This window comes from uncultured Pelagimonas sp., from assembly GCF_947498515.1.
Lineage (GTDB): Bacteria > Pseudomonadota > Alphaproteobacteria > Rhodobacterales > Rhodobacteraceae > Pelagimonas.
On the sequence record NZ_CANMKO010000016.1, the window covers coordinates 1 to 57230 of the forward strand.

A 57230-nucleotide genomic window follows, 5' to 3' on the forward strand; every position below is an offset into this window, starting at 1 on the left:
GAGATCGGGTTGGCACCGCCAATCGCGATGCCGCCAACCATCACGGTTTTGGTCTGGGTGGCTTTGGTCTCGGTGACATCCATGGTGACGGGCATGATTACAGATCCTTTAGGACAGAGTTGATGCGGGCGACGTCTTCGGGGTTGTTGAGTTCCCAAAACACCCGGCCCCGGCCCTCGACCTGCACACAGGCGATGGTGGTGTCATTCACAAGAAAGCGCAGCTGTTCGAGGCCTTCCAGCGTTTCAAGCTCTGAGACCGGCCAGCTCGTATAAGCGCGCAGGGCCTCGGGGCGATAGGCATAGACGCCGACATGGTGATAGACCGGGATGTTTTCGTCCGGCACCTTGTCGGGGTCGATAAAGGGCAGCACCTCTTTGGAGAAATAGAGCGCGTGGCCCTTGGCGTTGAACACCGCCGTGGTGCCACCAACGCGGCCCTCTTTGCGATCCTCAACGAAATGGCCATAGGTCAGCGGATCACATTGCAACACCGGCGTGGCGACCTGTGCCTCTGGGTCGCGTTTCATCGCGGCGATCAGGTCTTCGACAAACCATTCCGGGGTCAGGGGCGCATCGCCTTGTAGGTTCACCACAAGATCGGCCTCAATGGCACCGTTGGCCAAGGCCTCGGCACAGCGCGCCGTGCCATTCTCGGCCTCGGGGCTGGTCATGATCACCGAGGCGCCAAAACCGATGGCATGATCGCGGATACGATCATCATCGGTGACGACATGAACCTCATCGACACCAGACACCCGGTTGGCCGCCTCCCAGCTCATCTCGATCAGCGATTTCTTGTCGCCCGATGGCAGGGTCAGCTCGGCCAAGGGTTTGCCGGGATAACGGGTCGAGGCATAGCGCGCCGGGATCAGAATAACGGTTTTCATAAGGGGTCGTCCTTTGGAAGGCTCCGGTCAGGCCACAGCGGTTTGGGACGCTGCAGGTTAAGACACGCCGGCACGCAACAGGTCATGCATATGTAGAATGCCAACGGGGCGCTGATCACCATCAACCACCGCAAGCACGTTGATCTTGCGCGCGTTCATAGTCGATAGCGCTTCGGCGGCAAAGCCATCGGGTGACACGGTCAGCGGTGTGCCGCTGGCGATGTCGGCGGCCGATTTGCTTAGCAAGCCATCCATATGGCGGCGCAAATCCCCGTCGGTGATAATTCCCGATAGCTGTGCGTCTTGCATAACCAAGGCCGTACCCAAGCCCCGCGAAGTCATGACCAAAAGCACATCCTGCATCGGCGTCTTTTGATCCACGAGCGGCAAATCATCGGCACCGTGCATAAGGTCGCCCACCGTCGCCAGCTGCATCCCCAGCTTGCCACCGGGGTGGAAGTCTTTGAAATGATCGGCGGTAAAGCCGCGCTGCTCCATCAAGGCCACGGCAATCGCATCGCCAAGCGCCAGGGTCATGGTGGTCGAGGTGGTCGGTGCCATGCCGATCGAACAGGCCTCTTCGGCCTTGGGGATCAGCAATTGATAGGTCGAGGCGCGCATCAGCACGCTATCGGGGTTTGACGAAATCCCGGCAATCGGAATGGCAAAGCGCTTGCAATAGCCCACCAGATCTTGGAGTTCGCGGGTCTGGCCGGAATTGGAAATCACGATACAGATGTCACCGGGCACAATCATGCCAAGGTCGCCATGGCTCGCCTCAGTCGCATGCACAAAGAGCGACGGGGTGCCGGTGCTGGCCAAGGTTGCGCTGATCTTGGAGCCGATATGCGCCGATTTGCCGATGCCCGAAATAATCAGGCGCCCCGAGCTGGCCAAAACAGCCTCGATAAAGGGGGTGAAATCAACCGGAAGCTCGGATGCGAGCTGTGCAAGCCCACGTATTTCCACATCCAAAACCCGTCGCGCCGCAGCATCAATACCCGTCAGCTTATCCTCCATATCGACCACCTCAGTGCTACATGTCCAAGGGCCCAAAACACGCCCTAAGCCCGCTGATTAACGAACCACAACTCGACCAGCAAGCGTGCTCTGGATGTTTCCCGTGGTGTTCCAGTTTTGGCAGAGACACAACATCCGGTCAAAACGGATCTCAGCCTTTGGCCTGAGCCTCGATCTCAGGTGGCATGGTGGAATAGGCATATCCGGCCCTAGCCTCGATCTCTGAATCGAGAGCCTCCAACACAAAGGCATGATCCTGTGGGGTGAACTGCGCCGCCTCTTTGCGTTTGGCGTGATTCAAGTCCGGCATATCCCAAGCGAAATGTTTTTGAGGGACCGAAACCTGTTCAGGGAGGTCCTGCCCACAATGTTGCGCAACGCGTTGTAGCAACGGCCGCGGGTCTGCGATGATATCATCAAGCTTGAAATGGCAGGCTTGGATTTGACGATCTTGCAAAGACAGATGCGCGTGCAGCTTTAGCGCCCGCAGCTCGGTAATGTTCTTAAGACAGCGCCCCTCAATCGGATGGCGATCAAGTTGCAATGTCTGACCGATCCGAGGATCCCGACTTCCCATGCTGAAACTGTAATGCAGGTCAATCTCACAGTCCCACTGTGCCCTGATAAATTCGGGAAAAGACAGATGGGGCAGCGGCGGCTTGGCATGATAGGGACGGACATACATGCTCTTGATCCAAGAAAACGCATCCCGGCTGACGGCTACATATAAAACTGTGTCCCGACAGGCGGTAAAGGTTGGAAAGCCGTGTTTCCAACCATATGATTTTGACCGCTTGATATCGAAATTACTCTGGATCAGGGCGTCAACAAAGTTGGTGCCAGAGCAGCGCTCTCCGATGACTTGATACCGGATGCCACGCTCCTGCGTTGCGTTAAGGTAACGGTTATAAATCAACGACTTGATATTCATGCCCTAAGCCCCAGCAAAAGTTTTCATGCACAGATGTTGCACGTGCGGTCCGCGTTTAATCGGTCACCAGTTCCGGCAGTAATTTCTGGAAATATGCAATGGTGCGCGCCAACCCGTCCTCTAGCGTGATTGTCGGTTCCCACTCTAGAATTTGGCGCGCCTGCGTGATGTCGGGTTGGCGTTGTTTGGGGTCATCGGCCGGCAGCGGGTGTTGCACCAATTGTGATGTGGCCCCGGTCATGGCAATGGTCTTTTCGGCCAGTTCGCGAATGGTGAATTCACCGGGATTGCCGAGATTGATGGGGCCAGTGACATCCGTGTCGGTGTCCATCAGGCGGATGAAACCATCGACCAGATCATCAACATAGCAAAAAGAGCGCGTCTGCTGACCGTCACCATAGATGGTGATCGGCTGCCCCTGGAGGGCTTGAACCACAAAGTTTGACACAACCCGGCCATCGGCATGGTGCATGCGGGGACCGTAAGTGTTGAAAATCCGCGCTACTTTGATCTGCAAATCATGTTGGCGGTAGTAATCGAAAAACAGGGTTTCGGCACAGCGCTTCCCTTCGTCGTAACACGAGCGCGGGCCAATAGGGTTCACATTGCCCCAATAGCTTTCGGGCTGGGGGTGGACATGTGGGTCGCCATAAACTTCTGATGTGGATGCCTGAAAAATCTTGCAGCGCAGACGTTTGGCTAAGCCCAGCATGTTGATTGCCCCATGCACCGATGTCTTGGTCGTGGCCACCGGGTCGTGTTGGTAATGCACCGGAGAAGCTGGGCAGGCGAGATTATAGATCTCATCGACTTCGACATAGAGCGGAAAAGTCACGTCATGGCGCATGAACTCAAAGCGCGGATGGCTGTGCAAATGTTCGATATTGCGCTTCGTGCCGGTAAAGAGATTGTCGGCACAGATCACCTCGTGCCCCTGTTCGAGTAGGCGGTCGGTGAGATGCGAGCCGATGAATCCGGCTCCACCGGTGATGAGAATGCGTTTACGGGAATCGTAGAGACGGGCCATGGAATACTCTTGGTGTTGGGTGAATGTGAAATAAGGAAACGGTGTTCAGGTTTAGGGCTTGGACGCAAGGGGGCGCTTTGACATCTGGCGGGACAAGTGGATCGCCGGGCACTCGACAAGTCGCCAGAACACCGCGGCCGCTGCGAGGCTCAGAAGCAGCCCCACACAGGACATGGAGAACTCGGCCCAGGTCGTTTCAGGCAGAAACCGTCGAGACAGGTTAACAACACGCCCACCAATGGGCAAATGCAGCAGATAGATCGAATAGGACAAACTGCCCAGCCAGAAGAACGGCCTCCACCCCGACCCCTCCAGGCGGACATGCGCCGTTGCCAAGATCACCAGAGCAGTGACACTTCCGGCAGCCGCTTCAAGGGGTTTGCCCAAGATTGCTAGGCTGCCTCCGGCAAGGATCATCGACATTGCCAGCACCCAGAGTGGGTCTTTCAGGGCGATGCGCCGAAAAACGGCAATGCCGATCGGGAACAGCAGGCTAAGCGGGGGCAACATCCCGACAAGGCAGAGACCAGAAACCGCCCCAACAGCCAGCAACCAACGCCAGACTGCCGCATGGGAAAAGACCGGAAAGAAGGCCGCAGCAAGAAGGTAGAATACAAACTCATAGGCCAGTGTCCAATAGACTGGCTGCAACCAGGCAAAAGGCGTCAATGGGATGACATAGCCGACATGAGACAGGATTTGCCAAAAGCTCCAGTCCGGGGGGGCACCCGCAAACCCTGGAGCCAAGGCCGAAAGCTCCCACAGAATGACCACCAAGAGAATGCTAAGCAGGTATGGCGGCTCGAGGCGAACAAGCCTTCGCATCATATATTCGGGGAAATCCGACAAAGAGAAGCGCTCATAGCTTTGCAGGATCGACAACGGAATAACGAAACCCGAAATCACGAAGAAAATCTCGACACCAAGCCATCCATAGGCACCGCTAGCGCACCCAATTATCGCCATGCCCATTGGTCAGATGGTACCAGGCCACAGATATGGCCGCGAGGCCGCGCAGAATTTCAACGCTTTCAATTCTGGTCGAAGCTGAAGTATCTGTCATGGGGTGCACTCCAAGGAGGCGACAGCCCGGAAAGGGACAGCAGCATGCAAGAAAAACCCATCGCCAAGCTTGACCTCGCAGCCTTCCAGAAACCGGATATTCCGGGATATCCGGGGCTTTTTGTTCGGGTGTCGTGGTATTTGCTGAATGCAATTATCTTGCGGAGTGGGGTTCTGGGACTGCTGCCTTCGCGGACCAAGGTCGCGCTGCTGCGGCTCTACGGAGCCAAACTGGGGCAGGGGGTGGTAATCAAACCCCGCGTCGATATTAAATCGCCCTGGTTCCTTGAGGTAGGCGATCATGTTTGGATTGGCGAAAAGGTTTGGATCGACAACCACACCACCGTGCGCATCGGATCGAACAGTTGCCTTAGTCAGGGGGCTTATCTGTTCACGGGCAATCACGACTGGACGGACCCTCAATTCGCCTTTTTCTGCAAGCCGATTGAGATCGGTGAGGGGGTCTGGATCACCGCATTTGCCAAAGTTCCGCCGGGCAGTTGCATTTCCAATCATGTCGCGGTGATGACGGGCTGACATTTAGTCTTGAACCTCGTCATAAAGCGCATGGGTGCGGGTCGCCGAGATTGACCAATCAAAGGCGCGTTCAGCAAGGGCGCGGGCGGCGCGGCCCGCTTTGGCTTGTTGGGCTGGATCGGCAAACCACATGCGGCATCCCTTGGCCAGATCGGCCTCCAAATCCTCTTCGTTTAGAACGGCCCCGGCCCCGGCCTCGGTGACTTCGCGCCAAATATTGACCTTGCGGGTGACCAATGCAGGAACCCCTGCATGCAGAGCTTCGGCCAAAGCGATGGCAAAGTTTTCCTGTCTGGAGGGCAAGACAAAAACCTGCGCCGCCGCCATGGCTTGCCATTTGTCACGCCCTGACAAAAATCCTAGGAACCGCACATGTTCACTTAGGCCTCGCTGGGCCACCAATGCCCGGAGCTCAGCTTCTTCTGGGCCCGATCCCACGACCATCAGGCAGGCCTTGGGGCAGTCGTGGCGCAGGTGGTCCATCGCCTTGATCGCCGCCTCAGGGCGTTTTTTACCGTGTAAGCGACCCAAGAAAATCGCGAGGGATCGGTCGGCAAGATCGGGATAGCGCTGTGCAAATTCGCTGCGCAGGATCTCTGGTGCGCTCGGAGGTGCATCGGCCCCCAATGCAATAACCGCAGAAGGCAGGGGCCCCGTCACAGGTTCAGCCAAGCGACGTTCATCCTCGGCGGTAAAAAGCATCCGCGCCGCGCCGCGCAATGTGGCCCGTTCGATCAACGCAAGATAAAGCCGTTTCTTTAAGGCTTTTTGCCCGACCGAGTAGGGATCAAGCATCCCATGCGGTGATAAAATATAGGGCACGCGATGCCGCCGGGCCATCCGGGCGGCCTGGGCCACCAGAGGTGACCACATGGTATGCAGATGCACGACATCAGCCTTAGACACCGCCTCTTCGACTTGGGCTTTACCTTGGCCGGTAAGCGCCGCACGTTGCGTGGGCAAGATGACAGCCTCGGGCCATTTCTGAGAGAGGGCGGCCCCGTTGTCGGAGGTAAAGGCGGCGCTGGTCAGGATATCGGCACGATAATTATTGGCCGCGGCACCGGCGATCAGTTGCTCAACCACCACCGGAGGACCCCCTGCGGTGGCATCCATGTAGGGAGAGACATGGAGAACGCGTCTCGTCATGTTGTCACCTTGCGTTCAATGGCCTGCTGATAAATCCGAGCTGTTCCGGTTGCCATGGCATCGGTGCTAAACTGTGCAAGGGCGCGGGCCTGTGCCTTTTGCCCCATGCTGGCCCGCAGGTCGGGGTTTTCCAAAAGCGTCGTCAGCGCCGCTTTCCAATCCTCTGATCCGGAACATAAAAATCCACTTTCACCCGGTGTCACCGCTTCGGCAATGCCATCAGCCCGAGTTGCCACCACAGGCAGCCCGGCATGCATCGCCTCAAGCAGGGCCAGCGGCAATCCTTCGAAGACAGAGGGCATTGCAAAAACATCCAGCCCCGCCAACCGCAGGGCGGCATCAGTGCGCCAGCCATCAATGGTGAGGGGCATCCAATCCCGGTGCGCGCGCGCATGGTTCTCAAGCTCTGTCCGCAAGGATCCATCGCCAATCCAGACCAGCCGCACAGGGTGTTCCGGCCCCACTGTTGCAAGATGATCGACCAAAGCCAACGGGGCCTTTTGTGCTTCGATCCTGCCCACGGCCCCCACCGCAATCTCATGGTCTTTGAGGTCCCAATCGGCCCGCGCCTGCGCCCGCGCCGCCGCCAATGCCGCGCGATCTGGGGTCGGAACCCCATTCAATACCGTATGGACCCGTGCCTGTGGAAACCGCGTGGCAAGCTGTGCTTTGGAGGTTGCGCTCACCGCTATGTAATCCCCACCCGCACGGGCCAGCACCCGCGCGCTTGCCCAATCGCGGCCCGCGCCAAACCGGGCCCCAAGGGCCGCGGCGGAATGACCGACATGGATGGTCGACACCCAAGCCCGCCCGCTTGCCGCCGCCGCCAGCACCAAATCAAGCCCATCTTCGGCAACCTGCTGGTTCACATGGAGCACATCAACATCAAGCCCGGCGAAAAGCGTGGCCAGTTGGCCCTGTTGGCGTCTATCCAGCCACGCGCCCAAGCCCCGCAGCCTGCGGTCATAGGTGGTGTGAAAGGCAAACCGGTGCACCGATGCGTTCTCTGTTAGGCTGTCCGCCAACTCGTCCATGCGCGGGGCGTCGGGCACCAATGCGACAACCTCATGCCCGGCTGCGGCCAAGCCCTGTGCCAAAAAGCGCAGATAGATTTCGCCGCCTCCACGTGACCCTGACCCCGAAGAAATCAGTGCGATTTTCATGCGCCAAACGCCTTGGGGGACACCGTGCGGACGGTCTCTATCCAACGGCGGGCCCCTTCTGTGACATCCCAATGATCCGCCATCGACGCGGATGTCTCTGCCATGGATTGGCGCAGCGCATCATCGCCAGCGATGCGATCCAATACGGTGGCAAGGGCGGCGGCGTCCCCGGCTGGGGTGATATAGCCATTTCGTCCCTCTCGGACCAAATCCGGACCAGACCCCACCGCATCCGTGGTCAAAATTGGCAAACCGGCCCCGATCGCTTCGTTGACCACAACCCCCCAACCGTCATGCCGGCTCGGTAGGCAAAACACATCCGCCGCGGCAAACACGTCTGGCAAATCGGCGGGGTCTTTGTGCCCCTGAAAGATAACCCGCTCCCGCAAATCGGCGGGCACGCTTTGTTCATAGCGTTCCTGTTCCGGGCCGCTTCCCAAGGTCAGAATGCGCAACTTGGGGTGTTTGCGGGCCACCTTGTCAAAGGCTTCGATCAGCACATCCAACCCTTTGCGCGGGATCATCTGGCCACTAAAGAGCACGTCTATCGTGTCTTTCGGCTTGGCCTTGTTGCGCGCAGCTTGGAACCGCGACAAATCGCAGAAATAGGGAATGTTAAAGACCGGCACGTCTGGGAACAGGTTCTCATAGGCGTTGACCGCGACACTGCCCATTCCGGCAATGGCGCTGGCTTTGGCAATCGGTGCCTGAAGCTGTTTGCGGATTAGGCTGCCAATGGGGCCTCGTTGTGAAAATCCGGGCACTTCGCCCCAAAACATCCAAGGCGATTTGCGCCATGATAGACGCCGCATGGCCAGTTGAGCCGTCAGCGCCGAATAATCGCTGATCACGGTCAAATCTGGTTGGACCTGATCGATGGCGGCCATGATGGAGGGGTTCCAATGCGCCGACGGCCCGAGTTTCATCACGGTGCGGCCATCGAGAATGGTTTCAAACGGCATCAGATCCGGCCGTTTCCATTCTCGGTCATGGGCTCCGGCTGTGAAATAGAAAACACTCAAATCCACCTCGCCGGTTTCAGCCAGCGCAGAAAACAATTGGCGTTGATAGGGGGATGGAATGACGGTGAGAAAAAGGAGTTTCATAAGGATGCTCAGATTTTATTCAGGGCAGGCGCATGCGCTTTTTTGCGGATGGCATGCCATTTGTGTAAAGCCGATGCCTTACATTGCCAAAGAAGTGTCTCATACATATTTTGCTGTAATCCGTTGGGTCTTTTTGAAACGGGTTCATACCAGCATTGGAGTGAAAAAAGGCCTCCTCGGGGAGCGGTTGGCCCCTCGCGCGGGCAAAGGACGCCCCCATGATCCACTGTTCGGTAAAATATTCCCAACCGATGTGATAGGCCGCCCCGTCCCAGTGTCCTGTAACGGGCTTGCCGTCGTTCAAAAGGCGCGATTTTTCCAGCAGATTGTCGATAAAGGGCAGGCTAAAGCTTCCTTTTTCAGTGAGGAAGAACCCAGAGTTGAACCCTGTGGGAATATCTGCTCCCTCTGCGCGGTATTTCTTGCGCATCGGGGCCGCGAGATAATCTGAGCTGCGATCGACAACAAACCGGGGGGGGCGGGGCTGTTCGCATGAAACCCAGGATGTGATGTCAGCAGACCTAGAGAAGAACAGAATGTCTGAATCGCAATAAATGACATTGCGATTGGCCGTTTTGCTCAGAATAAGACCAAGCTTAGCCCCATATTTGAAGTCGCGGACAAATGTGTTGATGCTCTTGTAGCCAAAATCCGTTTCTCGGTATTTCCGGCCATCCTCTGTGGTGCATCCGGGGAAAACATGTTGGGCTGTTTTGGCCATCTCTGCGGACACTGGCCCATCAACAACGATCTCCAAGGCAAAGTCGGCACCCTGCCAGAATAGAAAACTATACGCGGTCCAGAGAGCTTCGTGGATTTTGTCCGGTGTTGTCAGAACCAACAGGGTCATTTTTGACGTTTGTGAGACGTGTATTGGTCGAAATTTCCGTGATTGAGCAATGATTGGCCAGGGGGCATTGCGGGCGAATGAGGCGACCAACCCTTGAAGTTTTTTACCAATCGTCATGTCAGATTTACCGCACTACCTTGGTGTACAAGATGATGGCCAGCAACGGCAACAAGGTTGGGGCAAGCGACATGAAGCTCCGCATCCCAAGCCCGGCAGGAAACAAAGCGACTGCAAAAATAATCATATCCAAATTGCTACGCGCGCCCACGGCCCGACGATTCCAATACGCACTCAGTGCACCAAAGCTTAGGGCGGCCATCAATACCGCCATATATCCCCCTGCCATCCAGAGCTCTCCGACAAAGGTTGCTGACAAGGTCAATCCCCTTGCTCCGACCGCCTCTTCGATACTCAATGACAAGCCCTCAGGCTTGCTTGGCCACAATGCGCGGGGAATAGGGCGGACCGCTGCAACATACGGAACCTCAAAGCCCAAATGAGGGTGGGTTTCAGGAAAGACCTCGGTCAAATGCGCAATATTGATGAGGTTCATATCCACAAACAGCGTGTCAGTCCGGCTTTCCTCGATGTTAAAATTTTCGAGGCCAACGGTCCGAATTTCGGGCAGGTAATAGATCGCAAAATAGGCGACCACCAAGATCGGGGCAAAAATCATGGCGAGTTTGCTAAATGTCAGCCGCGGCAGCATCAGTGCAAAACTGGCGCTGAAAGTGATCAGATGGATCAGAAAGATATTGCGCGTCCCGCCTGCAAAGCCCTCAAAAAAGACGAGAGACAGTAGGGCAAGTGCAATCGCGACCTGCCACAATTTATACTTTCGCCACTGCGCCAGAATAGCGGCCGCTAGTGGTGGTATCAGGTATTTCAAGAGGCCAAATTCGTTCAATAGAGTGGACAAGGACCCAAACCGCCCGCGTGTCCAAGGCTGTGAAAATCGCGGCCGGGTCATTTGATAAATCATCTCTGAAATATCAAAGGAGACCGCCAGCAGCATATAGAGATAGCCCAGCAACCCGCAGGCGATGAGAAGTATTGTGGTTCCTTTCGGAGAAACCTGAAAATCAATGCGGCGGGGCAAAGGGCGGTTGGCCGGAAAAATGTGCCGGCCAACCACAATCCCGGTGAAGCCCAGCAATGTCGCTTGGACCGCGGTTTGGGCGGCAGGGAGCGAGACCCTATCCGTAATGGAATCTTGGGGCAGAATGAACTCAAAGAAAGTCAGCAAGAACAGGACCATCAGCATAAAGACATCAACCCGAACCAGATTGCGCAGCCCGGCTTGTCCTTCGATCCAGAGCGCAAACCCAATGCCGACCCCCACAAAGGGCGCGGGGTACTTAAAGGCCTGATCGGCGTCATTCGCATAGATCAACGCCACTCCGGCCAGAATGAAAGAGAGCAGCAGAGTTAAGGTTGACATCAACCTCAGGTCATTGAGAACCCGTGGCGACACCAGATCAGAGGCACCAGCAGCGATGACAGGCGTGCGCGTATAGACTGGGGATGTCATTGTCATGAACCTGCTCTCACCTTGAGTGTTGTACCTGCTGAAGCAAAGCGAACAGGTTCTGTGACAGCGCGTCAATGCTGAACCGGTCTGCCAAATGGGCCCCGGCGCGTAGCTGCGCAACCTGGGCTCTATCCTGGGTGAGCATGCGCAACTGATCGGCCAGGTTCTTGGCGGTTAGATCTTGCAATATCAGCCCGTTTTTATTGTGCTCAACCACGGTGCCACAATGGCGGGATGCAATCACCGGAACCCCGGCGCTTAGCGCTTCGAGTTGGGTCAACCCGAACCCGTCTGAGCGGGTGGGAAACAGGAACAGATCGGCTTGATCATAGAAATTGGCCACTGTGCTGCGCGCAACGGAGCCATGAAAGGTGATGCGTGGATCAGACCGAATGGCCTCTGGAACCGAGACCTGAAGCGGCCCGACCACATCTAACATGACCGGCAAATCCGGGGCCATTTGCAGGGCCTCAAATACGAGATCAATCCCTTTGCGCAAAGTGACCTGCCCCAGAAACAGCAGGCGCAAAGGCGCATCCTTATCAGCGGGGCGGGGTTTGGCGGTCATGACGGGTTCATAGGCCAGCGGCAAAGTGATGATCTTTTCGGTCGCGACGCCTTCGGCCACCAACCCCTGCCGCGACCAATCTGAATTGACTGCAATCAGATCGGCGAGATCGGTTTCCCGCCGCCAGTTGTCCCAATATTGGGCGGGGATCGGGTGATGCACACCTTGTTGGCCCGGCATGTCATATAGTTTTTCGACCAATCGCGCCTCAACGGGGCCGGGGTCAATTTGCCCAAGCACCGTGCGCCAGCCGCGACTTTTGGCATAGGCCAAAATATCCGCCGCCGCATAGCTATAGGCAAAAAGCGTAACCGGCCCTTTTGGATCAAGGCGTTTCAAGCGCTGAAGGGCCATGCGCTGAAACCAGGCGTTGCGATGCAGGATTTGATCCCAACCCTGACGCCCGGCGCGCCGATCCGACAGTTCCCGCAGGACCGCCCGCAAACTCGGGGCCCAGACCCGTTGATCAGACAAGTCACGATGGGTTCGCTCGCCAAACCGCCCCAATCGGTCACGCAGAGGCATATCTGGCTTGCACCAAATATCCGTCACCAGCATCTCCAACATCCCACGTCGCGCCAAAGCCCGTGCGAGACTAAAGTTTTCGCGCGCGCCAATTTGACAGACGATACAGGACATATCGGTTTCTGAGCTCATGTGTTTCGTCGCAATCTGCGTCTTGCCAAGATGGTCTCGCTTTGCACGACGTGCCGGGCGCGGCGATGTCGCCAGAGCGTGGCCGGGATTTGGGCACCGCCTTGCAAGACCCCCACCACATGCCCGCGGCGCAACGAATAGACCATGCGGTTCAGCACCTGTGCCGCCCCGTACCCGGCCAGTTGCCAAGGATAGCGTAAAAAGGCCAAAAGCGCCGTGTTACGGACATGGGCCGCCACGATATTTGGCGCGGTTTGATGGCCGCGATCAGTGGCATGTCGCACGCGCAATGTGCCACATTCGACGATGCGCCAGCCGCGATCCATCACCTGCAACGCCACATCGGCCTCTTCCATCCCATAGGCCGGATGCAAGGGGACATAGCCCGGGATGGCCTCAAAAACCGCGCGGCGATAGGCACAGCCACACCCAACAAAATCCGCCACATCCCGCTGACCTTCATGGCGTGCGATCATCGGCTCGTCATCATGGATGATCGACATGGCCAGAACCCCGGCGTCGGGGTTATCGCCAAAGGCCGCTCGGATTTTGGCGAAGAAATCCGCATCAATAGGATAGGAATCGTCATCAAGGCTCACCACGATCGGGTGGGAACACGCCTTTAGCAGCCGGTTGCGCCCGCCGCCGGGGCCCTGTGTGACCTCCGCCGTCAGGATCTGAACCGAAGGGAATTGTGCGGCCAGAGCGGGGGCCGTTTCCGTATCCCCTGCATCAACATGGACAAGAATTTCGGCAATATCCGCCCCATAGGTCTGTAACCGTTTCAGCGTGTCTAGCAATTGGTCCACGCGCCGCCATGTCGGGATTATGACACTGACGGGGAGGGCATGGTTTGATACATCCACTGTGTTACGTCCTGTCTCTCACCACCCGCGCCGGGCTGCCTACTGCAATGACGTTTTCGGGGATGTCCCGCGTGACTGTGCTGCCTGATCCGATAATGCTCCCTGCACCGATCGTCACCCCTTTGAGAATTTTGACCTGCGCCCCCAGCCAAACATCCTCGCCAATACGCACCGGCGCTTCGATTAGCGGCTGTTGGCCAACGGGCTGACCCAACGCAGTTCCGTGATCATGATCGGTGATGTAGCACTCGGGGCCAATCATGCAGTGAGCGCCGATCTCGACCGAAAGCGAGGCGTCGATCATCGTCCGCCGGTTGATATAGCAATTTGCACCAATGGTGATCCTTGGGCTGTCAGTCCGTTCACCAATCGCAAGCAATGTGACGTGCCGATCCAGAGCCACGCCTTGATCGAGCCGAATATCCCAAGGGTTCTGTGGAATTTCAGGGGACACAACCCGGCAAGCAGGCCCAATCGACGCGCCCAACAGCCGCAACCAGCCAATCCGCAAACGCGATTTTAGCCCAGTAGGGGCCCGCAAAATCCGATTGATAAGGGCGTCATTCATGCGATGTCTCCTTGCGCCGCGTCACCAGCGCCTGCAGGGCCAAAACCGGAGCCCCAGCGACATAAGCCAACCGCTTTTGCACAATGTTCCAAAGAAATGTGTCGCGATACAAGCCCCAGCCAGAGGCCCATCGCCCCGAACGGGCACAGCTGATCACTGCGGCACGCACATGGCCCGTTAGGATCAAACGGCGAGATCGCGACCACGCGGCCCCCCCCGGGTAAACGCCGGCTTTTTCATGAGCGACAAGGCGTTTTAACCCGTCGAGATTGAGCGCATCGTTGCCCATTTCGTTGCCATCATGAATCCGGTGCGCCACCGTAATCGGGGCGGTAATCTGCGCAAACCCTGCTGCGGTGCCCAACCTCAGAGCCAGATCGTGATCTTCGGCGTTGAGCCGATCTTCGGTAAACCCGCCAGCCTTCAAAAACGCATCCCGTCGGATCATCATCATACCGGCCCCGGCAAAAAATCCATGTTCGGCACTGCTCAAGTAGGTGTCGAATACTTTGGCCTTGGTCGGAGTTTGGGAAAGGTCTGCGGGCGCTGACGTGCCGAAATCTTTAAAGGAGCCAAACAATAGGGCGGGGTGATCATGGTCCTTGGCGAGGTCGACCATCACCCTAAGGGACCAAGGAAACCACAGGTCGTCGCTGTCCAGAAAGGCCAGATAATCACCGGTTGCCGCCGCCGCGCCACGATTTCTAGCGGCCCCGGGGCCCGCATTGTCTTGTTCAATAAACGTGACGTCCTTGCGCATGGCGAGCGCCTCGCGCGTGCCATCGTTTGAACCGTCATCAACAACAATCACCTCATCCGGCAGGCGCTGTTGTGAAAAGACGGTTTCAAGACAGGCCAGCAGAAAATCACAGCGGTTATATGTCGGAATAACAACGGAAATACGCATCGGTTTATTAGGATCTAACGTCAAGAGAAATGCCCATCACCAGTCTTCATCACCATAAAAATATGGTGAAATGTCAGATGTTTGATTGCGAATACGATCGATCTCATCGCTTGATAGGCGATTTTTCCAAACAGAAATCGTAGCCTGACTATCGCGCGCGATTTGATCCGCCCGCCCGGTAGGTGCCTCTTGGGTATTGGCGGTGCTGGAATGGGCTGCAATCTGATTGCGGGCCTCTTGCGTGAACGACAAATCCAACCGCTGATATAGCTGTTCAAACTCGGTAAGGGGGTTGCGGCTAAGATCTTCTGTCCGAACGAAAATGAAGTTTGGGTATTTTTCTTGGTAAAGGCGGATCACATAGTGAAAAATCCGCCACGCCAAGATGGCTTCGTCAATAACATCGCGATCTGTCTTAGCCTCCAAGGCCCGCAATTCATCAACGAATGGCGCAATCAACGTGTCACATAGCGCCGGTTGCGTCAGAAACAGCCGGGGGCCGACATCCCAATTCATTCGCTTGATACTACTGACATAGGCTGCGGGGTGGCGGATCGAGACCACGACATCGGGGTCCAGAAGGTCAACCAGCCAGTCAACAGACATCAAAGCCAGAGGGTCTTTGAGCAAGGGGCGACGCAGGGAACTATGGATTTTGCGATAGCGTTGCCATCGTAACGTTGCCCCCACCATTCGTTTGGGGTCTGGGCGCACCTTTACGTCCTCCAACCACGGATAAAACAAACCCAACCGGTGGGCCATATAGCGCTCTGTTTCAGCGCTGGTTTGGTCTGTCACGTAATGGAAATGATGGTCAAAGGGGGGCGGTACCAGATGATGAATAAAGGGGAGTGTCTGCGGATTGAATGGCTCGTGGATGTAAGACAGCTCCGGGGAATAGGACAACATTTTGCCAAGCCAAGTTGTCCCGGAACGATTGGTTCCGGTGATGAGGATCGGGCGCGTCTCTCCTCTGAATTTGGCTTTGATGTTATAGGCCGTCATCTCATGGTCCCGTTCTTGGCCCAATTCATGGCCCAGTGTTTTGGGGTCACAAAAACGGCGGAGGCCCAAGCGCGATCGGGCAGGGGGGCCGCCACCAGCCCCCTGTCAAACAGGGAGCTTCTACACAACATGCAAACCCCGTCTCAAATTGGCGATACGCTCTGCGACCTCAAACCCCAAAAGGCGATAGACCATCCGGTAAGACCGGGGGGCGGCCACCCCGCGTGGCACAAAACCACGACCTGTGATGGCCTCATGGTGACGGCGCGCTTCGCTGCGATCTTCGCTCCAAGAGGCGCGGGCCATCTCAAACCGTGCTTGATTGATGGCCCAGTGGCGTTCAGGCGTCAGGTGCCCGCTCTTTGACAAATGCGCCTCAAGCCGGGCTTCAATCTTGGCCCGCTCTGCGCGCACTTTGGCAGGGTTACGCGTTGACAGCGTGCCGGTGTCAAACCGCCGGTAAATGGCCCCTTGAGACGCGGGATGATAGGCAAAGCGTTTCCCCGCCATCAACAACCGCAGATACAATTCATGTTCCTGACAGCAGGGTTGATCTTCGCGCCACCCCCCTACATCAAGCAAGGCCTGACGCCGCCAGAGTGGCCCACCGGTTTGCGGCAATTTCCACAAGGCCAACAACGCATATGGATCATGTGGCTCAGGCAGGGGGGACCAACTCCGCGTGGGGGCCCCGTTACCATCGCCAGTACTATCGCCGTGCCATTCGATCGTTTCCGGCCCGTAGATCACATCAATATCGCCCATATCCTGTAGGGCAGCGAGCTGGGCCGATACTTTGCCCGGCTCCAGATAATCATCAGCGTCCAGATATTGAACCCACGCGCCCCGCGCCAAAGACAGCGCCCGGTTGCGCGCCACCGGGGCCCCGCGGTTGGGACCTGTTTCCCAATGAATACGCCCGTCAAACCGACGCAACATATCAACCGTGCCATCGCTTGATCCGTCATCAATCACGATGACTTCGACATTCGGGCCCTGTACCAAGGCACTTTCAACCGCCTCAACGACCCAGGTTTCGGCGTTGTAGGCCGGTAAAAGGATAGAGACCGTGGGTGTCATGACAGGCCCCAAATCCCTGTATCAAAACCGTATTGTGCGTGCAGACGTTCCAGATCCGGTTGCAGACGCTTTGTAATGTCAGCCCGCTGGTCAGAGGTGAGCTTGAACGATTGTACATCGGCCCGTTTTGATCGCGTGTTTTGTGGCGGCAACACCTCGAACGCAAAATCGGGATCAATTTCGAGATGGGCACAGATGTCTCGCACCACAGCCAGCGGATCTGTTTTGAAGGCTTCAAAGGCGACGATTTTCACCGCAATGTCGGGAAATGCCGCGCGATAGGCATCCAATTGATACGCATACTGTGAGACCGCCAAGGGATGGGTTAGATCGGGCAACTCGGCACCCGGTTCAAACACCACCTCTTTGGCCGCGAGATTGTGGGCCAGATGACTTTCTAAACGGTCCACAGGGTTGCGCAGCATATAAACAAAGTGCTTGCGCCCCGGAAGCTTGGACAGACGTTTGGCGACATCGGGAAAGCCGGGTTGTTTGCTGTAGCCCGTTGACCCATCCAATGCAATTTGACGCCCCATTAACCGGGGCAACCATTGCCGGTAGTAGGGGGCCAAATCATCGGGTTCATGAGGGCTAGAAAAGAATTCCGGCTCTTTTTGATATTGGTTTTCCGCAATCGCAGGGTGCTGGGCCAGATAGTGATAAAGCGTTGTTGTCCCGCTCTTCATCGCCCCAATCAAAAAGCAAAACTCTTTGAGGCTGGGCGTATACAAACCCAAGCGTTGATTGGCGCGGCTTGCCCGGCTCCAGATAGTCGACTGAGTCATCCGTTTCTTCTCTCAAATGCGGCTTGGAATACCTCTGCATGTCGGCGGGCGACATTGTCCCAAGTGGTGTCCTCTTGGAGCTCAGGCCGGCTACGGCCGGCGGCGAGGCCGGTCAGGATCGCGGCCCCCAATGGGGCAGGGGTGGTATCTTTGGCAAAGATTGCGCCGCGCGCGCCCTCGCTCCCCGCCACCTGCGGGACCACAACCGGCAGGCCGTAATCTTGGGCAAGGGTGACCGTCCCGGAGGTCAAGCTATTTTCAAATGGCAAAACCAGCACATCCGCCGCCGCCAACAAAAGCGTCAATTCATCATCGCGGATATAGCGCAGCTCCAAGCGGGTTTGTGGTGTCGCCTCGGCCTGGCTGCGGATTTCTTCGCCATAAGCGTCATCCGTGACACTCCCCGCCACCACCAAAAGCCCATCTTTGCGCTGATCTCCCAGCGCCTCCCAGGCCGAGAGCAGATTTGGAACCCCTTTATAGGGTCGGATCATACCAAAAAAGAGCACCACAGGCCGGTCGGGCGCGATGTCGAGCGCCGCGCGGGCCCCAGCCCGATCAGGCAAGGCTCCATAAGCACTCCGAAACGACCCATGTGGGATGATATCAATCTTGTCTTCGTCCGCCCCCAGTGTCTCAATAACCGCCTCACGTGCCGCGGGACTATGCACAATCAGGCGATCCGCGAGCTTGGCCAACCGCGATGAAAACCACCGTTCAAGCCGTGGCGTTGGCGTATCGTGGGTGACAAGATTATGCACCGTCCACACCACGGGAATGCCGCGCATCTGTACCAGCTTCAAATCACTCAACGTCCGAAGACAATATGCCGTGCGTAAAAACGTGCGATCACTGCGCAAATAGTGGCTCGGCCAATGCAAGTGCAGCAGGTCCGGCTTTTGGGTTCTAATCGCTCGGGACAGAGGTAAAACCCGGCGATAGCCTTGTAAAAACGTCATCGACAGGCCCAAAGGCGCGGCCGCATCCGCCAGAAGCTGCTGATAGGGGTTGATGGATCGACCATCCGGGGCAACCAAAACCTGCATTTAATTGGCCAGTAAGGTTTTTTTGAGCTTGCGCATACCTTCGGTATACATCTGGTTGCGCACTGCTCCGACATAGTGGCGAAACGGTTTATCCCCCACGTCGCCGGTCAATGTCACACGATATTCTTCTGGCAAAAGAGCCGCCCCAAAACGGGTCGACAGCAGGGCCTGAACTGTTTGTTCAAACCGCCACCGATGCCCATCCGCCACGCCTGGGACCCCCAGAAACTCTTCTACGAGATCAAGGGACAGGCTATCGCGGTGCATCAGACCAAAGCCGGAATTGATCTCTGGAAGAATGGGCACGCCCTGTTTGGCCAGCGCTTCGGGAGAGGTAGAATAGGCGGTTTCCACATCGGGATTAAAGACATTCACCCGCGGTGCATCCTCTTCGAAATAGTCCAAAAAAGCCTGCGGAGGAGCAAAGAACAGCAAATCGCTGTCAAACATGATCAGCCGATCAGATTGCAGATAATGCGGGAAATCGAAAATCTTTTTTGAGATCACCCGGTTTTCCCGAATGTCGAGACAGCGCGGATAATCCGCCAGAGCCGCGAGCACTGCGGGTCGGGCCTCCTCATCTCCAATGATGCGCGCATCCGGAAATTGCTGGGCCAAGGCCTGTTGCAAATCCGGCGTCAAAGACGGGTCACCATGGATCACAAGGGCAAAGCGATAGGGCACCTGGGCATAAAAGCTTTTGAGCGCCCACACCGTGTTGATCCAGTCATGGGCCGACGTGAGCACATGAATTTCGGCACGGTCATCGGTTGTTCCGCTTAGCGGTGCGCTTTTGAGAATCTGATGGCGTAGGATGTCGCGCGCATAGACAAGATCGGGCCGGTAATGCGGCAAGTGGCGAATTTTCATCAAGATGCGACCGAGCATCATGTCATCCTTTGTTTTAAAGTGCTTTGATCAGGCCGCATTTGGCGTCTTATCTGCCAAAGCCTGATCATAAATTGCGAGATATTCATCGACAAAACGCTCGGGGTTATGCTTTTGCGCCGTGGCCAACGCACCCTGGCGCAACTGTGCCATGAGCGCGGGTTGATCAATCAAACGGCGTGTCGCCGCGGCCAAAGCTTCGGGCGCATCGGGCGGGATCAACAAGCCTGACTGCTCATGCTGTACAATCTCGGGCACTCCACCCACCGCCGCCGCAATCACCGGTGTACCGGCCCCAAAGGCTTCGAGACTAACCATCGAGCTGGTATCGGCGCGGGACGGGTGCCACACGACATCTGCGGCATTGTAATAGTCACGTAATAGGGCGACATCTGCGACATGTTTGGGGGGCAACCCTTTAAATTCATTCAAAATATTGGCCATCTCGCCATTGGGGGCGACAATGCCGGTTGGCAACAAAAAGAGCCGCTCGGCATCTGGCCAATCGTTTTGAATCTGGCGCGCCGCGGCCACCGAAATATCAAGCCCCTTACGCGTGTCTTCGGTCTTGCCTGACACGGATAACATAACCGCCAAGGCATTTTCCGGGATGCCCAACCGCTTGCGGGCCGCCCCGCGATCAACCGGATGATAATCAGGGGTCCAAGACGGGTTTTGTACCGTGTGCCGAGGCTGACTTGCCATCACGCTTTGCGCAATTTGGGTGGTGGTCCAGTCACTGACCCCAACGGCGTGAAAGGCCATCCGCTTGTAGAGGAACCGTTTGATCCTCAAGATTTCGGCGCTGGCATCGCGGTGCTGATAAATCAACGGCCAAGTCCCGAATTGCGGACATGCTCCGCATCCGTGCGTCCAGCGATCACAGTCATAGGAAAAGACACAGTTCCCGGTCAGCGGCGCCATGGAATGCACCGTCCAAACCGTCGGTATGCGCAAGCGGCGAAACACATCCCACAGGCTCATGGGGGGCACGTTATGCAGATGCACCAGATCATATCGCGCCAGACGGTCCGGATCGAGCGCCACCCGACCATTCAAAGAGCTCAACTGCAACGCCCCATAGGCCAGCCGATACTGCAACCGGCGCATCACAGTGCCGGGCTGCTTTGTCTGTTGGGGCAACTCTTCGACAAAATCCGCGTCTGAAGATTTCTGCTGAACCAACATATCCGCTTCGATCCCGCGCCCGCGCAAACCTTGGGCCAGATAAAAAGCGACCTTTGCAGCGCCACCGCGCCAATCAGAGTCTGATATGATCAGGACCCGCATCAGCCCGTAAAAATCCGACGCAGGGCTTGCTTGACCCGCGAACCCGCCTTGAAAATTCGAGGGTGCGTGTCCTTTGGGTTCCAAGGCAATGTCTTGTTCCAAATTTCCTTTTGCAACGGAAACGTATTGGACTCGATATCGGGAGGTAACACAGAGGAGAACAGCTCGTCCCAGTTCTCCCCGTATGTGCGGCGCAGATAGCTTGATGCGAATTTGCGAGCCCGGCGTTGGTATTCATGACGCGATATCTTCACCACCTTGCCATAGGTGCTTCCACCGGGGGCATGATAGACCGTCGCCACATCGGAATAGGCGAGAAACCATCCTTTGCGGTAGACGTTATAGGCGAATTCCGTGCCCGCCCCCTGAGAGTACCGGAATTTGGGGCTGCAATAGCCAACGTCGCGATACGCCTCGCCTCGCATCAGCATGGCCAGACCGTGGATTGTTGATGCCTTGTGCCAAACCCGTCCCGGCTTGGGATGGCAGCCCTCATAGTCATCGGCCTCAGGTTCACCCGGGCCAATTCCGGCCATACATGGGTCGCTTTGCAGCGCCTCCCACAGAAGGCGCAATGTATCCTGACCATCGGGAAAGATAATGTCGTTACACACAAACCAATAGTGGTCCCATGTCGGACGCGCCTGATGGGCAAATTTCAACCCTTGATTAAAGGCGAAATAGCGCCCCCGATACGAACGGTCGCGAAAATAATGGGTTTTGTATTTCGACTGTCCCTCTGGCTTGCTGCCTGCCTCAACAACAAAAATCTCAACATCCAGCCCGGCACCCATCGTTTTGAGTTGTTCCACAACTGCATCTGTCAGGTCAGGCCGATCGCGGTTCATGACAATGACGGCAACACTATCCATCGGGGGCCTCAAATTGATCGTTAATATGCATATAGGGCCAATAAAGTGGGTCTTCGAAACGCAGGATCGCAGGATCATCTTGTGGCGCATTAAACCGGTTTTCGCCCACAAGGCGTTGCAAGCAGGTGGCCACAGTGTCCCATGCGCGGGCGCCCACCGCATTACCAGAAATCGCGATCAAGCGATCACCCAACCCCTGATCGGCAAACAAACGTGCCGTGAGCGTTGAGTCATCAATCAAGAAATCATACGCCGCCCCGTCAAACCCAGGAGAAAGAGCCCAAGGCGTTTTGGCCATCAGTGAGAAAGGCCGCGCCGCATGCGCACCTTCCGACATCGCCCAGATTTCGCTATCTGGCTGGTTGGTATGGGCGGCCTCAATCGCTCGGGCGGCCAGATCCTCGGCGCAAAAAACCGCATCCTCAAAAAGATCAGCCAAGATCGGCAACCGTTCAAACAAATAGGCCACCCGCACCCGCGCACTTGCCGTTGCCAAGACCAGATGCGCGCCGCGTTCTTTCAGAGCCCATAACAGCGACAGCAAAGGCCGGTTGGGGGCCACAATGACACGCGGGTTATGCATGTAGGGATGGGATTGTTTTCGGATTGTATCATAGCGTGCCCGCCCACGCAGGCGCCGAAGAAGCCCCCGCACATCACCCCGCATGTCGTCGTATTTATACCCCGGCGAAATATCACGTCCCTGATACCCACCAAGAGCCCAAAGGTCGGGGCAGGTATGACTGTTGTGTAAAATCGTATCATCAAGATCGACCGCCAGTCGCACCCCAGACACCGAGCCGGCCAGAGAGGACCCGGTAAAGATCGGATCCAAACCCTGCTCAAGCTTGCTACGCACCAAGAGATCAGCCGGGGGGGCAACCATCTCTGGGTTGCGCAATTGCGCCAAGCGCGCCTCAGACCGAGACGTGACCTGTGGCAAACACACAGTCATATGGTCAAATTTCGACATCTCAATTTTCGGATCGCACCCGTGGGCCATTAAAGAACACCGATAGTGTTTTGCTTGGCATCATTTGCATCGGCACATGACAGAGCCGAAAGGCGAGCGAATAAAGAGGCTTGGGAAGGCCTTCAAAGTGCCGGGCAAGTCGGGAAATTTCCAGACAGACAAACATCAAGCTATTATAGCAAAACCAACCACCATAACGGCGGCTGACCCCAACAATTTCGCGGTCACGCTTGGCCGTAAACTGGTTTCTGCCCGTATAGGTTTTGGCCTCTTCGTGGTGGCGCAGACAGGCAACATTGCCCGGACGGTAGTGCAATTCCGCCACCTGGTTCATACGAATGAACAGCTCCCAATCCATCGTCCAATTGTTGCTTTCATCGATATGCGCCCCGGATTTTTCCCAAAGCGAGCGCCGCCAGAAAGAGGTGGTTGAAAAGACGTAATTGTAATTGTGGAAGGTGTTCCGATCGAGCACTGGCCCCGATTTGATATCGCACACCCAGTTGCTATCACCATCAATGATGGCCCCGTCTCCGTATAAGAATGCGCAGTCTCTATGCTGCTCAAAGAAATCCGCAGCGCGCTTAAAGGCCCCGGGCAGATAGATGTCATCCGAGCATATCCACGCCATGACATCACCGGTGGTCAGGGCAAACCCTTTGTTGAGTGCGTTGCTTTGCCCCTCATCTGGTTCGCTGACGAAATAGGCGATCTTGTCGCCATATGACTGCACGACCTCTACGGTATTATCCGTGCTGCCACCGTCGATAACAATGATCTCGGTGTTGGGGTAATCCTGCGCCAGAATTGAATCGATGGTCTCGCCTATGAAGCGACCGTAATTATAGCTGGGGATGACAATACTGATCTTAATAGTCATCTGCATTCCCCTTTTTGCCAAGCTTCCCGGTCAAGACCAGATCACATTCTCGCGGATCGCCCGAGCAGGAACACCCCCGACAAGGCAGCCCGCTGGCACATCCCGTGTCACAACAGCCCCGGCGGCAATCACGGCCCCATCTCCGATCGTCACGCCCTTCAAAATCATTGCACGCTGACCGATCCAGACATTATCGCCAATCACAATAGGGGCCGTCATGGGGCCTTTGCCTTGCATAATGTGATTGTCAGAATCCCGGATCACCACTTGCGGGGCAATAAAAACGCGAGATCCAATTGTGATCTCACCAAAACACTCAATTGTTCCACCATAGTTCAAATACCCGTCACCAATAGTCAGGGTTGCATCAGTGTAGACAGTCACCACATGGCCGGTGAAGACGCGAAACTCGCCCGTTACATTCAATGTCGCCCGTGCATCCATTTTGAAGATGGAGGGCAAGGGCGAGAAATTTGGCCATTCAGCCCCGAGATGCAATCGCCCTGTCGGTATTGCGATCTCCGCGCTCTTATCGCATCGCGACTTAACGCTGGGTTCAACGACCAACCCGCCTGTCCCGCTTACCAAAACCTTGCGGCGCAACATCATCCCCGCCCAACGGCGGCGCAATTTGGCTGTCAGCCGGAAATCAGTCATGAGGTCTTCCGAAAACAAACGCCACTTGCCTCAAAATAGAGGCGAGATGACTATAAAGTATTGATATTAAACACAAATATTAATAAGCTTTGCGCGTCCATTATTGGGACCAGCGGTGATTTACCAACACGGGGCCCATTTGGCGAAACTCACCGGTAACCTCGGTCCCGTAAAAATCGCCTTGCTCCACTTCGATAACCGCTGCACCGGGCACGTTGTGAAAGCGGGCTCCGGTGCGGTTCCCATCAAGATTGACCGTGAAGTTGATCAAATACCGCCCCGCCGCCAAAGGCAAACGGTCCAAAGCGATCCGGATTTCACCCTCGGGCGACGTCGACAAAACCTGATCAAAATCTCCAGAGCTCAAATGCAGCAGGCGATTGCCAAAAGCATCCAACACGCCGATCCCCAAGGTGATCTCCGGCGTGCTTTCAACATCTGCGCGATAGCCAACCACCATCTCACAAGGGGTGCCGCTCACGGCGCTCCGTATGGTGCCCAACGCGCTATCGAGGCGAAAGTCGGTAAAGGCGAACCCGTGTTTGCCGTCATCCGTAATCGCACTGGAACTGATATTTGTTTCGCCGGAATAGCGGGTCAGAACCTCGTCGATGGTACCCGTCATCACCAACTGGCCCTTTTGGAGCAGGATACCCGATTTACAAAGGCTGCGCAGCGACCCTTGGTTGTGGCTGACAATGATCACCGTGCGGCCTTCATTGGCGACCTGCTCCATCTTGCCCAGCGATTTACGCTGAAATTCCGCATCTCCAACCGCCAACACTTCGTCAACGATCAGGATCTCGGGCTCAAGATGGGCTGCGACGGAAAACGCCAGACGCACCGACATGCCGCTCGAATAACGTTTGACCGGCGTATCGAGAAATTTTTCGACGCCCGAAAAGGCGACGATCTCATCCATTTTGCTACGGATTTCGGCCCGGCTCATCCCGAGGATTGCGCCATTGAGAAAGATGTTCTCGCGCCCGGTTAGCTCCGGGTGAAATCCGGTGCCCACCTCAAGAAGACTGGCGACCCGGCCATGAATCTTGGCCTGGCCTGTTGTTGGATCGGTGATACGTGACAGCACCTTGAGCAGGGTCGATTTCCCGGCACCATTGCGGCCAACAATGCCAACGACATCCCCTTTGGGTATCTCGAAATCCACATCTTTGAGCGCCCAAAACTCTTCGACCTCGGCGCCGGTCAGGATCTGCTTGCCCTGAAAGGTGCGTGTCATGTTGCGGCGGATGGTGGCCGCACTTTGCACGATTTGATCGCGCAGGGTGTTTGCACGTTCGACGTTGTGGCCAATCAGATATTTCTTGCCGAGTCCGCCAACCTTGATCGCAATATCACTCATCAGATGTAATCCGCAAAACTGCGCTCGGCCTTACGGAAGGACCGGAAGCCAAGCCAAAGAAAGAATACCGTCACTGAAAGGCCCAAGGCGAAGCCCGGCCAATAGATGGCGGCCTCGCTCCCCAATAGGCACCAGCGAAAGCCGTCAATAACCGAAACCGCCGGGTTGAGGTTATAGAGCAGGCGCCATTGCTCTGGCACCACCGAGCTGGAAAACCCAACGGGCGAAATATAAAGGCCAAATTGGATCAAGAAAGGCACCACAAAGCGGAAATCGCGATAGCGAACGTTCAACGAGGCCAAGAGCATCGCCGGCCCAAAGGCCACCGCCACCGCATAGATCACAAAGAGTGGTAAGAAGATGATCTGCCAGCTGGGCATAAAAAGATACACGATCATCAAGATCACAAACACGCCAAAGGAAATGCAGAAATCCACCAGAGAGACTATCGAACTCGCCGCCGGAGTGATGAGGCGAGGGTAGTAAATCTTGCTGATCATGTTGGCATTGGCCACCAGGCTTTGTGAGGCATCCCCCAGAACCGAGGCCACCAAAAACCAGGGCAACATACCCGCATAAACCATGATCGGGTAAGGCACATCACCAACACTAGGAAGGTTGGCAACCCGGCCAAAGATAAAGGTGAAAACGATCATCGCCAAAACCGGGCGCATAATGGCCCAGAGCGCGCCAAGAGCGCTTTGTTTGTAGCGTACAGACACATCCCGCCAAGCCAGCACGAAAAACAATTCGCGATAGTTCCACAGGTCGCCCCAATAATTCTTTTCTGATCGGCCCGGTTCTAAAACCAGTACACGGTCAGATTCATCAGAAGATATTGCCATAATCACCTTGTCAAAAGTCGCCAGACCCGACCCCGGTTTATTCTCCGGAAACGGGCTCGTCTTGCGTCGAATGCATGCCTGCCTCTTTTTCAAGCACACGGATTTCGGCTTTTAGCGCCTCATATTCCGCCGTGCGGCGTTGTAGGAAACGGCGGGTTAACATTGTCCGCTCCCTAAGACCGCGTGGCGTCAGCACATAAGCATAGCGCAGCTTATTATCAGCGGCGCGAAAGTTTTGGATCTTCACTTGCCCTTTTTGGGTCAGCGCCTTGAGGCAGTAATTTACCAGTCCAAGACTTAGACCCAACTCGCGGGACAACGCACGCTGAGACAGCGTCGGATCGTCCTGCAAGGCCCGCATCAAGCGAAACCGGACATCTTCGTCGATTTCACGGCTCACAGGGTCATACCATGGCTACCGCACCGGAGCAGGCAAGAACCTGACCGCGAATCGCCGCATTGCAGAAGTCGTCGTTCATTTGTGAACGCTTAACCCGGTTCTCCTTTTTGGGAAAGGAAAATTCCGGAAATGGCGCTTTCTGCACTGCAGAATAACCACCTGTAAGCAGCTGAGTTTCAAGCGAGATTAGGACATCTGTTGTGTTGGGTTCGCCCTGAGCCTGCGGTGATCCTCTCACCAGCTCTTTGGCAAGTTTGGGCAGACCCTCTTTTTTGATCTCAGTTCACCCTGTCCCCCAAGGCGGGGGAGGGCGGGGATATTTAGTAACCATATTTTCAAAAAATATGAATGGAACCTTAAATAACTTGGCTTCACCCTGAGTTTCATTTATCCTTCGCAGTGTGGCAAATCCCGGTTGGATGTTGCTAATTTGAGATACTCAATATTTTAAGGTCGACGCTATGTCATTGCCGACAGATCTCGTTCCTGACACTGTCAAACCCCATGAGAATGACTCATACGTCCCAGATGTTTTTTCAGGTTTCTACGAAAATTTTGGCAAGCGCTGTTTTGACATTGTCTTAACACTGCTCATCGCAATCCCCGCGCTTGTTATTGTGATCGCCATTGCGCTGATCATGTTGTTTTCCCACGAAGGTAAAAACATTTTCTTTGGACATCGGCGTATTGGCAAAGATGGCGAGGCCTTCAAGTGCTGGAAAATCCGCACGATGGTTGTCGATGCCGAGCAGAAACTGCAAGACTACCTCGCCGCCAACCCAGACGCCGCAGAGCAGTGGACACGTGACCACAAACTTGATCGCGACCCTAGGATCACTCGGATCGGACGGTTTCTGCGTAAATCAAGCTTGGATGAGCTGCCTCAGCTTTGGAATGTGTTCAAAGGTGAGATGAGCTTTGTCGGACCGCGTCCGGTTGTGCGCATGGAAATGCACAAATATGGACGATATCGCAAAACATATATGTCCGTCCGACCCGGCGTTACCGGGCTTTGGCAGGTCTCTGGACGCAATGGAACCACCTATGCCGAACGGGTTCAGCTTGATGTTGATTACGTTCGAAACATGTCTCTGTTGGGCGATATTAGGCTCGTCTTCCAAACGTTTCGCGTTTTGGTACAGCCCACCGGAAAGTGAACCGGCGACCAGGTTTTCCAAACCTTTCGCCCCCCTAGAAACGGCACCAAATTTCACCACGAGGGTCAGGCCTTGCATAACGTGAGCCGAAGCCGCCTTCTTGCGGGGCCAATTAATCGCGCAGTGCCCTCAGACCCATCGCCCCGGTGGGAGAGCCACTTTGATGATTGGCATCACGACTATGACCAGACTGGCAAGGACCATGCGGCATGACACCAAAACTGCTTTATATTCATGCGCCCAAATGCGGCGGCACCAGTTTTGGATCTGCTCTGCGTCTGTCCCATCCTCTGTCGCAAGCCACCATTGATTTAAACACCTCACGGCGCATGCGCGAGGCCATGTACCCACAAGCCCAAGGTGTTGACGCGGTTCTACGCGAACATGAAATTCGCAAGTACCTCTTGGGGGATCTGCTGGTGCGGGGGGTCAAATGCATTTCGGCCCATGTGTCCTATCATCGGGATTTGCACCAAGGGCTTGACCCTGACCGCCATGCCGTGACTTTGCTGCGTGACCCGGTTGAACGGTTTATCTCTCATTACCATTACGTTCAGCGCAAACATCCCGACCCAAATCGCCCCGATACGCTGGCGGAATTTGTCGAGAGTGAAATGGCCCTGCGCTATGGCTCGATCTATCTTCTGTATTACGCCAGCACCCATCAACACACCTGTGATGATCTGGAGGCCGCCTTGGACGAGGCGCGCAGCAATCTCGCCTGCTTTTCCGTGATTGGGGATCTTCGCAATGCTGACGCGTTTCGCAGCGCATTGCGGCATCTGGCCGGACGGCCGCTTTTATATTGGGAGCGCAACAAACGCCCGACCAAGGGCGCTGCTGAACATCGCAAAAAGGCCGGTACCGAAGAGATTTCCGACGCATTGCGCGCGCGTATCACCGAGATTTGCGCCCCCGATATCGCCCTTTACAATCACGCCAAAACACTGCCCTCTTTCGTCTAAACTCAAGAGATATTTCATGAACGCCTCCCCCTCCAAACTGCTTGGCGTGCAATATATGCGCGCGCTGGCCTCGGGAATGGTGCTGTTTGGGCATGTGCTTGCCGAAACGGAACATTATCTCAAAATCGACATGCCCTTTGGCTGGGTGCCTTGGACACGCGGCGTGGACATCTTCTTTGTGATTTCGGGTTTTATCATTCTGGTCTCGTCCCAGAAATATTTTGAGGCCCCCGGTGGCGTGCGGGTTTTCTGCCGCAAACGCTTCACCCGTGTTGTGCCCCTCTACTGGCTGTTCACCACTTTGATGCTGGCGGTCTTGTTGATCCTGCCGTCCGGGGCAAAGCAAACCCAACTGGATTGGGGGCAGGTCATCACCTCATATCTGTTTATCCCTTATGAACGTTACGATGGCCGCGCCGCGCCCATTCTGTCTTTGGGATGGACCCTGAATTTCGAGATCTTCTTTTATGCCGTCTTTGCGCTGGCCCTGTTCTTGCCGCGTCGCATTGGCCCGTTGAGTGTTGTTGTGCTGATGACGGTTTGGGCCGCATTGGGGGCGTTGATCCCGGGCATGGCCGACATCACCGTTCTTCGGGTGTGGAGCAATCCGCTCATTCTCGAATTCTGTATGGGCGTGCTGCTGGGGCAGCTCTATGTCCATCATTCGCTCCAACAGCAGGATCAGCCCGAACACAACAAAGCGCGTAATCGCGTTGGCTGGGCGTTGCTGGCGACGGGGTTCGGTCTGCTTTGCCTACTTAATCAAATCGATGGCCTGCCACGTTGGATCGCCAGCGGGTTTCCTGCCACGATGATGGTTGCCAGCATCGTGTTCTTTTACACACCCCACAATGAGCCGGGGCGATGGGCCCGGATTGGCGGGCTACTTGGTGATAGTTCCTATGCGCTCTATCTGTCGCATCGGTTCTTTTTGCGGGCTTTGACGATGGTTATCGTCCCACTGCTCCCCGCGACGATCACAGGGGGGCTGCTTTTTACCGGGGTGGCCTGTAGCGTCGCAATTGCCGGATCCCTTGTGGTTTATGTCTGGATCGAACGACCACTCTTGCGTCTCACCTCAGGCAAGCCAAGGTAACACCATGACGGGCAAGCTCAAACATCAGGCGCTTTGGTCGGCTCTTTTACAATTCTCGCGCTTTGGCGGAAACGCCGTGCTGTTTCTGGTTATGGCGCGCTTTTTGAGCCTCGAAGAGATCGGCGCCTTTGGTATGGCCTATGCGCCCATTCGCTGGACACAGGTCTTGTTGAAAACCGGCGTATCCGACAGTGTTGTGGTCACCCTTCGCAAGGCGGGCCAAGGCCAACAGACGCGCGCCGTGTTTGATGCTCTGTTTTGGCTGGCTATTGGGTTTAGCGGGCTGATTATTGCCCTCATCGCCGCCATTGCGTTTGCCTTGCAAATTGTGTTGTCCAGCGAACAACCCGTCAGCGAAATGATGTGGGTTTTATCGGCGGTGCCGCTGGCTTTTGGCTTGGCGGCTGTGCCCGAAGGGTTGCTCCGCAAAAACCTGCAAATCCGCTCCTTGGCGCTGCGCACATTGGCGGTTCAACTGGCCTCGGCGGGATTGGCGATCTGGCTGGCGATGCAGGGGGCAGGGGGGTGGGCCTTGGTTGGGTTTGCGGTGCTCAATGCGGTTTTATCAAGCGCCATCTCGATTGCGATGGCGCGCTATTGGCCCCAACACGGCCCAGATGTGGCGGCCATACGGGCGGAATTCAGACAGACCTCGACGATCTCCGCCCGCGCCTTGGTGGCCAATGGGGTTTATGCCTTGTTGCAATTTTCCATTGGTCTCGGGCTTGGTTTGGCGGCGGCGGGGGCGTTTCAGATCGCACAGCGGGTCTATCAAATCCTAGATGCCCTCTGTTTAGCACCCATCCGTTTTTTGGTTTTACCACTCTTCTCCCGCGAGGCCGAAAAACGCGGCGGGGCTCTTTCCGCCGACACGCTCCGGCGGGCTTTGGGATTAACCGGGCTCATCTCGGCCCCCGTGTATCTAGGCACAATTGTCGTCGCCGGGCCGCTATTGCAGCGGGTGATCGGACCAGAGAACGCCAGCCAAAGCCTGCCAGCCTTGCAACTTCTCTGCCTACTTGGCCTTTCGATGGCGTCGGTGACCGTTCTGACCCAGGCTTTGACGGTGGCAGGCCACGCAGGTCTTGCCCTGCGGCGCACCATCTGGACCCTATGCGCCACGGCCCTGCTTGCCCTTCCGGGCCTGCTATATTCGGTCGAAGCTGTCGCCTTGGGTTTTGTGATCGCATCTTATCTGGTGTTGGCGGTCTTTTTCACCCGGCTTGAACCGATCTTTGGCCTATCAGGGAAAACCGCATTTGAGGCCGTAGCCCGCCCGTATCTTGCCGCCGCCCTAAGCCTTGGCCTTGTCTGGGTCACCTCACGGGGGCTGGCAACCGCCCTGGGATGGCCAGAGCAGGCCGTTCTATTTGGGCTTCTGGTACCGGGCGTGGCGCTTTATGCTGTGCTGGCCAAGTATTTGGCCCCAGAAGCCACGCAGCACTTGCGCAGCGCTCTTAAACGTTGACCAACCCGATCAACCGCTCCGCACTGACGGCCCAGCTAAATTCGGCGGCGCGCGCCCGCCCGCGGGCCCCAAGAGCCGCCCGGCTTTCCGGATTCATCGCCAAAAACGCCTTTAGGGCCCGTGTGATATCGCTCGGATCAGTCGGGGTGAAATATAGCGCTGCATCCCCCAGAATTTCCGGCATCGCCGTGGTATCCGAAGACAAAACCGGGGTGCCAAGGCTCATGGCTTCAAGCGGAGGAATGCCAAACCCTTCGTAAAGGGAGGGCCAAACAAAAGCGGCGGCATGCGCATAAAGCGTCTTGAGTTCGCCATCACTCACCCGGCCCAACAGGGTGATCTGCTCACTGGCCGTCATTTCCGCCTGAGCTACCCCCGGAGTAAAACCGCCCGCCACTGCCAATGGCATATCGGCCGTCTCAACACGGGCAAGAGCATCAATCAAACGGGATATGTTCTTGTTTGGGCTTTGGTTGCCCGCCGCTAAAAAATAGCGCCCCGAGGTCAAACCCCAACGCGCCAACACCGCGTCATCACCGGCCGTCGTTAGGATGTGTTCGGCACTGTTGCCAATCACCGCAAACCGATCTGCGGGCACCTGCAGACAGCGCCCCAATTCACCGGCCGAATAATGGCTGACGGTCGCCAATTGGCGCACCCGCCGCGCCAAAATAAAGCGGGCCGTTTTATGAAAGAGCCGGTAGGGGCGCGAAAAGGCCTTGGGAAGCGTCCAAATATTGGCATCATGGATCACCAACACTTGGTTGCGGCAGCGAATTGGGCCGGCGCCGCATAGGCTAATCAGCGGATCTTGCCCGACTTTACGGCCAAGACTTAGCTGTTCCCACGCATGGCCACCCGGTCCGGACAAGGGGCGGATTTTCAGCACCTGCCATGAGGGTGGGGCAACCAACGGCGCGCCCTCCGGGTACCAAACCGACACATCCCCCCAGCGCCGGGCCAAATCCGGGTCCGCCGCAAGGCGCGCATCCAGCGCCGTGAGCAATTCGCGGGCAAACCGTTGGACCCCGGAAATCGGTTGCACCAAAAAGCGGCCATTCACGTGGATCGACATGTTCAAAGAGCCCCGTTTTTTGTGGCCAAAGACGTTTCATAGAGCGCCGTGGTCCGCGCGCCCAGCCGATCAAGTTCCCAATTGGACACATCCGTTTCGGCGGCCCCCTGTGCCAGAGTTTCAAGACGGTTACGATCCGTCAAAAGATCGCGCAGGGCCAGGGCGGTGTCGGACAGATCACCGGGATCGGTAATCAGACCATTGTGACCATGAGAAATGATTTCCGTGATCCCGGGAAGATCGGCAACAACAACCGGCTTGCCGCTTGCAACATATTGCACCACGACACGGGGCAGACCTTCGCGCTCCGAAACCAAAACACAAACATCAGCCAAAGCAATCAAGGCCTCGGGGTCATTGCGAAACCCCGTCATGATGACACGATCCTCAAGACCTAGATCGGCCACATGCTGACGCACCGCCGTCTCATGGGGGCCTTTGCCGGCAAACACGATGCGGGTGGCCTTGGGGAGGGTCGGCAAAACCTGTGCCATGGCGTCAAGAAACGGGATATGCCGTTTGCGCGGTTCATAGGCGGCAAGCATCAAGATAACAGGCGGGGCAACTTTGGGGTCACAGCCCAACACATCGGCCCAGTCCGCAGGGGGCGAGGCGTTTTGGAACTGCTCAAGCGGCATGCCGGAATAGACGGGCTCGACCTCTGTGCAAATCCCCGCATCAATATAGGCCTGCCCGACGCTGCGCGACACGGCGATAAAGAGATCCGTGTGCCGCGCGGCCAATTTCTCCGCCGCAATATAAACGGCCGCCTTCATCCTGCTCACCCCATCAAAGGGGATAATATGGATCCCATGCACAACCAGCGCCCCCGGCACGGCCGTACTGGCCAACCGGCCAAGAATACCAGCCTTGCTTTGGTGGGTGTGGATGACGTCCGGGGCCAAATCGCGCAACACCCGACGCAACGCCCGGATCGCGGACCAATCCTGAGAAAGGCGGATCGGGTGCACCATCTGCGGCACGGTGACAAAGCGCAGTCGGTCGCCGTATTTCTGCTGCCAGAGGGGATCGGGATCGGGTCCGTGGATCACAGTCACCTCATGGCCATGCGCCGCCTGCCACAGGCAAGTCTCAAGGGTATTCTCTTCCGAACCCGCCCGCAAAAGCCGTGTTAACACGTGAATAATGTGCATGAAATTGGGCCCTTAGGTCATGAAAATACTGGGGTGTCGCTACGGGACGGGGGCTGCTCTGGCAAGCCCGGCGCGCCACGCCGTTCTTTGGCAAAGGACCCAACAAAGACCAAAACGATAATCATCGCCACAAAGTTCGTCTGTGCAAAATACATCGAATGCGTACTTAGGGCATAGGCCCCGGCGAATTGGCCATAAATCGCCGCGCCGGTGACGCTTTCAAAACCTTTGTGAAACGCGATCCTGCTAATAATCGCCAAACCCGCTATATAGAGCGCAGCGCCAACAGCGCCAAAATCAACATAGGGCGTGGTAAACACTGACCATTCCCCACCCCCGCGAATATTGTCTATCTGGGACAAACTATCCGCCAGAAGGACCCGGAAGTAGTCTTCTGTTTGGGTAAAGAACATCGCAAATTTAAACGAGAAGTAGCCATGCGTGTGCTCAAATTCCCGGTTAAACGGCATAAAAGAATTCAGCAGATCATTTGAAAAGTAGAACACCAGTTTTTCAAAACCGATTTCAAGCGCGCTCGCTTGAATTGAGGCGTTGGTAATGGCCTCTCGTCCAATCCAAGATGTCATGAAAAGGGCAAACCCAATTGGCAAATATTGCAACCCGACCAACCGGCGATGCACCATGCAGGTCGAAAAATACGCCGCCATGATAAGCTGTAGCAATAGCAACCGCTGGGACATCACAATCGGCAACAAAATCAGAACCACCAGATTGAACCCAAAGGTCAACAGGCAGAGCAAACGTTCGGTTTTTCCCAGATTTCCATTTCTTGCCCCAACCGCCAACAAGGTGGCCGCGATTGTCCCCGTGGCAGGCAAAGAGGCATAAATCACCCGCATGCCCTTGAACAGCTTGTTGTTGAGCAAGGTTTCGCGGGCCTCAAGTGCATCCAATTGCACCAGCACAATCAACGCTCGGATGCCGCCCACCTGTCGCGCGGTCAAATAGACCCAAAGCAGGGTGACACCCAAGAAAACCAGATTGGTGGCAAATGCCACCCGTGCGGCCCGATTGATATCACCTCTACCCCGGAAAGGCCCCGGTTGCGGCAATGCAATCCGTGTTAGAAACGTCGCCATCGCGAACACCAAATAGGCCAGGATCAGCCATGACGCCCCTTTCCAGGTGAAATCTTCGACCGTCATCTGTTCGCGCGCCAACATCAAAAGCGCGATGTCAAACCGCTCGGGGTCCAAAAAGGGCAAGACGGCAACCGCGATCGTGATCACCCAAGCCACAGTCAAAAGCACCAATGGCGAAACCGGCAAAAGCATGCGGGGCATGATGACATGTCTCCTTGCGTAATCGACAGCTTAGGCTTGCACCGGTTTCGGGGTCTCAGCAATGCGTTGATATAACACCGACCAGTCATTGACGGAAGGGTCGGGGGCTCCGGGGCGCATATCCTCTAGCTGTTCCAAAGCCTCGGCCATGCTGTCTTGTGACCCCGGTTCATAGCCAAGCAAACGGGGCAATTTCGGATCACAAAGCCGTTTGGGCCCAATCATTGGCAGGCCAAAATAACGGTACATCAGCATCCGGTTGGAATGGGCTGTTTGATATTCAACTCCGGGCTTGTCCAGATAGGGGGCCAAGCCGATATCAGCGTATTTGACCCACGCCGCAGTGGTCGCAAAAGGCGTCTCGCCATGTAGCACAAGGTTGGCCGGCACGTCCGAGAGCGCGGGCAATCGACCAAAGATGTGAAACCGCCAATCCGGGCGCAGCCGCGCCATCAACGCCATAGCCTCATAGTCAAATTGCGTTGTTCCGGCACAAACGGCTTCGCGCCGCGCACGGGGTTGCCCCGCAAAAGGATCCGCCAGATTTTGATCAAGCAGCGCCTTGGACACCCCCATGGGATCCATCTGAACGGTCTCATAGCCACGAAACCGTTGCGCCAAATGCGGACTGGCGACGCTAATTCGATCAAAGAGCGGCGCAAAGCGCAGCTCGGCCTGAGATATGAATTTTGGCAGGCCAAGCACCCGCACATCATCATTGACCCGGTAGACCAAGGCCGCCTTTGGGGCTGCTTGGCGCGCAATTTTAGCCAACATCACCGGGGGGCCGCTTTCGATGATGATCAAATCGGCATCTTTGACATGGGCGGGCAAATGCCGGCTCCAAAAGAGTTCGAAACTGGCGTGCAAGGGCCGTGCCAGCCAATCAAGCAAGGGTTTGCGCAGGCTGAACGGATGTAACGGGCTATAGGCAAAAACCGATGTCAGGGTGTCATCATGCCGGGTCACCCCCGGTTTGGGGCGCTCATCTAACGACAAAAACCGCCTGTCCCCGCGCCACCGCGATAGCCAGCTGTAACCAACCGTAACCAGTGTCACCTGCCAGCCATCCGCGCGCAGATTGTCACTCAGCCACAGAATGCTGCCTCGCCGCTTCTGGACCGGGAAATGTCCGGTCAGGATAATGGCGCGCTTTGCTGTCACGGAGCGAGCTCGATCATCAAATCATCCAACCCCCGCCGGGGGGAGGCCGCCACCTTGAAGCTCTCAGGCATCTGACCGGTGCCGATCATCATGATAATCAAATCCGTTGGCGGCAGCCCGAGCAGCTCAAGGAGCTTTTGGTTCTGCTTGCGCCCGGCTGACCAATTGAGCGGGCAGGTGGCTAAACCTTGTTGATGCAGGGCCAGCAACAGCGACATGGCAAACATACCACCATCGACAAACCCCTGATTGCGTTCGCGGGAATCGCGAAAATTGCTCAAATCGGCCGCCACCACCAGCAACGTATCGATATCCTCGCCAAATCCGCGGCTGCCCCCCTGAAGCTTGAGCATCTCGGCTTTGCGCTTGGCGTCACGCACCACATAGACGCGGTTGCTTTGCCGGTTGCAGACCGAAGGCGTGGTGCCAGCCAGTTCAATCGCCTTGGCGATCGCCTCTGGATTGACAGCGCCGGGGGCAAAAACGCGGCTGCTCCGCCGCGAGCGCATGACACTTTCGAGATCCCCTTTGGCGGCGGCATTTTGGGCCGCACGTGTCAGGGTCACAGTCCCGATTTCAGCCGCCTCTGGGGTGTCTTTTGCGCTGGACAGCACTTCAAACCGCTTGATTTTCGCAGGAATTTCGAGCCCGGCATGTGCCTCGAAATAAGCCCGGATCGCGCCACGCGCCTTGCGGATAGAAATGTGATCCTCGGGCAGGCCCTGCCTTTCGTACATGTCGATCAACTGCTCCAGTTGACGCAAGGCAGGTTCGCCAAAGAAATCGCGCCGTTGTGGCATCGACAGGCCTTTTTCGATGGAATGGGCCTTTTGCAAGAGCCGCCCCTGCAGCTGCGCCGGCGTCAAATCATGTCGGCCCGATTGAGAATGCACGAAATAGCGACGGGCGTCGTAAAAATGATCCTGTGCAATATGGACCAAGGCCTTGACCCGGCGAAGCCGGGCTTTGACTGGGTTCTGGCTCATGGCTGATCCCCTGATAAGACCTCATCAATGACGGGGGCTGTGGCCGGGGCGTTGCGCTGCAGAAACGCTTTGGAGCTCTCAATCATCGGCTCCATCCCAACAAGCTGTTCTGGCGCATAAGACAGATCATCAAGACTGTAGGTATCAATCTCGCCCGGCGTGTCATGGAGCAAATGGCTGAGCCCGGCCAGCTCCATAATCCGTTCCAACTTCATGCGCTTTTTGGCGTCAACATACGCATATAAAGGCCGGTTAAAGAGCAGTGCAAAAATGATGCCATGGAAAAAGTCGGTCACCACCGTGCTGGAATGGCGCATCAGCCCCAACCATTCAGTCGGGCCGATATCGATATATTCCACGTCACAAATCGGATTGCGGGCCCCAACCCCCACCACCTGCAACCCATGGCGATCGGCATAGGCCCGTATTTTGGCGCTGTCCGCTGCGTTGGGCCAACCATAAAGCGCCAGATATTTGCCCCCCTGATGTACCTGCGGATGCGTTTCGGCGGAAAAATTCCACAAAAAGGTCGGGTCGCAAACAAGGTCTGGCTCTATGCCGGTCAGGTCTTTGACCGCATCCCCGGTATGGGGGTCACGCACGGCTATTTCATGGAACCGAGCCAGCCATCCTTTGGTCTGGGGATAAGCGCGCAGATCGGTCACCGTCGAGGCGCTGGCCGCAAATGAGCACAGCCGGGTTTTTGAGGGTGACAAGAAGTCAAAATAAAAGCTGCCATCCAGAGGGCGGATTTGATCCACTTTCCAGACTTCGTCCGAGCCAGTAAAGACCACGTCATACCGCCCATCATCCAACGCCTTTAGGGCGCTTGGGCGAAACATCGGGCCGCCGCTCAGCGGAATTTTGTCGTGTACAAATTGGCGGAACTTCTGGAATTTCCCTAGGTTCCGTAAAGATCTCCGACGCCCCAAAAATTGCGACCGGAAATACCGGCGAAGCGCCTTGGGCGGCATATAATTGATAACCTCAACCGAATGCCCTTGGCTCTGAAGATATTGTACCAGAGCATAACATTGCAGCGTTGCTCCGAAGTTTGGCGTGTTGTGAAAAGTCAAAATACCAATTTTCATTGGAAGAATTCCTAAATGGATCGCAAAATTAGTCTGAAAACGCCAAAATCATAACCAGACCGGACGGTCTTTAGCCTTGTCCATGCCCCAATGTCTCGGGCCTTGCAAGGTCTACCACCCAGACCAGAAAAAAACCGCCCCTTGGGGCGGTTTTCTGAGGTCTCACTCTTTTTTCGGACCTTTATTAGGTGATCTTGGCAGGGTGCGCATTGTCATCAATTTCACGCCAAGACACTTGGAACGCAATCATTGGATCAAAGGGAGATCCGCCGCTGGTCCAGCCCGTCGAAGTCCCGCGCAATTGCAACACCTCGGTTCCGGAGAAAGGCTGATCTGAGGCATTTGCCGGGGTCACCTCGATCAATTCAACGCTGCAATCCGCACCCGGCCCACCGCCAAGGCTGCTTTCATGTAAGACCCGGCCAAACAGTGGATCCCACGTCGCCTTGTAATAGACGCTATTATACGAGTTGGCCGAATTTCGAATGCCCTTGGCCTCGATTTCCCAGCCCTTGGACGGATCGAGGGTCAGCAAAACATTGTCTGTCATCTCACGCGAACCAGGGATGGTTTTACGGGCGCTGCGCCGGATACGGCATTCCGGACCAATCCCAACAAGCCCGGGGTTTTGGTTGTTGCGCATCCGCACCCCGCCAAGCGGCAATGCAGTTAGCTTGCAATTGTCATGCACCCAGAAGGCAAACTCACTCGGATCGGCATTATGAAGGTCAATCAGAGCCGAACTCGGGCTGGTGACCCCCCGCCAATGGTCTCCTGCAATCTTGATCCCCTGTAGGCGCGGGGTCTGGCTACCGGTGAACGTAAAAATCTCACTGTTGCCAGAGAAATTACACTCAAGAATGTGGTTATTCTGCCAAGTCAGCTGACCCTCATTGCCTGAATTCAGGTTGCATTCCCAAGCCAACAAACGGGCCTGTGTATTGCGAATGGTGTTGTTGGTGACAGAGATATTGGTCGCCGCGTGGGGGGCGCTGGCCCCTTCGCGGCGTATCACTGCACTGCCTGTCTGGCCGATATTGTCCAAAATACACCCTTGGAGCTCCAGCCCATCCATGCCGCGTTGGGTGGTGGAAATCTTCAGGGCTTCTTCGGAGGTATTCACAAGGTGCAACCCCGAAATAGAGCCTTTCCCGACGGCGTTTTGCAGATGAACACCGCATCCGTGCACACTGGCCAGCATGGTCGAGACGCCAAGACTGGCAGCATCCGCGGTGCCAATATTCTTGCCGTACCCACCGGTAATCTGGAAGCCCATCGGCATGGTCGACCCGCCATCAATCCCAAGATCAATAATGCGGTACATGTCGTTCACAAGATTTTCGGCAAAGTTATCGGCCAAAATCGAGAAGGCTGCGCTGCTTTTGTAGGCCGTGCCCTGGCAATTGCGCACAATGTTGTCTGAGATAATCGCAGGCGCAAATGCCGGCGAAACAGCGGTTTCGGCCACCGCAATGCCATCATCCCCTGTGCCATGGACCACGTTTCCGGTGATCACCGTCCCAGCACCCGCATGCAGCACCCAGATTCCGGTATCCCCAATCGAGCCGTAATTATGCGTTCCCCCAGAGACCGGTGGTTTGCCACCAATGCGATTGTCCTTGATGTGAACCGAGCTGGCCTTGGTCACCAATGCGCGATCCACTGAGATCGCCATGTTGTCTGCCGACGGGATAACGGTGTTGAAAATATCTACATCCGAGAACCCTCCGATCGACAACATATCCGACCCGCCCGTCCGAACCGGGTTGCGGTTCAAATCAAGGGTGATCCCGTCAATGACACACCGTTTACCGCTGGTCGCCGTGTTGCGTACCGATAGATAGCGCCGATTTGTTGCCGGGGTCGGGTGCGTAAAGACAATATGCGTGCCATCGCCCCGAATTTGCACATCCTTCACCACATCGCTTTCGATGTTGAAAGTGGCAGAGCTACGCAGTGTCCCGCGAGGAAAGACAACTTCGACGGCACCGTCATAGGTGGACAGCGCCTCGGCCATCCGAGTGAACGACTGGCCGTTATCCGTGCCGGAAGTCCCGGTTGGGTCACTATCGGCCACCACCCCAAAGGCAGAGGCATGCCAGATGCTACCAGAAACCTTCAGGCGAACGCCCCCGGCCGTCTCGGTATGGTAATCTGCGTCTTCTGCATCAACGACACGGAAATCGGTATTTTCCTGAAGGACCCGCAGGACAGCCCCTGGCCTAATCCGCCGCTGGCCGGTTTGTTCGGAATAAGATAGCGAGCTGTCTTCCAGAAGATGCGACATAGACAAGAACACGCGGCGGTACCCCTGCTCGGCCTCCGCCGAAACTTCGATATCGGGAACGTCATGCAAAACGTCATTGCCAGAATCCGTAATGACAACCCGATAGGCCCCATCGATCAGATAGCTCAGTTCGAATTGGCCATGCTCATCGGCAACAATAGGTTGCGCCATTGTCACCGTTAAATTCGGGTCCGCATAAATAGGGGCCAGAATATCGCTGTTAGCTTGAAAGAAACGCGCCCGCCGGCCCGCCGTTCCATTACCGCTATAATCAGCGACTTGCGCCGTGTTATTCAAATTAACAAGTCCCATATCGCTCTCCTCAAGGGTGCCGAACAGAAAAGGGGCCAAGGCCCCGTTTGCCTAAGACCATGATTTTGAAACATGTGAACTTTCTGAAGGCAGCGTACGCTGGCCAATACTGGCGCAACGGCACACAGGTCTTGCTGTAATCACAAAGGCCATGTTACGGCTCGCTTCAGGGTCGGGTTTATCGGCTCGATTGAAAAAGCGCCTTGAGTACCAACCCATTGACCCCGCGCAGAACAAAACCGCCGTGCTGGCAACACATCCCCTGTCACGTCCTTTGTCACGTCGTGCTTCTTTTGGATGGCACACGGAACTGGCCGGTCCTGACGCGATGAAAGAAACAAAGCCATGATGCCCGTCGATAATCGCCCTGACGTCACGATGCCGGATTTTGCAACGCAATCCGCATCGCAAAACGGTTATTCAATGAATTTTGCGGCCCTGCTGAATCATCTTTGGTCTGGGAAATGGCAGATTGCTCTGATCACGCTTACCGCCATTATCGGTGCTTGGTATTATACTTCGAACATGATCGTGCCCACCTATAGCTCGACCGCAAAAATCATGATTGAATCGCGCGAGGAACAGGTGGTCAATCTCGATAGCGTTGTCAGCGGTCTCGCTTCGGCCGATAGCGCCGCCATCAATTCTGAAGTTGAAGTGCTGCGCAGTCGCCGCTTGCTTGGCAAAGTGGTCGACAAACTCAACTTGCTCGATGATCCAGAATTCAATCGCTACTTGCGCGAAACCGGTACCAGGCGGCAGATCACAAATAAAATTCGCTCCACCTTGGGCCTATCAGTTCTGGAACGCGCCACTCCGGAACCCGCTGTGGTCCGGGCCGATGCGGTTTCTGAACTGCGCGACGCTGTACGTATCCGCAATATCCCATCAACCCTTGTCTTCAATATCAGCTTGACCAGTACCGACCCTCAAAAGGCGACTTTGATCGCCAACACTTTGGCTGATCTCTATATTCTCAACCAAATCGAGGTAAAGTTCGAGGCAACGGAGCGGGCAACCAACTGGCTCACTGGCCGAGTAGGTGAATTGCAAGATTCCCTTGAAAACGCCGAGGCCGAGCTCAAGACATTCCGCGCCCGGGCCGAGATTGTGAATGCCGAAAGCTTGGTTGCTCAAGAGCAGCAGCTCAAAGATTTGCGCGAAAGAATTACATCCCTTGAGGTCGCCATCGACGTGGCACAAACGCGGATCACAACATTAGAAAGCGCCCAGACCCCGAAGGAAAAGGCCGATCTTTCCGAAGATCCAAGATTGTCCCAGCTTTTGCCACGGATCAGCAGCCCGACAATCAAATCAACCTTTGACGCCCGGTTTGAAGCCACGAAAACGCGGGCCCAGACCGAATTGCGCAACCTTCAGGCCCGAATTGTCACTCTGCGGGCGGCCTATACAAAACAGGCCGAACAGGTCGCGCAGCAAAGCCAGGACCTGATCCATATCGAACAGCTCGCCCGAGAGGCCGAAGCCAGCCGTTTGCTCTATGAGCATTTTCTAACCCGTCTGAAGGAGACCGCCGCACAGCAGGGTATCCAGCAAGCAGATGCGCGGATTTTATCCGAGGCCGTAGTGCCCAAAATCCCCGCAGCCCCGGACAAGGGATTGATCATCTCGATGTGGGGAATTTTGGGGGTCTTGGCGGGGATCGCGCTAATCACTGCACGTGTTTTCCTGAAAAGAACCTTTGTCACGGCGCAATCTCTAGAAGGGTTTACCAAGACCACCGTTATGGGGGCCATCCCCCGCATCCGGGCGCGCCGTCGGATCGAAACACTCCAGTATTTGGTTGAAAACCCCGCCTCAGAGGTCTCAGAAGCCATTCGAAACCTGCGCACCTCCATTTTGTTGAGTAACGTTGATAGCGAACCTAAAGTCATTGCTCTGACGTCCGCTCTGCCCGGAGAGGGCAAGACCACCGTTGCCATGGCTCTGGCGCATAATTTTGGCCGAATGGGCAAAAAGACATTGCTGGTCGAAGGCGACATTCGACGTCAGATTTTCTCCCAGTATTTCGGAAAAGAAGACGACAGTTCTGGGTTTATGGACGTGTTGACCGGCGAACGCCCGTTGGATGATGTTGTCGAACATTCCCCATTAATTGCCTGTGATATCTTGCGCTCCGCCACATTGGACCGAAACAAAATCAACGCTGCGGATTTGTTTTCCTCAAACAAATTCCAGGATTTGGTTCAGATGATGCGCGATAAATATGACTGTGTCATCATTGATACCCCGCCGGTTCTCATCGTGCCGGATTCCCGGATCATCATGCAATACGCAGATACGTGCCTATACGTGGTGAAATGGAATGCCTCGACACGCCAAGAGGTCACCGACGGGCTACGTTTGCTGACGCATTTTGGCCAGCGTGTCCAAGGTCTTGTTCTCAATAATATCGATAGCCGACGCTTGAACCGCATGGGGTATGGCACGTCATATGGGGCTTATGCCAAATATGGCGGCAAATACTATAATTGACGTCACGGGTTTCCGCGACGCTCAAACCACTTTCGACAGAACCCCAAAAACGCCATTTCCGGATTGCGTGGAATAGCCGTGGCCCAGCTGCGCCACTCCGTCTCAATCATGCGCACATCCCAGCCTGGGGCCGCCTGACGTGCCATTTCATATACATCCGGGTCAAGCGACGGGATATTGACGTGCTCGGCAATGTCGCGTCCGACGGTGCCGCGGGATCTGACAACCATATGGTCGCGCACTTCGTCAATCTCGATCCGGTAATCGGGCATATGACTATATTCTGCGTCTTCTTTTGCAATGGCCGAAACCAACCGTCGGAACTCCCGTAGGGTTGACCCCGAGCCACATTTCTTTTGCAGCACAGCCATGGAAATCCGCCAATCTTTTTGCCGTCCACAATGCTTGCGCGCCAATTCATAAATCCGCCGCTCCAACGGCTTGCGCAGCCGAAAATACTCTCGGCTCAGCGTCAGAACCTCTTGGGCACGGATCGCATTAAAGACCCAGTCCGACAACTTGACCTCAACCTCTTGCATGCGGCCTTCGCGGCTTTCGCGCACAATCTTGGCCCGCTCAATCAGACCAAAGGTTTCAAAGATTTCTTGGCCGCCTGTGCTGATATTGGTTGAAATCCGGGTGCCCGCCAGCCGCTCCATCGCCGCCTTGAGCAAGCTATACCCACGTCCTGTGGTCATGCGGTTGGTGGCCTTTAGCAGGTCAGAGGCCTGAAAGCGGATCACCTGCTGGGGCTCCTTACCGTCATTCATGCCTTTGATGAGGCTGGAGATGCAGTAAATCAAAATATCGCGGTCATGCACTGTGGCCAAGCCATCAACCGATGGTTTGATTTCCACTGTGACGCCATTGTGTTCATAGCGGCGCGGGCGTGTGTCTGGCTTGGTGGACAGCGAAAAGATCGGATGTTCCATTGATCCCAAATCGCCCTTTGGGGCCGCATCTAGAATATCACAGACAAAGAAATCACCCTGCGGATGACGGTCGGGTAGCAGTGGATAATCGGCGGTCATGGCGCTCGTCCCTTCGACACTTCACACACGGGGCAGCTTATAACGACATTTCACACACGCCAAGCCGAAAACGACATTTCACACACGGGTGCAACGACACTTCACACATGGGTCGGCAAAAGGGGGGAGCTGTATTTCAAGGCAAACAAGTCCTGTGACTCGTTGTTTTTAAAGCGATTCTCGAATCACCACTTTACCCACAGGGAATCACCACTTTACCCACAGGGAATCACCACTTTACCCACACGGAATCACCACTTTACACACGGGCCATGACCGTAATGCGTTGAAAAACAAAAGATAAACGCCGTTCAAAAAGCCCGTAACACTATAACTAACACATATCTAACACCCCATTCTGAACGTCCCACCGTTCTTCGTGATCTGTGATTTATCACCTGCGTTGATGCCTAGTCTTAAACCAACAGCCACAATGTGCTTTCTGAAACCCATCAGACTTATGCTCTTTCCCTTGTGTCTTCACGTTGAAGATGTCACCCGAGTCCCATTCATCTGTTTTTTGCGGAGATAGTTTTTTGCTAAAGATTTCGGTCGTTACAGCAGTATTCAATCGTGCTGATACCATTGCGCAGGCAATTTCCAGTGTTGCAGATCAAAGCCACCCCTCTGTCGAACACATCATTCAGGATGGCGGGTCTACGGATGGAACTTTGGATACCATTCGGCAAATATCCGGCCCTTCTGTTTCCCTCCAGAGCGCTCCTGATCACGGTATATATGACGGGATCAACAAAGGCCTGGCGAGAACAACAGGTGACATTGTCGGGCTTATGCATTCAGACGATATGTTTGCGAGCTCAGAGATATTGTCCAAAGTTAGTGATGTGATGTCTGATCCTGCCATTGATGGGGTTTATGGGGATCTTGACTATGTCGGTGCTGAGGATCCCACCCGCATCATCCGAAAGTGGCGCTCAGGGGCCTATAGCCCCGCCCGGTTGCGCTATGGCTGGATGCCCCCTCATCCCACACTCTATCTGCGGCGACATGTTTTGGATCGTTGGGGCGTGTATGATACGTCTTTTCGTATCGCGGCTGATTATGATGCGATGCTGCGTTACTTGGTAAAGGGACAGATTAACCTCTCATATGTGCCCGATGTTTTCGTCAAAATGCGGGTTGGCGGAGAAAGCAATAAATCGCTGGCCAAAATCGCCCAGAAAAGCCGGGAAGACTATCGCGCCATTCGGAGGAATGGTGTAGGAGGGATCGGTACGCTTGTTTGCAAAAACCTTTCCAAAATCCAACAATTTTTTTGAGACTTCGATGACCAAACGCGCATTAATTACCGGTATTACCGGGCAAGACGGATCTTATCTCGCCGAATTTCTTTTGGAAAAAGGGTATGAGGTACACGGTATCAAACGCCGGGCATCTTCGTTTAACACCCAGCGCGTGGATCACATCTATGAGGACCCTCATACCGATCAGGCCCGCTTCAAACTTCATTATGGTGATCTGACCGATACATCTAACCTGACGCGTATCATCCGCGAGGTCGAGCCCGATGAGGTTTATAACCTTGGCGCGCAATCCCACGTCGCCGTCAGCTTTGAAGCCCCTGAATACACCGCTGATGTTGATGCCATGGGCACTTTGCGACTGCTCGAAGCAATCCGCTTCTTGGGGCTTGAGCAAAAGACCCGATTTTATCAAGCCTCGACCTCCGAGCTTTATGGTCTGGTTCAGGAAACGCCGCAGCGCGAAACCACGCCATTCCACCCACGCAGCCCCTATGCGGTGGCAAAGATGTACGCCTATTGGATCACAGTAAACTACCGCGAAGCTTATGGCATGTATGCTTGCAACGGCATCCTGTTTAACCACGAGTCCCCCCGCCGGGGCGAAACATTTGTGACCCGCAAAATCACACGCGGGTTGGCCAATATCGCCCAAGGGCTCGAAGATTGCCTATATATGGGCAACATTGATGCGCTGCGCGATTGGGGCCATGCCAAAGACTATGTGCGCATGCAGTGGATGATGCTGCAACAAGACCAGCCTGATGATTTTGTCATTGCCACCGGTGTGCAATACAGCGTGCGTGAATTTATCCTTTGGTCGGCGCGTGAATTGGGCATTGAGCTGGAATTCAGGGGTACTGGTACCGATGAGATCGCCGTCGTGGCCGCCATTCGCGGTGACGATGCGCCGGCGCTCAAAGTGGGTGATGTGATTTTACGCATCGACCCGCGTTATTTCCGCCCGGCCGAGGTCGAAACTCTGCTGGGGGATCCGACCAAAGCCAAGGAACGTCTTGGTTGGGTGCCTGAAATTACCGCCCAAGAGATGTGTACGGAAATGGTCCGTGATGATCTGGTCGCAGCCAAACGCCATGCCTTGCTCAAGGCACATGGCATGGACGTACCCGTGTCACTCGAAAATAGCTAAGGGGCAGACCATGCAAAAGGTGTATGTCGCCGGCCATCGCGGCATGGTGGGCGGGAGTATTCTCAAACGGCTACAGGCCCGACAAGAGGCTGGCCAAGGCCTCGAAATAGTGACCCGCACATCATCGGACCTGGATCTTAAGGATCAGGCCGCTGTGCGCGATTTCTTTCAGAGCGAAAAGCCTGATGCGGTGATTTTGGCGGCGGCCAAGGTTGGTGGGATCATGGCCAACAACACCTATCCGGCTCAGTTTATCTATGAAAACCTGATGATTGAATGCAATGTCATCCATCAGGCCTTTGATGCCGGTGTGCAGCGCCTGTTGCAGTTGGGATCTTCCTGTATCTACCCCAAAGCCGTGCCCCAGCCGATGCGCGAGGACGCGCTTTTGACAGGGACACTAGAGCCCACCAACGAACCTTATGCGATTGCCAAGATCGCCGGGATCAAGCTTTGTGAGAGCTATAACCGCCAATATGGCACCGATTATCGATCTGTTATGCCGACCAACCTGTATGGGCCTGGCGACAACTTTCATCCCGAGAACTCCCATGTGTTGCCCGCACTTATCCGTCGGTTCCATGACGCAGCTCAGGATGGGCTGGATGAGGTGCAGATTTGGGGCAGCGGCAAACCGATGCGTGAGTTCCTGCACGTGGATGACATGTCCGCGGCGTCGCTCTTTGTCTTTGATCTTGATAAGCCCACTTATATCGCCAATACTGAACCGATGCTGAGCCATATCAATGTGGGGTCTGGTCGCGATGTGACCATTCTGGAATTGGCACAGATGATCGCGCAGGTGACAGGTTTTAAAGGCGAAATCACAACCGACCCGTCCAAGCCGGATGGGACTATGAAAAAGCTTATGGATGTGTCGCGACTGGCTGATATGGGGTGGCGGGCCTCGATTGATCTCGAAGAGGGGATCAAGGAAACCTATGATTGGTTCTTGGATCAAGGTCTTGAGACATTGCGGATCAAGTAACGCCGACTGGGGTGTTCTTGTGCTTTAGATAGGCCGCAACACAGTCCTGTAATTCCGGCACTGCGTGAGGATGGGCGAGGAATTGGGGGATTGGCATCATGCGCCAGTATTGGCCTTCGTCTCCAAAAACAATGTGCTGCACGGTTTCATCGTCGATGTCAGCGACAAAGAAGGCCACTTCGCGCCGCGCAAGACCTCCGGCGGCAGGGGCCCAATAGCTGGTTTCATAGATCAGATGATCAGGGTCAATTTCGAGGCCAAATTCCTCTTGGGTTTCCCGAAGCGCACAGGTCTGAGATGTTTCATCGGGCTCTCGAACGCCGCCGGGCAAGTCCCACTGACCCGGATTGGGGATTTCCGGCTTATTGTCCCGTAAATAGGTAATGATCTCTGATCCGCAAAGAAGTGCAATTTTAGCACCTTGCAGATTGGTACTATTGGCGATTGCTCCGCGCATGGGGGGGCTCCTTGAGGGGCGGCATTGATGGCATGTTCATGGGGTTTCTGAAGGTTGGCATATAAGTTTCTGTTTTTAAAGTTAATTTCATGATCTACCCAAATCATTTGAAAGACGGTGACCGTTTTGCGTTGCGGCCACAATCAAAGGGCTGGTAATGCGTCTTATGTTAAAATTATACCGTTGACGTTTCTGACGATAGGCACATTGGGCAGGCAGTGCATGGGGTCACAGCATAATCTAAAGCGGCGGTTGATCTATTTTGCGCATAAGAGCGCATGGGAGGATTGAGGGTCTAAGGTCACAGTTTCTATTAACTGTTTAACCATGAGAAACAAAACTTGCCCAACAAGGGGGCTTGTTTAGTAAGAGTATATTGAATTTTTTAGGGACGGATTTGATGCAGCGGGTCTCAATTTTAGTGTTGTCTGCGGTATTAGGGCTTGTCGGTTGCGGCGGTGCAGGCCCGGATGTGATGTCAATTCAGTCGGGCACAAAGAGCGTGGTCGACGCAAGCGCAACGCAAGATGCGACGGCTGAAGACAGCCCCTATGTTTTGGTGGAAGCAGACCGAGACATGGCCGTATCCTTGAGTAGCGCGTTGATTGAGCGTGAAAAACGAGCGTTTTACCCGCGCGGTGGCCCTGCCCCGATCTTGGTGGGCCGTGGTGATATAATTTCGGTGGCTATTGTAAGCACGTCGGATTCTGGCTTTGTCGATTTTACCAGCGCCTCGATCGCGCCGATCTCGCAGACAGAGCTTGCCCCGCAAGAAGTGGGTGCTGATGGCATGATCCGCGTCCCACCTTTGGGTCGTGTGCGCGTGGTTGGACGTAGCACGTCACAGATTGAGAATGGGCTGACTGCGCGCTTGTCCAATGTGTTGGTTGATCCGTCGGCCATTGTTTCGATTGCGGATCGGCGCAGCGCCAAAGTTGCGGTGGTTGGCAAGGTTGGAAGCGCAGGTAAATATTCCATAGATGAAACCAATCTGCGCCTTTTGGATATGGTCAACAGTGCCGGTGGTCCCGATGAGCGTTCTGAAAACTTGCGGGTGTCTCTGAGCCGCCAGGGCGATACCCGCACGACCTCCTTGGACGCGGTGCTGCGCAACGACAATATGAATGTCTTTGTAAAGCCCGGTGACGTTTTGGAGCTTGAGACCCCTGAAGACAGAATTGTTGTTTTAGGGGCTGGCGCGTCATCCAACAGCACCATGATCGTAAACCTGCCTGATGCCACTTTGACCGACGTGCTTGGGAATGCCGGCGGGTTGGCTGGACGTACGGCAAGCCGCAAAGGTGTGTATGTTTATCGCGAAATGCCGGTTAGCCTGCTGCAAAAAATTGGGGCGGATGTTTCGGAATTCACCGGTGTGTTTGGCGGGAAATATGACAGTAGAACGGTCCCGACAATTTTCCGGTTTGATATGACCAAGCCGGATTCCCTGTTTATCGCCAAGGCCTTCCGCATGTTGGACAATGACATTCTCTATATCGCACCAAGCCTGCGCGACGCCGTTTTGGCTCTCACGGCCTTTGTTCCTGGGCCTTCGGCTTATGTTGGCGCAAGCGATGTCGGACCGTCTCAGGTCTTTGTGCCATAAGGCTATCTTGGGTATCCTGGGCCCCGATTTGGGGCCCTACGGGATGATAAATGGCACAGTTCGTTTCATTTGCTGCGGGAGCATCCGTGCCCGAAAGGCAGCCGAGGCGATGACTCTCTGAGAGAGAGTTCTGCGGTGTCGTGGCGGGTGATCTGCCTGTTTGTTGCCCCCTCCAGCGGCCTCAAAGATCAGCCTGTCTTGTTGTAGACTGCTGTCCAAGGTTGGATCTTGGGTGAACAATATCGGATCACAATAGAAGAAATGGTCAAAATGCCCGAGCTTCTGTCGTTGGTGCCACCAATCACACATGACTGTCAGTGGGGTGTTCAACACGGTCATTTGCTCTGCTGCGGCTTTAGAAATGAAATAGGCGTGGGCCAAATACTGCCAAGGCGGCACGTCCAAGCATTGAAATAGTTGGGGCCCGGTGGACTGAGGACGGTTACTGCGGCTGACAACTCGTCGACGGGTTGTGGTGAAAGTATAGGCGTCATCGATGCCGAGATGGGCGACAAATGACCCACCAGCGGCAGCAAATGGGTGTAACCGGGCCGCGATGTTTTCCAGATGAGAGAGGACGTCAGGAGTTGCAGGAACAAGGTCATCCTCAAGGACCAGCATCAAGTCATCTGAGGATTGGGCAAGCTTTTGGGCGACATTGCGGTGGGACAAAGAACAGCCAATAGCAGTAGAGCCGGGAAGATGACCGCAATTGGCTTGGTACTGCTCTGCGTTGATCAGGCTCCGAGCATCTTCCAAAGGGGTGCCGCGCATATCCACGGCGTGAAAATGGCCATCTACCCAGCTCTTGGGAATGCCACGGTCGCGCAATAGGTCACGGCGATCCGTTTGACTGAGCAAAGAGATCAAGGAGACAGGAACGGCGGTGCCATTCGCATCCAAAACAGGTGGAGGCATATCCATTGGCCTTTTTGGGAGTGGTTTGCTCTATCGTCCTGATTTATAACTATATTTGGTTTTTAGGTCGATGATTTTTGTCAATCCAGATTGACTTATATTTTTGCAACGACATGGTGTTGCAAGAGCGTTTATTGGGCTCTCTTCAGGTGGTGATTAGGACGATTATACGCGACCTGACGACAGAAATATGGTACCAGTTTTTCCGTATAAATAAGAGATTGACACGAATGACACGTTATTTGACCACAGCCTCATTGCTTGGGCTGTTTGGTATTTCTGGCTATATGCTATTGGCCATATTAGCAGGAAGCCCCGCTTTTAACGCGACATTGCGCGAAGATAACGTCTTTGGCGTTTCTCAGCTCAGATTTAGCGCCCCGATGTATGACCGTCCGGCTTATCTCTTTCAGATTGGAACAAGCTATTTGCGGGCTGATCTTGTGCTCTCGACCGGCGAGGGGGGCGATGATCTTGGTCTGGCCTCTATGGAAACGGCGCTCGAGCGGGCAACGCAGGCGGTGTCCTATTTCGAACGCAGTTTGGCTTTGGCTCCGGGGGATGCGCATGTTTGGACGTCGTTGGCGTGGGCACATACGCTTCTGAATGAAACAGATGAGGCCCGAGTGGCGTTAGCACATTCTTGGGAATTGGCTCCGTTCCACCAACAATTGGCGGGGCGGCGGCTGGATTTGGCGGATGTGCTTTATGCGTGGGATACGCCTGAACTGACGATCAAACCCACAGAAAAAGAAACGCGATCGCTGGATCGCGACCGCGCCTTACTAGAACGGAATGGGAGGGCGCCGTTCTGAAACGGCACCAACTCTTAGCTGCGGCTGACGGGCAGATCAAAATACTCTACGAGGGCCAGCAAGCGCGATTCCGGGAACCGGTCGATCAAGCGAAGGAATACAGTCATCTGACGCAGGCGCCCATTCTGGAGACGCAGCAAGCGTTGCAAAATCGCGGCCTCGGACGCGGTCGCGGCATCTGCAATATCATCCTGAGTGTCGGCAATGCCGGCTTCTGCTTCAGAGATACGAATGATGAGGGCGGCCGACACCTCTTCAGGGGTCAGCGCCTGAGCGCTGGGGGTCGAAAATGCGATCAGTGCTGCGGCGATCGCAGCTGCAAATATTTTACGGGTCATGATAACCTCAAATAGGCATGAATTTTATGTAAGCTAGTTTACAAATACCAACTTGCTCACCACAAGGAAAGAACATGTTTCTAAAAAGGCCCGTATGAATGGGGCAAATACTCGAAAAGCTATTGAATTTATCTCAAAAAACGGTTGTTTGGCTTGTTTTTCTGGTAATGGCTCTGTCGGTCTTGGCCTTTGGTGGCAACAGACCGGTCGTTTGGACGCTTATGGCATTGGCTGTGGTACTGCTTTTAAGTGTGCAGCTCCTTATTGATGCCACTAAGGCGCGACCGATTCCTTTTAATCGGCTTTGGCTTCCGGGTCTTTTGCTTTTGATGACCCTTATTTGGGCGATGCTACAGGCTTGGACCGGGCTTCCAGCGGAATGGTCACACCCTGTTTGGGCGACGGTCCCGTCTGAAACCGGAACCGTGTCGGCAGACCCGAGTGCGGCGACACATGGTGTTTTGCGGCTGGCTTGTTATGCCCTTATTTTTTGGATCGCACTGCGGGCCACGGCCGATCGCGTCACCGCGCATTTATTCTTGAAGTTGTTTGCACTGTTTTCCACGCTCTTGGCGCTGTTTGGCATGTATGCTTGGATGACCGGCAACAATGTGATTTTGGGCGATCAAGCCCGCGAGCTTTCCGCGAGTTTTGTCAATCGCAACAGCTATGCGACGTTTGCCGCTTTTGGCCTATTGGCGAATTTGGCGGCCTATTCGATGCAGCAGCGCCGCTCCGGCGGAACGGCGAAAGCGGCCTTGCGCAATTTCCTAGAGGGCTTTTTTAGTGGCGGCTGGATCTGGGCCTTTGGCATGCTGGTATGTGCAGGCGCATTGATGATGACGCAGTCGCGTGCCGGCGGAGCCGCAGGTTTAATTGGCTTGCTCAGTTTCGTGGCGATCTACCGGATTGGTGATGGAGCGCGGTCATGGCTCGGTCTGGCGTTTTTGGCTCTTGTTGGCGTTTTGGCTATTGGGGCCACCGCTGGTGGTGGTTTTCTGGATCGCGTGCTTACCACGTCGGGCGAAGACGCACGGTTTGCGATCTATCCTATGGTCGTCCAAGGGATCATGGATCGCCCGCTTTTGGGGCATGGATTGGGGGCGTTTGAGGACGCGTTTCGATCTTATGTTCCGCTTGAGGCCGCAACCGGCGAGTGGGATATGGCCCACAATTCGTATCTCGAAAACATATTTGAATTAGGTATGGTTGCAGCGGGGGCGTTTTATATCGCGCTGGGGCTGGTCGTCTATCAGATTTGGCTCGGCCTAAGGGGGCGTGTAAGATCCCGTGCGGTGCTGGCGTTTTCTTTTGCTTGTGTGGTAACTGCAGCAATGCATGCAGCCTTTGATTTTAGCTTGCAAATGCCCGGGCTGGCTGCGTTTTTCGCGTTTTTTCTTGGGATGGGATATGCTCAGAGCTTTCGCGAAGGCGAGATGAGTGAACAAAATTAATTAGACGGTCATAACCGTTCAAATGGGTTGGGGGCAGGCTCCCGGTTGGAACAGGAAACACAGATGCAACAGGCTCCTTTTGGCAGTGTGCCCCATTCACGTGCAGATCAAGATACTGAAGACGAGGGCGGCATTAATATTCGCGTGGTGGCGGCGACGCTGTGGCGGGGAAAATGGATTATTGCCATTTGTGTGCTGTTGTCTTTGACTTTGGCATTTTTCCGGGTGAGCCAGCAGGTTCCGTCCTATCGTGCAGCAGCCAAGGTGATTTTCGACCTTGAGCGCCGCAACATCACCGATATTGAAGAAGTGATCTCTACGGGCCGCGTCTCTCGGGAGCGGTTGCGCAATGAACTTGAGGTCTTGCAGTCTACCGCTTTGATTGAGCGGGTGATTGACGATTTGGAGCTTGAGAAAAATCCAGTTTTCAATCCGAGTTTGCGTCCCCCTGAGCCGTCTTTCCGACAGACGTATTTGCCGTGGATAACGCTGCCGCCCGAGGTCAATGAACTGGCAAGCAGCATGGGGCTCATCTCCCCTGCCCCGCCGCCGCCAGACCCTGAAACAATCGCCCGGCGTCAGAGGTTGAATATTATTGTTCGTGTGCGCAATGGGCTGCAACTGGTGCCCATCCGCAATTCGACAATTATTGAAATCGGCTTTGTTTCGAGCAACCCACAGCTGGCGGCCAAGGTCGCCAATGCGATGGCTGACCAATATATTGTGGAGCAGTTAGAGGGTAAGCTTGAGGCGACGCGGTCAGCAACGGATTGGCTCAGCACGAGGGTGCAAGAGCTGCAAGACAAGGTTGAGACCACCGAAAATGAGATACTGTCTGTGCGCGCCCAGATTGCCAAGGATGCGGGACAATCCCTCGAAATCACCCGTGTGCGTTTGGCCGAACTGAATGCTGCGCTGAGTGACGCACAATCGCGCGAGTTTAGCCAATCCGCCCAATATAACCGGTTGGTTTCGGCACTGGAAGGGCGTGCGGATATCGGTACAATTCCTGAATTTCGGGCCTCTGCAATCATCAGCGGGTTTCGCCAGGATGAAAGCGAGCTGATGTCGCGTATCGCCGCGTTGGGGGCCTCGGTTGGCGAAGATCACCCGTCTATGCAGCGGTTGAACGCACAGCTGCTTGATGTGCGCCGCAAGATGCTGGATGAAGCACAAAAGCTTGTTGAGGCCGTGCGGGTTGAGCGCGATGCTGCCCAAACAGAAGCACTTGCATTGATCAATAATGTGCGTGACTTGGAGCAAAAAGCGCTCCTACAAAGTACCGCTGAAATTCAATTGCAGCAGATGGAGCGACAGGCGCAGGCGTCCAAGTTGCTTTATGAAAACTTCCTTGGGCGTCTGCAAGAAACAGCCCAGCAAGAAAGTTTGACCAGTGCGGATGCACGGGTGATTACCCCGGCCGAAGTTCCCCGCAGTGCTCTGGCGCAGAGCCGCAAGCGCGTGCTGACAACCGGCGCGATCATGGGCCTCATCTTGGGGGTCGGGGCTGTGATACTGATCAACAAATTGAATAACACGTTCCGCTCACCGGCGCAGGTGGAAGAGATCCTGGGCTTGCCCGTACTTGGGGGATTGCCGGCCGCAGGTCACAAACTGGCCCGCAAGGATGTGATCGAAATGTTCTTGGAGAAGCCAACCTCATCGTTGGCCGAAGCCGTCCGAAATTTCCGAACGTCGGTGTTGTTGACCAATATCGACAAGCCTCCACAAACGGTCATGGTCACGTCATCGATCCCGTCGGAAGGGAAATCTACGACATCGGTCCTTCTGGCATTGACCAGCCAACAGATGGGGCGATCGACCATTCTTGTGGACTGCGATTTTCGCCTCCCCTCTATGGCTAAGATTTTGAAGATTGATGCCGATAAACCCGGGATTTTGTCTTTGATGAACGGCACGGCCGAACTTGATGATGTCATGAGCGTCGAACCTAGATCCGGGTTGCACGTGCTCATGGCGCGCCCTCAGGAGGCTGCAATCACATTGAACCCGGCGGACGTGTTGTCCTCGCAAAAGTTCAAGGATTTGCTGGATGATCTACGCTCAAAATATGATTTGGTGATCTTGGATACCCCCCCTGCCCTTGTGGTGAGTGATGCCCGGATTGTGTCCAAAGTGGTGGATACGGTGGTTTACATGATCAAGTGGGACAGCACGCCCCACGGTGTTGTGAAAGAAGGCGTCAAGGAATTGCGCTCTATTGATGCGCCTATCGCCGGGACGGTTTTGACCATGATTGATGAGGAAAAAGCCACCAAATACTCATACGAAGGCTATGGATATCACCGCGGGCGGTATCGCGACTATTACCTTGACTGAATCTGGTGCTTGGCGGTTTGGGGGCGCAGCTTAGCCCAGGCCAATTTGGCCCGGAGAGCTGTGCCAAGCCCCAGCGTATTGCAGAGGGCTTGAAACACCCAACGTTCTTGGGTCAGGTGAAGCCTGGGAAAGTGGCCCGAGATTTTGTCGACTAAGGCTTTTTCGATGGCCTCTGGGTTTTGCGGGCGGCCCATGTTCCAGCAGGCTAGCCACGCTTTATAGACAGCATAGTGCACCAGAGCTTGGGCCTGGGCTTGTGTCTGCGGGGCTGGCATCGTTTCGATCATGCGGGCAAGATTTGTGTCGGCGTCATTCCAACTGCGGCCTGTCATGGTGGAATTCGCCCTGATTTTCCAGATACCCCAAAGATTTGGAGTATGCGCAAAGCGGTAACCTGATGCGGCGGCGGCGATGATATGCGCCTTGTCTTCGTACAAAGAGAGATCCGTCTGAAAGGGGATTTCCGCGATTTCCGCGGGATAAACCACGGCATTTAGCTGTACGAAATTGTCGATGAAATAGCACATGGGATCCTGTTCTAGGGTCTCTGTGCTAACCTGTGATCGCACCGGGGGCGCGGCAAAGTGGTAGGTGTCGAAATCTCCGAAAAAGATCGTACGCGGAGGGGGATTTTCCGAAAGTGCGGCCTTGATATTTGGGACGATGTCCAAGGGCATTGGGTCGTCGATGTCTTGAAACTTGAAAAAGTCGCCTTGATGAGCGCCCATCAAGACATTGCGGGCATTTGACAATCCGCCGTTCTTTTCGAGCTGGATGACGGTTGCGCCGTGCTGTCTCAGGATTTGGTCGGTTTCATCTGTGCTGCCGTCATTGACAAACAAGACTTCGTCAAATGGCTGTTCAAGCTGTTCTAAGTTGGCAAAGAAAGCTTCGCAGAATTGCGCCCCATTATAGACAGGAACTAGCAGTGAAAGGCTCGGCATGAAGGTGTTTCCAACACTAGATGATGGGTAGCTACAAAAAAGGCCCGCCAAAGACGGGCCTTTTAGGTTTGGAGATTTTAGATCAGACGAGGAAGTAATCCGAGCTGTCAAAATCAGTGTCGGTGCTGGTCAAGAAGGTGGCAACGAGATTGCCATCTACTGTCATGTCGACATCAACGCCATTCTGGGCAAAGGCGACCACGGCTGCTGGCCCAAAGGCTGTCAGGTCGATATCATCGATCCCTTGCTCAAAGTCGGTCACCGTATCTGCGTTGGCCGCACCGCTTGCCGCAAACACAAACGTGTCGGCGCCAAGATCGCCGGTCATGACATCTATGCCATCACCACCGTCAAGCGTGTCGTCCGCCAAGCCGCCAACCAAGCTGTCATCGCCCGTGCCCCCGGAGAGCAGGTCGCCGCGGGTTTGTGTTCCGACTGTTGGCACTTCGACCTGACC

Annotated in this window: 54 protein-coding genes (1 of these 54 running past the window's edge); 13 read left to right on the forward strand and 41 right to left on the reverse strand. The window is 55.3% G+C overall.

From position 1 onward, the window contains the following. Window positions 1–97: 97 nt before the first annotated feature. The 5 genes from Q1A43_RS21370 to Q1A43_RS21390 all read right to left on the reverse strand — a co-directional run bounded on the left by Q1A43_RS21370 (window position 98) and on the right by Q1A43_RS21390 (window position 4833). Window positions 98–889 (reverse strand): manno-octulosonate cytidylyltransferase, encoded by a 792-nt coding sequence (locus Q1A43_RS21370; protein ID WP_299938721.1) that lies wholly within the window; start codon window positions 887–889, stop codon window positions 98–100. A 57-nt stretch (window positions 890–946) separates the two neighbouring features. Further along, on the reverse strand, window positions 947–1909 hold the full coding sequence (locus Q1A43_RS21375) for a KpsF/GutQ family sugar-phosphate isomerase (protein ID WP_299938724.1): 963 nt from the start codon (window positions 1907–1909) through the stop codon (window positions 947–949). A 151-nt stretch (window positions 1910–2060) separates the two neighbouring features. After that, the gene (locus Q1A43_RS21380; RefSeq protein ID WP_299938726.1) at window positions 2061–2840 is read right to left on the reverse strand and encodes a hypothetical protein; all 780 of its coding nucleotides are present in this window, start codon (window positions 2838–2840) and stop codon (window positions 2061–2063) included. A gap of 55 nt (window positions 2841–2895) precedes the next feature. Next, complete coding sequence (locus tag Q1A43_RS21385) at window positions 2896–3867, reverse strand: UDP-glucuronic acid decarboxylase family protein (protein ID WP_299938729.1); 972 nt, start codon at window positions 3865–3867, stop codon at window positions 2896–2898. Window positions 3868–3918: 51 nt separating this feature from the next. Then, window positions 3919–4833: an acyltransferase gene (locus Q1A43_RS21390; protein WP_299938731.1), complete on the reverse strand. Its 915-nt coding sequence runs from the start codon at window positions 4831–4833 to the stop codon at window positions 3919–3921. Window positions 4834–4974: 141 nt separating this feature from the next. On the opposite strand from Q1A43_RS21390, the gene Q1A43_RS21395 reads away from it, so the two are divergent. Further along, a complete protein-coding gene (locus Q1A43_RS21395) occupies window positions 4975–5466 on the forward strand; it encodes a putative colanic acid biosynthesis acetyltransferase (protein ID WP_299938734.1) in 492 nt (163 codons plus the stop codon). Window positions 5467–5469: 3 nt separating this feature from the next. Here Q1A43_RS21395 and Q1A43_RS21400 read toward each other — a convergent pair whose 3' ends face one another. The 23 genes from Q1A43_RS21400 to Q1A43_RS21510 all read right to left on the reverse strand — a co-directional run bounded on the left by Q1A43_RS21400 (window position 5470) and on the right by Q1A43_RS21510 (window position 27153). Then, complete coding sequence (locus Q1A43_RS21400; protein WP_299938736.1) at window positions 5470–6615, reverse strand: glycosyltransferase; 1146 nt, start codon at window positions 6613–6615, stop codon at window positions 5470–5472. Then, window positions 6612–7778 (reverse strand): glycosyltransferase family 4 protein, encoded by a 1167-nt coding sequence (locus tag Q1A43_RS21405; protein WP_299938738.1) that lies wholly within the window; start codon window positions 7776–7778, stop codon window positions 6612–6614. The genes Q1A43_RS21400 and Q1A43_RS21405 overlap by 4 nt, the downstream gene beginning before the upstream one ends. Further along, window positions 7775–8884 (reverse strand): glycosyltransferase family 4 protein, encoded by a 1110-nt coding sequence (locus Q1A43_RS21410; protein WP_299938740.1) that lies wholly within the window; start codon window positions 8882–8884, stop codon window positions 7775–7777. Before Q1A43_RS21410 ends, Q1A43_RS21405 begins: the two co-directional genes overlap by 4 nt. Before the next feature lie 19 nt (window positions 8885–8903). Further along, complete coding sequence (locus tag Q1A43_RS21415) at window positions 8904–9734, reverse strand: hypothetical protein (protein WP_299938742.1); 831 nt, start codon at window positions 9732–9734, stop codon at window positions 8904–8906. A gap of 124 nt (window positions 9735–9858) precedes the next feature. Next, window positions 9859–11271, reverse strand: a complete 1413-nt coding sequence (locus Q1A43_RS21420; protein ID WP_299938744.1) for a hypothetical protein — start codon at window positions 11269–11271, stop codon at window positions 9859–9861. A 10-nt stretch (window positions 11272–11281) separates the two neighbouring features. Beyond that, window positions 11282–12490: a glycosyltransferase family 4 protein gene (locus tag Q1A43_RS21425; RefSeq protein ID WP_299938746.1), complete on the reverse strand. Its 1209-nt coding sequence runs from the start codon at window positions 12488–12490 to the stop codon at window positions 11282–11284. Then, window positions 12487–13356, reverse strand: a complete 870-nt coding sequence (locus tag Q1A43_RS21430; protein WP_299938749.1) for a glycosyltransferase — start codon at window positions 13354–13356, stop codon at window positions 12487–12489. The genes Q1A43_RS21425 and Q1A43_RS21430 overlap by 4 nt, the downstream gene beginning before the upstream one ends. A gap of 4 nt (window positions 13357–13360) precedes the next feature. After that, on the reverse strand, window positions 13361–13924 hold the full coding sequence (locus tag Q1A43_RS21435; RefSeq protein ID WP_299938751.1) for an acyltransferase: 564 nt from the start codon (window positions 13922–13924) through the stop codon (window positions 13361–13363). Then, window positions 13917–14831 carry a glycosyltransferase family 2 protein gene (locus tag Q1A43_RS21440; RefSeq protein WP_299938752.1) on the reverse strand — a complete coding sequence of 305 codons (915 nt, stop codon included), beginning with the start codon at window positions 14829–14831 and terminating at the stop codon, window positions 13917–13919. Before Q1A43_RS21440 ends, Q1A43_RS21435 begins: the two co-directional genes overlap by 8 nt. Before the next feature lie 36 nt (window positions 14832–14867). Next, on the reverse strand, window positions 14868–15836 hold the full coding sequence (locus tag Q1A43_RS21445; protein WP_299938753.1) for a sulfotransferase: 969 nt from the start codon (window positions 15834–15836) through the stop codon (window positions 14868–14870). 120 nt (window positions 15837–15956) lie between these two features. After that, window positions 15957–16916: a glycosyltransferase gene (locus Q1A43_RS21450; protein ID WP_299938755.1), complete on the reverse strand. Its 960-nt coding sequence runs from the start codon at window positions 16914–16916 to the stop codon at window positions 15957–15959. After that, on the reverse strand, window positions 16913–17701 hold the full coding sequence (locus Q1A43_RS21455) for a sulfotransferase (RefSeq protein WP_299938757.1): 789 nt from the start codon (window positions 17699–17701) through the stop codon (window positions 16913–16915). Before Q1A43_RS21455 ends, Q1A43_RS21450 begins: the two co-directional genes overlap by 4 nt. Further along, on the reverse strand, window positions 17698–18747 hold the full coding sequence (locus Q1A43_RS21460; protein WP_299938760.1) for a glycosyltransferase: 1050 nt from the start codon (window positions 18745–18747) through the stop codon (window positions 17698–17700). Before Q1A43_RS21460 ends, Q1A43_RS21455 begins: the two co-directional genes overlap by 4 nt. Further along, window positions 18748–19638 carry a hypothetical protein gene (locus Q1A43_RS21465; RefSeq protein ID WP_299938763.1) on the reverse strand — a complete coding sequence of 297 codons (891 nt, stop codon included), beginning with the start codon at window positions 19636–19638 and terminating at the stop codon, window positions 18748–18750. It abuts the gene before it with no gap. Between the two features lie 27 nt (window positions 19639–19665). Next, window positions 19666–20925 (reverse strand): glycosyltransferase, encoded by a 1260-nt coding sequence (locus Q1A43_RS21470; RefSeq protein ID WP_299938767.1) that lies wholly within the window; start codon window positions 20923–20925, stop codon window positions 19666–19668. Continuing rightward, window positions 20925–21797, reverse strand: coding sequence for a hypothetical protein (locus Q1A43_RS21475; protein WP_299938770.1), 873 nt, complete (start codon window positions 21795–21797; stop codon window positions 20925–20927). Before Q1A43_RS21475 ends, Q1A43_RS21470 begins: the two co-directional genes overlap by 1 nt. Beyond that, window positions 21790–22770 (reverse strand): hypothetical protein, encoded by a 981-nt coding sequence (locus Q1A43_RS21480; RefSeq protein ID WP_299938771.1) that lies wholly within the window; start codon window positions 22768–22770, stop codon window positions 21790–21792. Before Q1A43_RS21480 ends, Q1A43_RS21475 begins: the two co-directional genes overlap by 8 nt. A 1-nt stretch (window position 22771) precedes the next feature. After that, complete coding sequence (locus Q1A43_RS21485; RefSeq protein WP_299938774.1) at window positions 22772–23650, reverse strand: glycosyltransferase family 2 protein; 879 nt, start codon at window positions 23648–23650, stop codon at window positions 22772–22774. A 30-nt stretch (window positions 23651–23680) separates the two neighbouring features. Then, on the reverse strand, window positions 23681–24307 hold the full coding sequence (locus Q1A43_RS21490; RefSeq protein ID WP_299938776.1) for an acyltransferase: 627 nt from the start codon (window positions 24305–24307) through the stop codon (window positions 23681–23683). Between the two features lie 100 nt (window positions 24308–24407). Beyond that, window positions 24408–25670 (reverse strand): ABC transporter ATP-binding protein, encoded by a 1263-nt coding sequence (locus Q1A43_RS21495; protein ID WP_299938779.1) that lies wholly within the window; start codon window positions 25668–25670, stop codon window positions 24408–24410. Beyond that, window positions 25670–26515 (reverse strand): ABC transporter permease, encoded by an 846-nt coding sequence (locus Q1A43_RS21500; RefSeq protein ID WP_299938782.1) that lies wholly within the window; start codon window positions 26513–26515, stop codon window positions 25670–25672. The genes Q1A43_RS21495 and Q1A43_RS21500 overlap by 1 nt, the downstream gene beginning before the upstream one ends. A gap of 37 nt (window positions 26516–26552) precedes the next feature. Next, the gene (locus Q1A43_RS21505; protein ID WP_299938784.1) at window positions 26553–26915 is read right to left on the reverse strand and encodes a MarR family EPS-associated transcriptional regulator; all 363 of its coding nucleotides are present in this window, start codon (window positions 26913–26915) and stop codon (window positions 26553–26555) included. A 4-nt stretch (window positions 26916–26919) separates the two neighbouring features. Beyond that, window positions 26920–27153 (reverse strand): hypothetical protein, encoded by a 234-nt coding sequence (locus Q1A43_RS21510; RefSeq protein ID WP_299938786.1) that lies wholly within the window; start codon window positions 27151–27153, stop codon window positions 26920–26922. A gap of 223 nt (window positions 27154–27376) precedes the next feature. On the opposite strand from Q1A43_RS21510, the gene Q1A43_RS21515 reads away from it, so the two are divergent. From Q1A43_RS21515 to Q1A43_RS21530, 4 genes are all read left to right on the forward strand, one after another. Then, entirely contained in the window at window positions 27377–28072 is a 696-nt protein-coding gene (locus Q1A43_RS21515) for a sugar transferase (RefSeq protein WP_299938788.1), read from the forward strand. Window positions 28073–28281: 209 nt separating this feature from the next. Further along, entirely contained in the window at window positions 28282–29037 is a 756-nt protein-coding gene (locus Q1A43_RS21520) for a sulfotransferase family 2 domain-containing protein (RefSeq protein ID WP_299938790.1), read from the forward strand. Window positions 29038–29053: 16 nt separating this feature from the next. Further along, complete coding sequence (locus Q1A43_RS21525) at window positions 29054–30133, forward strand: acyltransferase (protein ID WP_299938792.1); 1080 nt, start codon at window positions 29054–29056, stop codon at window positions 30131–30133. 4 nt (window positions 30134–30137) lie between these two features. Beyond that, window positions 30138–31601: an oligosaccharide flippase family protein gene (locus tag Q1A43_RS21530; protein ID WP_299938795.1), complete on the forward strand. Its 1464-nt coding sequence runs from the start codon at window positions 30138–30140 to the stop codon at window positions 31599–31601. Here Q1A43_RS21530 and Q1A43_RS21535 read toward each other — a convergent pair. From Q1A43_RS21535 to Q1A43_RS21565, 7 genes are all read right to left on the reverse strand, one after another. Next, window positions 31591–32676 (reverse strand): glycosyltransferase family 1 protein, encoded by a 1086-nt coding sequence (locus Q1A43_RS21535; RefSeq protein ID WP_299938797.1) that lies wholly within the window; start codon window positions 32674–32676, stop codon window positions 31591–31593. The two genes, Q1A43_RS21530 and Q1A43_RS21535, sit on opposite strands and share 11 nt — an antisense overlap. Before the next feature lie 2 nt (window positions 32677–32678). Then, the gene (locus Q1A43_RS21540) at window positions 32679–33830 is read right to left on the reverse strand and encodes a glycosyltransferase (RefSeq protein ID WP_299938799.1); all 1152 of its coding nucleotides are present in this window, start codon (window positions 33828–33830) and stop codon (window positions 32679–32681) included. A gap of 17 nt (window positions 33831–33847) precedes the next feature. Next, a complete protein-coding gene (locus tag Q1A43_RS21545; protein ID WP_299938801.1) occupies window positions 33848–35134 on the reverse strand; it encodes a hypothetical protein in 1287 nt (428 codons plus the stop codon). A gap of 30 nt (window positions 35135–35164) precedes the next feature. Next, a complete protein-coding gene (locus tag Q1A43_RS21550; protein WP_299938804.1) occupies window positions 35165–36298 on the reverse strand; it encodes a hypothetical protein in 1134 nt (377 codons plus the stop codon). Beyond that, complete coding sequence (locus Q1A43_RS21555; protein ID WP_299938806.1) at window positions 36295–37284, reverse strand: nitroreductase family protein; 990 nt, start codon at window positions 37282–37284, stop codon at window positions 36295–36297. Before Q1A43_RS21555 ends, Q1A43_RS21550 begins: the two co-directional genes overlap by 4 nt. After that, window positions 37281–38375 (reverse strand): polysaccharide pyruvyl transferase family protein, encoded by a 1095-nt coding sequence (locus Q1A43_RS21560; protein WP_299938808.1) that lies wholly within the window; start codon window positions 38373–38375, stop codon window positions 37281–37283. Before Q1A43_RS21560 ends, Q1A43_RS21555 begins: the two co-directional genes overlap by 4 nt. Before the next feature lie 184 nt (window positions 38376–38559). Further along, window positions 38560–40974, reverse strand: a complete 2415-nt coding sequence (locus Q1A43_RS21565; RefSeq protein ID WP_299938811.1) for a hypothetical protein — start codon at window positions 40972–40974, stop codon at window positions 38560–38562. Between the two features lie 345 nt (window positions 40975–41319). Between Q1A43_RS21565 and Q1A43_RS21570 the strand changes: the two genes are divergently transcribed. Beyond that, window positions 41320–43470: a polysaccharide biosynthesis tyrosine autokinase gene (locus Q1A43_RS21570; RefSeq protein ID WP_299938814.1), complete on the forward strand. Its 2151-nt coding sequence runs from the start codon at window positions 41320–41322 to the stop codon at window positions 43468–43470. 2 nt (window positions 43471–43472) lie between these two features. On the opposite strand, the gene Q1A43_RS21575 is transcribed toward Q1A43_RS21570, so the two are convergent. Then, on the reverse strand, window positions 43473–44501 hold the full coding sequence (locus Q1A43_RS21575) for a replication initiator protein A (RefSeq protein WP_299938817.1): 1029 nt from the start codon (window positions 44499–44501) through the stop codon (window positions 43473–43475). Between the two features lie 491 nt (window positions 44502–44992). Here Q1A43_RS21575 and Q1A43_RS21580 point away from each other — a divergent pair, with 491 nt between their 5' ends. Genes Q1A43_RS21580 through Q1A43_RS21590 form a run of 3 tightly spaced genes read left to right on the forward strand, consistent with a single transcriptional unit; the run spans window position 44993 to window position 47901 of the window. After that, on the forward strand, window positions 44993–45781 hold the full coding sequence (locus tag Q1A43_RS21580; RefSeq protein WP_299938859.1) for a glycosyltransferase family 2 protein: 789 nt from the start codon (window positions 44993–44995) through the stop codon (window positions 45779–45781). 7 nt (window positions 45782–45788) lie between these two features. Then, window positions 45789–46913 (forward strand): GDP-mannose 4,6-dehydratase, encoded by a 1125-nt coding sequence (gene gmd, locus Q1A43_RS21585; protein ID WP_299938819.1) that lies wholly within the window; start codon window positions 45789–45791, stop codon window positions 46911–46913. Window positions 46914–46923: 10 nt separating this feature from the next. Continuing rightward, complete coding sequence (locus Q1A43_RS21590; protein ID WP_299938822.1) at window positions 46924–47901, forward strand: GDP-L-fucose synthase; 978 nt, start codon at window positions 46924–46926, stop codon at window positions 47899–47901. Here Q1A43_RS21590 and Q1A43_RS21595 read toward each other — a convergent pair. Next, window positions 47894–48358, reverse strand: a complete 465-nt coding sequence (locus Q1A43_RS21595) for an NUDIX hydrolase (RefSeq protein ID WP_299938825.1) — start codon at window positions 48356–48358, stop codon at window positions 47894–47896. The genes Q1A43_RS21590 and Q1A43_RS21595 overlap by 8 nt on opposite strands. A 424-nt stretch (window positions 48359–48782) precedes the next feature. On the opposite strand from Q1A43_RS21595, the gene Q1A43_RS21600 reads away from it, so the two are divergent. Beyond that, window positions 48783–49964 (forward strand): polysaccharide biosynthesis/export family protein, encoded by a 1182-nt coding sequence (locus tag Q1A43_RS21600; RefSeq protein WP_299938828.1) that lies wholly within the window; start codon window positions 48783–48785, stop codon window positions 49962–49964. Between the two features lie 36 nt (window positions 49965–50000). Here Q1A43_RS21600 and Q1A43_RS21605 read toward each other — a convergent pair whose 3' ends face one another. Continuing rightward, entirely contained in the window at window positions 50001–50882 is an 882-nt protein-coding gene (locus tag Q1A43_RS21605; protein ID WP_299938831.1) for a glycosyltransferase family 25 protein, read from the reverse strand. A gap of 230 nt (window positions 50883–51112) precedes the next feature. Between Q1A43_RS21605 and Q1A43_RS21610 the strand changes: the two genes are divergently transcribed. Further along, complete coding sequence (locus Q1A43_RS21610) at window positions 51113–51697, forward strand: tetratricopeptide repeat protein (RefSeq protein WP_299938833.1); 585 nt, start codon at window positions 51113–51115, stop codon at window positions 51695–51697. Between the two features lie 14 nt (window positions 51698–51711). On the opposite strand, the gene Q1A43_RS21615 is transcribed toward Q1A43_RS21610, so the two are convergent. Continuing rightward, entirely contained in the window at window positions 51712–52035 is a 324-nt protein-coding gene (locus tag Q1A43_RS21615) for a hypothetical protein (protein WP_299938835.1), read from the reverse strand. A gap of 329 nt (window positions 52036–52364) precedes the next feature. On the opposite strand from Q1A43_RS21615, the gene Q1A43_RS21620 reads away from it, so the two are divergent. Both Q1A43_RS21620 and Q1A43_RS21625 read left to right on the forward strand, forming a co-directional pair. Then, the gene (locus Q1A43_RS21620; RefSeq protein WP_299938838.1) at window positions 52365–53489 is read left to right on the forward strand and encodes an O-antigen ligase family protein; all 1125 of its coding nucleotides are present in this window, start codon (window positions 52365–52367) and stop codon (window positions 53487–53489) included. Between the two features lie 63 nt (window positions 53490–53552). Further along, a complete protein-coding gene (locus Q1A43_RS21625) occupies window positions 53553–55829 on the forward strand; it encodes a polysaccharide biosynthesis tyrosine autokinase (protein ID WP_299938841.1) in 2277 nt (758 codons plus the stop codon). Here the strand turns inward: Q1A43_RS21625 and Q1A43_RS21630 are convergent. Beyond that, window positions 55817–56773, reverse strand: a complete 957-nt coding sequence (locus Q1A43_RS21630; RefSeq protein WP_299938843.1) for a glycosyltransferase family A protein — start codon at window positions 56771–56773, stop codon at window positions 55817–55819. The genes Q1A43_RS21625 and Q1A43_RS21630 overlap by 13 nt on opposite strands. Window positions 56774–56855: 82 nt before the next feature. Beyond that, on the reverse strand, window positions 56856–57230 hold the final stretch of the coding sequence (locus Q1A43_RS21635) for a hypothetical protein (RefSeq protein WP_299938851.1). It continues 2676 nt past the right edge of the window; the window shows 375 of its 3051 coding nt (coding positions 2677–3051); its start codon lies off the right edge, out of view — the gene reads right to left on this strand; the stop codon is at window positions 56856–56858.

Excerpts from the sequence above, each read along its gene's own strand:
- Q1A43_RS21370 (WP_299938721.1), bottom strand. The coding sequence starts at position 889 with ATGAAAACCGTTATTCTGATCCCGGCGCGCTATGCCTCGACCCGTTAT.
- Q1A43_RS21375 (WP_299938724.1), bottom strand. The coding sequence starts at position 1,909 with ATGGAGGATAAGCTGACGGGTATTGATGCTGCGGCGCGACGGGTTTTG.
- Q1A43_RS21380 (WP_299938726.1), bottom strand. The coding sequence starts at position 2,840 with ATGAATATCAAGTCGTTGATTTATAACCGTTACCTTAACGCAACGCAG.
- Q1A43_RS21385 (WP_299938729.1), bottom strand. The coding sequence starts at position 3,867 with ATGGCCCGTCTCTACGATTCCCGTAAACGCATTCTCATCACCGGTGGA.
- Q1A43_RS21390 (WP_299938731.1), bottom strand. The coding sequence starts at position 4,833 with ATGGCGATAATTGGGTGCGCTAGCGGTGCCTATGGATGGCTTGGTGTC.
- Q1A43_RS21395 (WP_299938734.1), top strand. The coding sequence starts at position 4,975 with ATGCAAGAAAAACCCATCGCCAAGCTTGACCTCGCAGCCTTCCAGAAA.
- Q1A43_RS21400 (WP_299938736.1), bottom strand. The coding sequence starts at position 6,615 with ATGACGAGACGCGTTCTCCATGTCTCTCCCTACATGGATGCCACCGCA.
- Q1A43_RS21405 (WP_299938738.1), bottom strand. The coding sequence starts at position 7,778 with ATGAAAATCGCACTGATTTCTTCGGGGTCAGGGTCACGTGGAGGCGGC.
- Q1A43_RS21410 (WP_299938740.1), bottom strand. The coding sequence starts at position 8,884 with ATGAAACTCCTTTTTCTCACCGTCATTCCATCCCCCTATCAACGCCAA.
- Q1A43_RS21415 (WP_299938742.1), bottom strand. The coding sequence starts at position 9,734 with ATGACCCTGTTGGTTCTGACAACACCGGACAAAATCCACGAAGCTCTC.
- Q1A43_RS21420 (WP_299938744.1), bottom strand. The coding sequence starts at position 11,271 with ATGACAATGACATCCCCAGTCTATACGCGCACGCCTGTCATCGCTGCT.
- Q1A43_RS21425 (WP_299938746.1), bottom strand. The coding sequence starts at position 12,490 with ATGAGCTCAGAAACCGATATGTCCTGTATCGTCTGTCAAATTGGCGCG.
- Q1A43_RS21435 (WP_299938751.1), bottom strand. The coding sequence starts at position 13,924 with ATGAATGACGCCCTTATCAATCGGATTTTGCGGGCCCCTACTGGGCTA.
- Q1A43_RS21440 (WP_299938752.1), bottom strand. The coding sequence starts at position 14,831 with ATGCGTATTTCCGTTGTTATTCCGACATATAACCGCTGTGATTTTCTG.
- Q1A43_RS21445 (WP_299938753.1), bottom strand. The coding sequence starts at position 15,836 with ATGACGGCCTATAACATCAAAGCCAAATTCAGAGGAGAGACGCGCCCG.
- Q1A43_RS21450 (WP_299938755.1), bottom strand. The coding sequence starts at position 16,916 with ATGACACCCACGGTCTCTATCCTTTTACCGGCCTACAACGCCGAAACC.
- Q1A43_RS21455 (WP_299938757.1), bottom strand. The coding sequence starts at position 17,701 with ATGACTCAGTCGACTATCTGGAGCCGGGCAAGCCGCGCCAATCAACGC.
- Q1A43_RS21460 (WP_299938760.1), bottom strand. The coding sequence starts at position 18,747 with ATGCAGGTTTTGGTTGCCCCGGATGGTCGATCCATCAACCCCTATCAG.
- Q1A43_RS21465 (WP_299938763.1), bottom strand. The coding sequence starts at position 19,638 with ATGATGCTCGGTCGCATCTTGATGAAAATTCGCCACTTGCCGCATTAC.
- Q1A43_RS21470 (WP_299938767.1), bottom strand. The coding sequence starts at position 20,925 with ATGCGGGTCCTGATCATATCAGACTCTGATTGGCGCGGTGGCGCTGCA.
- Q1A43_RS21475 (WP_299938770.1), bottom strand. The coding sequence starts at position 21,797 with ATGGATAGTGTTGCCGTCATTGTCATGAACCGCGATCGGCCTGACCTG.
- Q1A43_RS21480 (WP_299938771.1), bottom strand. The coding sequence starts at position 22,770 with ATGTCGAAATTTGACCATATGACTGTGTGTTTGCCACAGGTCACGTCT.
- Q1A43_RS21485 (WP_299938774.1), bottom strand. The coding sequence starts at position 23,650 with ATGACTATTAAGATCAGTATTGTCATCCCCAGCTATAATTACGGTCGC.
- Q1A43_RS21490 (WP_299938776.1), bottom strand. The coding sequence starts at position 24,307 with ATGACTGATTTCCGGCTGACAGCCAAATTGCGCCGCCGTTGGGCGGGG.
- Q1A43_RS21495 (WP_299938779.1), bottom strand. The coding sequence starts at position 25,670 with ATGAGTGATATTGCGATCAAGGTTGGCGGACTCGGCAAGAAATATCTG.
- Q1A43_RS21500 (WP_299938782.1), bottom strand. The coding sequence starts at position 26,515 with ATGGCAATATCTTCTGATGAATCTGACCGTGTACTGGTTTTAGAACCG.
- Q1A43_RS21515 (WP_299938788.1), top strand. The coding sequence starts at position 27,377 with ATGTCATTGCCGACAGATCTCGTTCCTGACACTGTCAAACCCCATGAG.
- Q1A43_RS21520 (WP_299938790.1), top strand. The coding sequence starts at position 28,282 with ATGACACCAAAACTGCTTTATATTCATGCGCCCAAATGCGGCGGCACC.
- Q1A43_RS21525 (WP_299938792.1), top strand. The coding sequence starts at position 29,054 with ATGAACGCCTCCCCCTCCAAACTGCTTGGCGTGCAATATATGCGCGCG.
- Q1A43_RS21530 (WP_299938795.1), top strand. The coding sequence starts at position 30,138 with ATGACGGGCAAGCTCAAACATCAGGCGCTTTGGTCGGCTCTTTTACAA.
- Q1A43_RS21535 (WP_299938797.1), bottom strand. The coding sequence starts at position 32,676 with ATGTCGATCCACGTGAATGGCCGCTTTTTGGTGCAACCGATTTCCGGG.
- Q1A43_RS21540 (WP_299938799.1), bottom strand. The coding sequence starts at position 33,830 with ATGCACATTATTCACGTGTTAACACGGCTTTTGCGGGCGGGTTCGGAA.
- Q1A43_RS21545 (WP_299938801.1), bottom strand. The coding sequence starts at position 35,134 with ATGCCCCGCATGCTTTTGCCGGTTTCGCCATTGGTGCTTTTGACTGTG.
- Q1A43_RS21555 (WP_299938806.1), bottom strand. The coding sequence starts at position 37,284 with ATGAGCCAGAACCCAGTCAAAGCCCGGCTTCGCCGGGTCAAGGCCTTG.
- Q1A43_RS21560 (WP_299938808.1), bottom strand. The coding sequence starts at position 38,375 with ATGAAAATTGGTATTTTGACTTTTCACAACACGCCAAACTTCGGAGCA.
- Q1A43_RS21565 (WP_299938811.1), bottom strand. The coding sequence starts at position 40,974 with ATGGGACTTGTTAATTTGAATAACACGGCGCAAGTCGCTGATTATAGC.
- Q1A43_RS21570 (WP_299938814.1), top strand. The coding sequence starts at position 41,320 with ATGATGCCCGTCGATAATCGCCCTGACGTCACGATGCCGGATTTTGCA.
- Q1A43_RS21575 (WP_299938817.1), bottom strand. The coding sequence starts at position 44,501 with ATGACCGCCGATTATCCACTGCTACCCGACCGTCATCCGCAGGGTGAT.
- Q1A43_RS21580 (WP_299938859.1), top strand. The coding sequence starts at position 44,993 with ATGTCACCCGAGTCCCATTCATCTGTTTTTTGCGGAGATAGTTTTTTG.
- gmd (WP_299938819.1), top strand. The coding sequence starts at position 45,789 with ATGACCAAACGCGCATTAATTACCGGTATTACCGGGCAAGACGGATCT.
- Q1A43_RS21590 (WP_299938822.1), top strand. The coding sequence starts at position 46,924 with ATGCAAAAGGTGTATGTCGCCGGCCATCGCGGCATGGTGGGCGGGAGT.
- Q1A43_RS21595 (WP_299938825.1), bottom strand. The coding sequence starts at position 48,358 with ATGCGCGGAGCAATCGCCAATAGTACCAATCTGCAAGGTGCTAAAATT.
- Q1A43_RS21605 (WP_299938831.1), bottom strand. The coding sequence starts at position 50,882 with ATGCCTCCACCTGTTTTGGATGCGAATGGCACCGCCGTTCCTGTCTCC.
- Q1A43_RS21610 (WP_299938833.1), top strand. The coding sequence starts at position 51,113 with ATGACACGTTATTTGACCACAGCCTCATTGCTTGGGCTGTTTGGTATT.
- Q1A43_RS21615 (WP_299938835.1), bottom strand. The coding sequence starts at position 52,035 with ATGACCCGTAAAATATTTGCAGCTGCGATCGCCGCAGCACTGATCGCA.
- Q1A43_RS21620 (WP_299938838.1), top strand. The coding sequence starts at position 52,365 with ATGACCCTTATTTGGGCGATGCTACAGGCTTGGACCGGGCTTCCAGCG.
- Q1A43_RS21625 (WP_299938841.1), top strand. The coding sequence starts at position 53,553 with ATGCAACAGGCTCCTTTTGGCAGTGTGCCCCATTCACGTGCAGATCAA.
- Q1A43_RS21630 (WP_299938843.1), bottom strand. The coding sequence starts at position 56,773 with ATGCCGAGCCTTTCACTGCTAGTTCCTGTCTATAATGGGGCGCAATTC.